56 protein-coding genes, 1 other RNA gene and 1 pseudogene (1 of these 58 only partly in view) are annotated in these 57,288 nt (G+C 52.1%); 17 read left to right on the top strand and 41 right to left on the bottom strand.

Going from position 1 to position 57,288, the window contains the following annotated elements; translation table 11 throughout:
• Positions 1-81: 81 nt before the first annotated feature.
• The 4 genes from ACI7RC_RS04530 to rnpB form a co-directional block, all read right to left on the bottom strand.
• A complete protein-coding gene (locus tag ACI7RC_RS04530) occupies positions 82-1,467 on the bottom strand; it encodes an MFS transporter (protein WP_408107049.1) in 1,386 nt (461 codons plus the stop codon).
• Positions 1,468-1,652: 185 nt separating this feature from the next.
• Entirely contained in the window at positions 1,653-2,387 is a 735-nt protein-coding gene (locus ACI7RC_RS04535; protein WP_408107050.1) for a metallophosphoesterase family protein, read from the bottom strand.
• Positions 2,388-2,507: 120 nt separating this feature from the next.
• Positions 2,508-4,094, bottom strand: a complete 1,587-nt coding sequence (locus ACI7RC_RS04540) for a PAS domain-containing sensor histidine kinase (RefSeq protein WP_408107051.1) — start codon at positions 4,092-4,094, stop codon at positions 2,508-2,510.
• 175 nt (positions 4,095-4,269) lie between these two features.
• An RNA gene (rnpB, locus tag ACI7RC_RS04545) (RNase P RNA component class B) lies at positions 4,270-4,654 on the bottom strand.
• Between the two features lie 163 nt (positions 4,655-4,817).
• Here rnpB and ACI7RC_RS04550 point away from each other — a divergent pair.
• The 3 genes from ACI7RC_RS04550 to ACI7RC_RS04560 are packed head-to-tail and all read left to right on the top strand — an operon-like array spanning position 4,818 to position 6,312.
• Positions 4,818-5,420 (top strand): GNAT family N-acetyltransferase, encoded by a 603-nt coding sequence (locus tag ACI7RC_RS04550; RefSeq protein ID WP_408107052.1) that lies wholly within the window; start codon positions 4,818-4,820, stop codon positions 5,418-5,420.
• Positions 5,421-5,427: 7 nt separating this feature from the next.
• On the top strand, positions 5,428-5,730 hold the full coding sequence (locus ACI7RC_RS04555) for a HesB/IscA family protein (RefSeq protein WP_408107053.1): 303 nt from the start codon (positions 5,428-5,430) through the stop codon (positions 5,728-5,730).
• Positions 5,731-5,751: 21 nt separating this feature from the next.
• The gene (locus ACI7RC_RS04560) at positions 5,752-6,312 is read left to right on the top strand and encodes a gamma carbonic anhydrase (protein WP_408107054.1); all 561 of its coding nucleotides are present in this window, start codon (positions 5,752-5,754) and stop codon (positions 6,310-6,312) included.
• Between the two features lie 38 nt (positions 6,313-6,350).
• Here ACI7RC_RS04560 and ACI7RC_RS04565 read toward each other — a convergent pair whose 3' ends face one another.
• The gene (locus ACI7RC_RS04565; RefSeq protein WP_408107055.1) at positions 6,351-7,007 is read right to left on the bottom strand and encodes a DUF1385 domain-containing protein; all 657 of its coding nucleotides are present in this window, start codon (positions 7,005-7,007) and stop codon (positions 6,351-6,353) included.
• Between the two features lie 135 nt (positions 7,008-7,142).
• Between ACI7RC_RS04565 and ACI7RC_RS04570 the strand changes: the two genes are divergently transcribed.
• A complete protein-coding gene (locus ACI7RC_RS04570; protein WP_408107056.1) occupies positions 7,143-7,424 on the top strand; it encodes an alpha/beta-type small acid-soluble spore protein in 282 nt (93 codons plus the stop codon).
• 41 nt (positions 7,425-7,465) lie between these two features.
• Here ACI7RC_RS04570 and ACI7RC_RS04575 read toward each other — a convergent pair whose 3' ends face one another.
• Positions 7,466-7,684, bottom strand: coding sequence for a hypothetical protein (locus ACI7RC_RS04575; RefSeq protein ID WP_408107057.1), 219 nt, complete (start codon positions 7,682-7,684; stop codon positions 7,466-7,468).
• 69 nt (positions 7,685-7,753) lie between these two features.
• On the opposite strand from ACI7RC_RS04575, the gene ACI7RC_RS04580 reads away from it, so the two are divergent.
• Positions 7,754-7,921: a hypothetical protein gene (locus ACI7RC_RS04580; protein ID WP_408107058.1), complete on the top strand. Its 168-nt coding sequence runs from the start codon at positions 7,754-7,756 to the stop codon at positions 7,919-7,921.
• A 66-nt stretch (positions 7,922-7,987) separates the two neighbouring features.
• Here the strand turns inward: ACI7RC_RS04580 and ACI7RC_RS04585 are convergent, their stop codons facing one another.
• Positions 7,988-8,260: a LysM peptidoglycan-binding domain-containing protein gene (locus ACI7RC_RS04585; RefSeq protein ID WP_408107059.1), complete on the bottom strand. Its 273-nt coding sequence runs from the start codon at positions 8,258-8,260 to the stop codon at positions 7,988-7,990.
• 283 nt (positions 8,261-8,543) lie between these two features.
• Here ACI7RC_RS04585 and ACI7RC_RS04590 point away from each other — a divergent pair, with 283 nt between their 5' ends.
• The gene (locus tag ACI7RC_RS04590; RefSeq protein WP_408107060.1) at positions 8,544-9,002 is read left to right on the top strand and encodes a GreA/GreB family elongation factor; all 459 of its coding nucleotides are present in this window, start codon (positions 8,544-8,546) and stop codon (positions 9,000-9,002) included.
• Between the two features lie 55 nt (positions 9,003-9,057).
• On the opposite strand, the gene ACI7RC_RS04595 is transcribed toward ACI7RC_RS04590, so the two are convergent.
• From ACI7RC_RS04595 to ACI7RC_RS04610, 4 genes are all read right to left on the bottom strand, one after another.
• Entirely contained in the window at positions 9,058-9,438 is a 381-nt protein-coding gene (locus tag ACI7RC_RS04595; protein WP_408107061.1) for an ion channel, read from the bottom strand.
• A 163-nt stretch (positions 9,439-9,601) separates the two neighbouring features.
• Positions 9,602-10,957, bottom strand: coding sequence for a 4-aminobutyrate--2-oxoglutarate transaminase (gene gabT / locus ACI7RC_RS04600; protein WP_408107062.1), 1,356 nt, complete (start codon positions 10,955-10,957; stop codon positions 9,602-9,604).
• A 168-nt stretch (positions 10,958-11,125) separates the two neighbouring features.
• Positions 11,126-12,547 (bottom strand): sigma-54 interaction domain-containing protein, encoded by a 1,422-nt coding sequence (locus tag ACI7RC_RS04605; RefSeq protein WP_408107063.1) that lies wholly within the window; start codon positions 12,545-12,547, stop codon positions 11,126-11,128.
• A 162-nt stretch (positions 12,548-12,709) separates the two neighbouring features.
• Positions 12,710-14,239, bottom strand: coding sequence for a fumarate hydratase (locus tag ACI7RC_RS04610; RefSeq protein ID WP_408107064.1), 1,530 nt, complete (start codon positions 14,237-14,239; stop codon positions 12,710-12,712).
• A 279-nt stretch (positions 14,240-14,518) separates the two neighbouring features.
• Between ACI7RC_RS04610 and ACI7RC_RS04615 the strand changes: the two genes are divergently transcribed.
• Complete coding sequence (locus ACI7RC_RS04615; RefSeq protein ID WP_408107065.1) at positions 14,519-15,211, top strand: tetratricopeptide repeat protein; 693 nt, start codon at positions 14,519-14,521, stop codon at positions 15,209-15,211.
• Between the two features lie 9 nt (positions 15,212-15,220).
• On the opposite strand, the gene ACI7RC_RS04620 is transcribed toward ACI7RC_RS04615, so the two are convergent.
• Both ACI7RC_RS04620 and ACI7RC_RS04625 read right to left on the bottom strand, forming a co-directional pair.
• Positions 15,221-15,910, bottom strand: a complete 690-nt coding sequence (locus tag ACI7RC_RS04620; RefSeq protein WP_408107066.1) for an MBL fold metallo-hydrolase — start codon at positions 15,908-15,910, stop codon at positions 15,221-15,223.
• Positions 15,911-16,156: 246 nt separating this feature from the next.
• Positions 16,157-16,747 (bottom strand): hypothetical protein, encoded by a 591-nt coding sequence (locus tag ACI7RC_RS04625; RefSeq protein WP_408107067.1) that lies wholly within the window; start codon positions 16,745-16,747, stop codon positions 16,157-16,159.
• 464 nt (positions 16,748-17,211) lie between these two features.
• Here ACI7RC_RS04625 and hutH point away from each other — a divergent pair, with 464 nt between their 5' ends.
• Positions 17,212-18,705 (top strand): histidine ammonia-lyase, encoded by a 1,494-nt coding sequence (gene hutH / locus ACI7RC_RS04630; protein WP_408107068.1) that lies wholly within the window; start codon positions 17,212-17,214, stop codon positions 18,703-18,705.
• A gap of 77 nt (positions 18,706-18,782) precedes the next feature.
• Positions 18,783-19,292 carry an acyl-CoA thioesterase gene (locus ACI7RC_RS04635; RefSeq protein WP_408107069.1) on the top strand — a complete coding sequence of 170 codons (510 nt, stop codon included), beginning with the start codon at positions 18,783-18,785 and terminating at the stop codon, positions 19,290-19,292.
• A 250-nt stretch (positions 19,293-19,542) separates the two neighbouring features.
• Here the strand turns inward: ACI7RC_RS04635 and ACI7RC_RS04640 are convergent, their stop codons facing one another.
• The 9 genes from ACI7RC_RS04640 to ACI7RC_RS04680 form a co-directional block, all read right to left on the bottom strand.
• Complete coding sequence (locus ACI7RC_RS04640) at positions 19,543-21,150, bottom strand: amidohydrolase (RefSeq protein WP_408107070.1); 1,608 nt, start codon at positions 21,148-21,150, stop codon at positions 19,543-19,545.
• Between the two features lie 25 nt (positions 21,151-21,175).
• The gene (locus ACI7RC_RS04645; protein ID WP_408107071.1) at positions 21,176-22,528 is read right to left on the bottom strand and encodes an APC family permease; all 1,353 of its coding nucleotides are present in this window, start codon (positions 22,526-22,528) and stop codon (positions 21,176-21,178) included.
• Between the two features lie 241 nt (positions 22,529-22,769).
• Positions 22,770-23,585, bottom strand: a complete 816-nt coding sequence (locus ACI7RC_RS04650; protein ID WP_408107072.1) for an adenylyltransferase/cytidyltransferase family protein — start codon at positions 23,583-23,585, stop codon at positions 22,770-22,772.
• Positions 23,586-23,811: 226 nt separating this feature from the next.
• A complete protein-coding gene (locus ACI7RC_RS04655; RefSeq protein WP_408107073.1) occupies positions 23,812-25,137 on the bottom strand; it encodes an MFS transporter in 1,326 nt (441 codons plus the stop codon).
• 146 nt (positions 25,138-25,283) lie between these two features.
• Positions 25,284-25,628 (bottom strand): cupin domain-containing protein, encoded by a 345-nt coding sequence (locus tag ACI7RC_RS04660; protein ID WP_408107074.1) that lies wholly within the window; start codon positions 25,626-25,628, stop codon positions 25,284-25,286.
• A 2-nt stretch (positions 25,629-25,630) separates the two neighbouring features.
• Positions 25,631-26,305 carry a DUF2848 family protein gene (locus ACI7RC_RS04665; protein WP_408107075.1) on the bottom strand — a complete coding sequence of 225 codons (675 nt, stop codon included), beginning with the start codon at positions 26,303-26,305 and terminating at the stop codon, positions 25,631-25,633.
• A gap of 29 nt (positions 26,306-26,334) precedes the next feature.
• Positions 26,335-27,108 (bottom strand): carbon-nitrogen family hydrolase, encoded by a 774-nt coding sequence (locus tag ACI7RC_RS04670; RefSeq protein ID WP_408107076.1) that lies wholly within the window; start codon positions 27,106-27,108, stop codon positions 26,335-26,337.
• 35 nt (positions 27,109-27,143) lie between these two features.
• On the bottom strand, positions 27,144-28,592 hold the full coding sequence (locus ACI7RC_RS04675; protein ID WP_408107077.1) for a 4-hydroxyphenylacetate 3-hydroxylase family protein: 1,449 nt from the start codon (positions 28,590-28,592) through the stop codon (positions 27,144-27,146).
• A 99-nt stretch (positions 28,593-28,691) separates the two neighbouring features.
• Positions 28,692-29,141, bottom strand: a complete 450-nt coding sequence (locus ACI7RC_RS04680) for a PNPOx family protein (protein ID WP_408107078.1) — start codon at positions 29,139-29,141, stop codon at positions 28,692-28,694.
• 414 nt (positions 29,142-29,555) lie between these two features.
• Between ACI7RC_RS04680 and ACI7RC_RS04685 the strand changes: the two genes are divergently transcribed.
• Entirely contained in the window at positions 29,556-30,800 is a 1,245-nt protein-coding gene (locus tag ACI7RC_RS04685; protein ID WP_408107079.1) for a MerR family transcriptional regulator, read from the top strand.
• Positions 30,801-30,815: 15 nt separating this feature from the next.
• Positions 30,816-30,945 (top strand): annotated as a pseudogene (locus ACI7RC_RS04690) (transposase); the annotation flags it as partial.
• Positions 30,946-31,028: 83 nt separating this feature from the next.
• Here ACI7RC_RS04690 and ACI7RC_RS04695 read toward each other — a convergent pair.
• From ACI7RC_RS04695 to ACI7RC_RS04710, 4 genes are all read right to left on the bottom strand, one after another.
• Positions 31,029-31,349 (bottom strand): hypothetical protein, encoded by a 321-nt coding sequence (locus ACI7RC_RS04695; protein WP_408107080.1) that lies wholly within the window; start codon positions 31,347-31,349, stop codon positions 31,029-31,031.
• 11 nt (positions 31,350-31,360) lie between these two features.
• Positions 31,361-31,969 (bottom strand): class I SAM-dependent methyltransferase, encoded by a 609-nt coding sequence (locus ACI7RC_RS04700; protein ID WP_408107081.1) that lies wholly within the window; start codon positions 31,967-31,969, stop codon positions 31,361-31,363.
• A gap of 117 nt (positions 31,970-32,086) precedes the next feature.
• Positions 32,087-32,392 carry a 4a-hydroxytetrahydrobiopterin dehydratase gene (locus ACI7RC_RS04705; RefSeq protein ID WP_408107082.1) on the bottom strand — a complete coding sequence of 102 codons (306 nt, stop codon included), beginning with the start codon at positions 32,390-32,392 and terminating at the stop codon, positions 32,087-32,089.
• Between the two features lie 93 nt (positions 32,393-32,485).
• Entirely contained in the window at positions 32,486-33,223 is a 738-nt protein-coding gene (locus tag ACI7RC_RS04710) for a class I SAM-dependent methyltransferase (RefSeq protein WP_408107083.1), read from the bottom strand.
• Positions 33,224-33,408: 185 nt separating this feature from the next.
• On the opposite strand from ACI7RC_RS04710, the gene ACI7RC_RS04715 reads away from it, so the two are divergent.
• On the top strand, positions 33,409-34,371 hold the full coding sequence (locus ACI7RC_RS04715) for a phosphatase PAP2 family protein (protein WP_408107084.1): 963 nt from the start codon (positions 33,409-33,411) through the stop codon (positions 34,369-34,371).
• Positions 34,372-34,384: 13 nt separating this feature from the next.
• Here ACI7RC_RS04715 and ACI7RC_RS04720 read toward each other — a convergent pair whose 3' ends face one another.
• Positions 34,385-35,071 carry a deoxynucleoside kinase gene (locus ACI7RC_RS04720; protein ID WP_408107085.1) on the bottom strand — a complete coding sequence of 229 codons (687 nt, stop codon included), beginning with the start codon at positions 35,069-35,071 and terminating at the stop codon, positions 34,385-34,387.
• A gap of 216 nt (positions 35,072-35,287) precedes the next feature.
• Between ACI7RC_RS04720 and cysK the strand changes: the two genes are divergently transcribed.
• Entirely contained in the window at positions 35,288-36,208 is a 921-nt protein-coding gene (gene cysK / locus ACI7RC_RS04725) for a cysteine synthase A (protein WP_408107086.1), read from the top strand.
• A 5-nt stretch (positions 36,209-36,213) separates the two neighbouring features.
• Here the strand turns inward: cysK and splB are convergent, their stop codons facing one another.
• The 4 genes from splB to acsA (ACI7RC_RS04745) form a co-directional block, all read right to left on the bottom strand.
• Positions 36,214-37,293, bottom strand: coding sequence for a spore photoproduct lyase (gene splB, locus ACI7RC_RS04730; protein ID WP_408107087.1), 1,080 nt, complete (start codon positions 37,291-37,293; stop codon positions 36,214-36,216).
• Positions 37,294-37,373: 80 nt separating this feature from the next.
• Entirely contained in the window at positions 37,374-37,583 is a 210-nt protein-coding gene (locus tag ACI7RC_RS04735; protein WP_408107088.1) for a hypothetical protein, read from the bottom strand.
• Positions 37,584-37,825: 242 nt separating this feature from the next.
• Positions 37,826-39,541, bottom strand: coding sequence for an acetate--CoA ligase (acsA, locus tag ACI7RC_RS04740; RefSeq protein ID WP_408107089.1), 1,716 nt, complete (start codon positions 39,539-39,541; stop codon positions 37,826-37,828).
• A gap of 113 nt (positions 39,542-39,654) precedes the next feature.
• Positions 39,655-41,295 (bottom strand): acetate--CoA ligase, encoded by a 1,641-nt coding sequence (gene acsA / locus ACI7RC_RS04745; RefSeq protein WP_408107090.1) that lies wholly within the window; start codon positions 41,293-41,295, stop codon positions 39,655-39,657.
• Between the two features lie 166 nt (positions 41,296-41,461).
• Between acsA (ACI7RC_RS04745) and ACI7RC_RS04750 the strand changes: the two genes are divergently transcribed.
• From ACI7RC_RS04750 to ACI7RC_RS04760, 3 genes are all read left to right on the top strand, one after another.
• The gene (locus ACI7RC_RS04750; protein ID WP_408107091.1) at positions 41,462-42,364 is read left to right on the top strand and encodes a metallophosphoesterase; all 903 of its coding nucleotides are present in this window, start codon (positions 41,462-41,464) and stop codon (positions 42,362-42,364) included.
• 138 nt (positions 42,365-42,502) lie between these two features.
• Entirely contained in the window at positions 42,503-43,534 is a 1,032-nt protein-coding gene (locus tag ACI7RC_RS04755; protein ID WP_408107092.1) for a PucR family transcriptional regulator, read from the top strand.
• Positions 43,535-43,643: 109 nt separating this feature from the next.
• Positions 43,644-44,756: an ABC transporter ATP-binding protein gene (locus ACI7RC_RS04760; protein WP_408107093.1), complete on the top strand. Its 1,113-nt coding sequence runs from the start codon at positions 43,644-43,646 to the stop codon at positions 44,754-44,756.
• A 143-nt stretch (positions 44,757-44,899) separates the two neighbouring features.
• Here the strand turns inward: ACI7RC_RS04760 and ACI7RC_RS04765 are convergent, their stop codons facing one another.
• Positions 44,900-45,772 carry a MurR/RpiR family transcriptional regulator gene (locus tag ACI7RC_RS04765; RefSeq protein WP_408107094.1) on the bottom strand — a complete coding sequence of 291 codons (873 nt, stop codon included), beginning with the start codon at positions 45,770-45,772 and terminating at the stop codon, positions 44,900-44,902.
• Between the two features lie 171 nt (positions 45,773-45,943).
• Here ACI7RC_RS04765 and ACI7RC_RS04770 point away from each other — a divergent pair, with 171 nt between their 5' ends.
• Positions 45,944-47,362 carry a S8 family peptidase gene (locus ACI7RC_RS04770; protein WP_408107095.1) on the top strand — a complete coding sequence of 473 codons (1,419 nt, stop codon included), beginning with the start codon at positions 45,944-45,946 and terminating at the stop codon, positions 47,360-47,362.
• Between the two features lie 186 nt (positions 47,363-47,548).
• Here the strand turns inward: ACI7RC_RS04770 and ACI7RC_RS04775 are convergent, their stop codons facing one another.
• The 9 genes from ACI7RC_RS04775 to ACI7RC_RS04815 all read right to left on the bottom strand — a co-directional run.
• The gene (locus ACI7RC_RS04775; RefSeq protein WP_408107096.1) at positions 47,549-48,052 is read right to left on the bottom strand and encodes a DUF3907 family protein; all 504 of its coding nucleotides are present in this window, start codon (positions 48,050-48,052) and stop codon (positions 47,549-47,551) included.
• Positions 48,053-48,136: 84 nt separating this feature from the next.
• Positions 48,137-49,324, bottom strand: coding sequence for an ABC transporter permease (locus ACI7RC_RS04780; RefSeq protein ID WP_408107097.1), 1,188 nt, complete (start codon positions 49,322-49,324; stop codon positions 48,137-48,139).
• Between the two features lie 4 nt (positions 49,325-49,328).
• Positions 49,329-50,504 carry an HlyD family secretion protein gene (locus ACI7RC_RS04785; protein ID WP_408107098.1) on the bottom strand — a complete coding sequence of 392 codons (1,176 nt, stop codon included), beginning with the start codon at positions 50,502-50,504 and terminating at the stop codon, positions 49,329-49,331.
• Between the two features lie 36 nt (positions 50,505-50,540).
• Positions 50,541-51,116, bottom strand: a complete 576-nt coding sequence (locus tag ACI7RC_RS04790; protein ID WP_408107099.1) for a TetR/AcrR family transcriptional regulator — start codon at positions 51,114-51,116, stop codon at positions 50,541-50,543.
• Between the two features lie 171 nt (positions 51,117-51,287).
• Positions 51,288-52,880, bottom strand: coding sequence for a family 10 glycosylhydrolase (locus ACI7RC_RS04795; protein ID WP_408107100.1), 1,593 nt, complete (start codon positions 52,878-52,880; stop codon positions 51,288-51,290).
• 146 nt (positions 52,881-53,026) lie between these two features.
• Positions 53,027-55,141, bottom strand: a complete 2,115-nt coding sequence (locus ACI7RC_RS04800) for a 5'-nucleotidase C-terminal domain-containing protein (protein ID WP_408107101.1) — start codon at positions 55,139-55,141, stop codon at positions 53,027-53,029.
• On the bottom strand, positions 55,125-55,958 hold the full coding sequence (locus ACI7RC_RS04805; RefSeq protein ID WP_408107102.1) for an energy-coupling factor ABC transporter ATP-binding protein: 834 nt from the start codon (positions 55,956-55,958) through the stop codon (positions 55,125-55,127). The genes ACI7RC_RS04800 and ACI7RC_RS04805 overlap by 17 nt, the downstream gene beginning before the upstream one ends.
• Positions 55,951-56,796: an energy-coupling factor ABC transporter ATP-binding protein gene (locus ACI7RC_RS04810; protein WP_408107103.1), complete on the bottom strand. Its 846-nt coding sequence runs from the start codon at positions 56,794-56,796 to the stop codon at positions 55,951-55,953. The genes ACI7RC_RS04805 and ACI7RC_RS04810 overlap by 8 nt, the downstream gene beginning before the upstream one ends.
• Positions 56,793-57,288 carry the 3' portion of an energy-coupling factor transporter transmembrane component T family protein gene (locus ACI7RC_RS04815; protein WP_408107104.1) on the bottom strand. 272 nt of this gene lie beyond the right edge of the window, so the window shows 496 of its 768 coding nt (coding positions 273-768); its start codon lies beyond the right edge, outside the window; its stop codon occupies positions 56,793-56,795. Before ACI7RC_RS04815 ends, ACI7RC_RS04810 begins: the two co-directional genes overlap by 4 nt.

Consider the following 57,288-nt stretch of genomic DNA (forward strand, 5'->3'; position numbering starts at 1 on the left):
GGGTCACTTTTTTCAAAGTGTCCTTCTTATGGGTCACAGTTCAAAGCAGGAGTTCCGGTTTCCTTATTTTAACATCCCTGATTACTGTTCAGCCGCGCCCTCCGAAGCTCCCGGCCGCCGCCTGTACGCGCAAGCAAACATACCCCCGCCCAAGAGCACGGCCGCGATAAACAGCAGCGCCATGTTGCTGTAGAGAAATGCCACCGTGTCAGTCACGGTCGGAAGGGCGGGAAAGTCCAGCCAGCGCTTCGTCAACAGACCTCCGACGACAGATACGCCGATCCCTTCGGCCAAAAAGCAAAAAAAGTTCAGCAGTCCCATGCCGGAACCGGCCTCTTCCGGTGCCAACGCTTCGGCGACGCAAGTGGAAACGACCGTTTTCACAAACGAAAGACCGCCGAAAGTCAGAACCAGCGCTCCGGCAATCAGCCATGGCGATCGGTCGGGAAACAGTGAAATGAGCAAGAATCCCGCAGCGATCAAGCATAACCCGGCCAGCATGGCGAAAATGGGTCCCCGTTTGTCAACCAATACCCCGCCGACGACTCCGAACAAAATCACGCTCATGGTGCCGGGAAACAGGATGCCGCCTCCGATGAGGCTTGTCGCCAGTTGATGCACATCCCGCATCATGTAGGGAACCATGGAAATAAACCCGGCCACCGTTCCCAGCTGCACGCCCCCGGTCAGGACACCGACGATATACTTTTTTCTTCCAAACAGGCCAGGCTCGATAAAAGGACTCCTGGCATGTCGGATGCGCAAGGCGAAGCCGATAAAAAACAGCGTACTGGCTGCCAGGTACCCCCAGTGGTATCTCGTCGTGAAGACCGTAAACATCACGATCCCGAGGGACAGCAGGGACGCCCCGAGCAGATCGATTTTCCCTTTTGCCCCAGGTTCCCGCGGCAGTGTCCGCAGAAAAAACGGGAGCGACAGAAGCGTGATCATCGGCAGCGCGAACAAATAGGACCAATGAATATAATCGGCCACGATCCCGCCGATCACCGGTCCGACACCCTCGCCCAAGGCTACGACCGATCCGACCGCGCCGAACGCCTTACCCTGGTTTTCCGGGGCGATATAACGCGCGACCATCACCATGATCAGCGCCGGAACCGCCGAAGCTCCTGCCCCTTGGATAAAACGCGCGATCAGCAAAACGGAAAACCACGAATGGAACAACAGGCCGATCAGCGAACCCGTGCCGTACGTTACCAGGCCGAACAGCAGCAGTTTCTTCAGGCCGTACACATCCGCTAATTTTCCATACACAGCCGTGCCGATTGCAAAAGAGAGAATAAACCCCGTATTTACCCAGTTCGCCGCGGCTGGCGCGATGCCGAAATGGACTGAAATATCGGGCAATGCTACGTTAAACACGGTCTCGTTGAGCACACTGAAAAAAGCAAGGATGCTCAGCCAAGCCAACGCTTTCCGGTTGCTGGCCGAATGCGGTTTTTTCACCAAATGAAACCCCTTCCCAAACTAAGGGGAATCACGCAGTTTACAGGGCCATTGATGCGCTATCCCCCATACATTGTGCCCTCATCTGCATTGCGTACCTCATCCTAACGCCTCCAATCGAAATAATAGCAAATTATACCATATGGATGAGCGTCCTCCAAGCGAATCAGTTAATGACCATTACTTTATTTTCCAAACGGACTGGTCGCGGTACGAATAACGCGCATCATCGTTTCCGCGTTAGGGTATTCCAACTGTTTGTATTGGGCCGCAACCTGTTCCACATCGTAAGCGACCCGTTCGATCGAGATCCGGTACCGGTCCCCTTCTGCCTCCACGATTGCGTAAGAGGAGCGGGCGAGACCGTCAAACGGCAGACCTACGCTGCCGGTATTGACCAGGCATTTCCCTCCGATATAGCGGACATATGGCAGATGGATGTGAGAATACATGTAAATCGACGCGTCACGGCCGGACATCAGCTTGTCGCTCAGCTCATCCGTCTTTAGATCGGGCAGAACCACTTCAAACAGACTGTCTGGGGTCGCGTGGAAGGCGTGAATCCACAGCGCCTCGGAAACAGGAACAACCAGTTCAGTCGGCAAGGAATCCAGCCAGGACAGGTCTTCTTCCATCAGCCGGGAGCTCGTCCACTCCTGTTCGCGATTCATCATCTCCAGCATACTGTCGGGCACTTCCCCCTGACGTACACCCCTTACCGTCCATTCGTCGGCATTGCCCTTGATCACCTGTGCCCCAAGTGAGCGAACCATGTCTATTGACCGCTTAGGCTCCGGCCCCCGGTAGGAAATGTCACCCAAGACGAAAATGTCGTCCACCTTTTGCGCTTTTACGTCCCGGAGCACCGCCTCCAGCGCGACCGCATTGCCGTGAATGTCGGACAGAAAAGCCAGCTTCATCTCTGATCAACCACCTTGTACGGAACGTATTTCCCACATCATACCATACCCGGACGTAAAACAAGCCGGTTTTCCCCATGTGAAGAGGTATAACCGGCCGCTTTTTCCATGTTCTACGCTTCAGACTTTATCAATCGGCAAAATGACTTCGACGGTCGTCCCTTTCCGTTCCTCGCTCTCAATGTGGATCCTGCCGCCGTGATCTTCAATAATTTTATAACTCACCATGAGTCCAAGTCCGGTTCCTCTTTCCTTGGTCGTATAAAACGGTTCGCCCAGCCTCTCAAGCGTGGCCAGTGGGATGCCAGACCCTTGATCGATGCATCGTACACTAACATGCCTGTCGTCAAACCAGCCCGCTTTGACGGTTACCGTCCCTCCGTGCGGCATCGCTTCGATAGCGTTCTTCACCAAATTGATAAAGACTTGCTTTAATTGGTACTCGACACACTTCAACAGGGGCATGCCGGTATCAAATTCAGTTACAAGCTGTACGTTATGAATAATGGCCTGTGTCTCCAGAAGGGTGATCACTTTTTCCAGGATGGTCAGCAGGTTGTGTTCCCGCTGCAGGGTAACTTGGGGTTTTGCCAATAGGAGCAATTCGCTGACGATGGAATTGATCCGCTCCAATTCAGACAGCATGATGTCGATGTACAATTTGTTGTTATGCTCGTCCGATTGCAGCAGTTGGGTAAATCCTTTCAGCGCTGTCAAAGGATTGCGGATTTCGTGGGCAACTCCTGCCGCCAACTGGCCAATGACAGATAATTTGTCGGAATTTCGGATAAGATCTTCTGTTTTTTTTCGTACGGTGATATCGCGGGTGATTGCCGAGATACCGACGACCTCTCCCTTTGCATTGTGAATCGGCGACAGGGTGATGCTGACATCAATCAGTTCGCCATCCTTGCGGCGACGATGGGTCTCATGGCCAATTACCTTCCCGCCCAGCCCCACCTTCGCATACATCTCCACAGCTTCACCAAACAATCGCTCTGGAATGTACTGTAAAATATTCGCATTCAGCTCTTCTGCCGTCCAATTGAAAATGTGGCAAAATGCTTTGTTGACTCTTTGCACCTTGCCGTCCAGAGAAATCCATGCAATGGCATCGGCTGTGCTGTTAATAAACGATTCCAGCTGTTCTTTCGTCTCTCTGAGCTCCGCTTCCGTCCGTTTCAGCTCGGTAATGTCCACGCCCGACCCGATCACCTCTGCCACTTCTCCACAGCGAAAGATCGGCCGCAGCCTGGCAAAGTACGTGACCCCGTTTATCTCCGAGCTTTCGTATGTAACCTCCTCTCCCTGCCATGCACGTTCGTAGTACTCTTCTTTGCGCTTAACAAATTCTGCAGGATAAAAATGTGAGAGCTCTTTGCCGACCACCATTTCCGATGTCAGACCCAATCGTGCCAGCAGTTCCCCGTCACACAACGTATGGATAAAGCGGCCGTTTACCTTTTTAAACTTGAAGATCAACCCCAGCTGCAGGGCAATCGTTTCCTGCAGCTCATGTTGAGCCACGGCCAGGTTCAAGCACTTCACGTCATCGCCTGAAGAAAGCGCTTTCATATTCTCTGGCGTTCGTTCAAGCATAGTCTTGCACCTCGGCTCCAAAACCAGCTTTTGCCTTCTCATTCTCATGACTCGTTCATGAAACATATGGGCCACAACCGTTTTGTCACTGCCAAAATGATCGTGCATCCGGCTCGTTTTCCCCTTTTTACTCTCAGCATAGGGGAGAAGCGTATGGGGGACAAGTAAAAGGTTGCGACACGCTTCGACAGTATCCGTGTCAGTATCAAAAAAAAGAGACATGTCCGCCAAAATGGCAGAAATGCCTCTTTTTTGCAAGTGTAAATTGGATACCTTCAAGAAATGCTGTAAGCCAGGTTCTGTCTCTTCTGTGCTGCAAACGGGTCGCCCCTCGCACACGAAGCGGTAGTCATCTATCTATGGCAGTTTAAACTGCCATCTGTCCGTCCGTTCAATTCCTTCGGGACAGTTCCCCTACCAAAATTTGGGTTTCTCGCTCGCAGGGTTTACCTCGTTCCATCCTCCCTGTCGCCAGGGAAGCTGCGTTTCTGTGGCACTTTCAGCGTACTCGGGTCTGCGTGAGAACCCTTTTCGCGCCGTCAACGAGATCGCTGTCTCGCTGCCCTAGTTTGCACTAGGTACGAACACTCCAGGCATCTCAGCCTGGGCGAGCCTGGACTTTCCTCTGCCGCCGGTCGTGATGACCGCGACAGCGACTACCCACATTTCTTGCTGTATCGTAACAGTAGCAAAAGTAAATGTAACACATCTTGAAACGATTGGTCAACTGATTTTCCTTGGCAGCAGACGATAAATTTTCCTTGTCACTGATTGTTCAACCATTTATAATAGAATATCCGAATTTGTCTAAACAGATACGGGGGGCACGTGATGGATCTCTTTCATTTGAGAATAAACGGCAGCAGGGTATCCCTTCGGCTCCTCTCTGCCGAGGATGCACCTGCGTTTCTAGATTACCTCATTCGAAATAAAACGGAACATCAACCCTTCATGCCGCTGCGTGAAGCAGACTATTTCACCCTTGAGACGGCAGAGCGCGTCACAGACCAAAGAATGCTGGTAGAGGCGGACCAGCAGTACATGTTCGGCATTTTTTCCCGGGAAACGGGGCAGTTGATCGGAAAAGCCAATCTATCCAAGATTACACGTGCTGCCTTTCAAAACGCCTTCCTCGGCTACGACATCGACCATACCGTCCAAAACAGGGGATACATGACCGAAGCGATCCGGATGGTCACCGCCTTCGGATTAAACGCATTGGACCTGCATCGCATTCAGGCCTCGATCATGCCGCGAAATCTGGCTTCTCAGCGCGTCGCGGAAAACGCCGGCTACATCCGGGAAGGCTATAGTGAAAACTACATCAAGATCAACGGTGTCTGGGAAGACCACGTCATCTACGCTATCACGTGTGAACGATATCATCGCCTGCCGCCGTCACTCAAATACGCCGGAAGAATCGAAGGGGGGTAACGGCAACATGATTACGATCACTCCACTCGCTGCCGCCCGCCTTGCGCTGACGATCGCAGACGAACCTGATGCCGACCGTTTAGGCATCCGGATCGTGATGACGACGACAGGCTGCAGCAGCGTTTCCTACAGTATCGCCATAACCGAGCGGTCAGCAGGAGAACAGACTGCCACGTTTTCGGGAATTCGGGTATTTTACCGCGAGGAGGACTTGCCCCTCCTAACCGGGCTTGTCATCGATCTCAACCGCACGAATGGCCGCCTGCAGCTTTTTCATCCGAACCCGCCAAACAACTGTCCACTATCTTAATCGAACAAGGAGGCTTCACTCATGCTGATACTGCCTTTCAACGGAAAAATGCCAAAAATCGATGACTCCGTCTTCCTCGCCCGGGGTGTCCTGATCTCCGGGGACGTAACCATCGGAGCCGATACGTCTGTCTGGTACAACACCGTCATCCGCGGCGACATCTCTCAAACGATTATCGGAAGCCGCGTCAGCATCCAGGACAACAGCACCCTTCACCAAAGCCCAAATACTCCGCTGGTGATCGAAGACGAAGTGACGATTGGACATAATGCCGTACTGCACAGCTGCCACGTCCGCAGAGGCGCGCTGATCGGCATGGGCGCGATCGTACTTGACGGTGCGGAGATTGGGGAGGAGGCGATGGTAGGGGCAGGTGCCCTGGTGCCCCCGAGAATGAAAATTCCGCCCCGCACCCTGGTCGTCGGCTCGCCCGCAAAGGTAAAGCGGGAGTTGACCGAAGCAGATTTCCGGGAACTGATCCGCGTTCGGCAGTCCTATGTCGAGAAAGGAAAGATCTACAAGCAGTTGGAAGAAGAGGCTGCCGCACAAATAGAAGGCAATCGGTCAAGCGGCGTAAAGTAAAAAAAGGAGGGGCGGCTGCCAAGTCCGCTCTCCTTTTTTTACGCGCTTTTTCCCCGATAGTGTTCAAACATCTGATACGAACGAATCGCCGTTTCCAAATGGATCCGGTCCGGCTCCATCGTCGTTACATGCCGCTGCAAAAAGCCGGAAAGGCGATAAAACGGCTTCATCCACCCCGGCCGATACGTCTGCCCTAGCGAGCCGGCGATGACGCCTAGTGCGCCGCACAAGACACTCCACCCCAAAGGCAAAAACAGCAGCGCAAGCAGAAAGGAGACAAAAAAATAGGTGACGTAATTTGTGGAACAACCGCTGTTCACGATCGATGCCTGCCTGATTTCCTGGATCGCTTCCAGCCGTTTTATCCCGCTGTAGCTGAAGACTTTATGCTCTGCCCCGTGGAATTTTTTCAAACGGCGGGGGAAGATAAAGTGAAAGCCTGCAGCGTACAGCACCAGCCACAATGGATGTAATTCCCCGTATACAGGAAAAAACAGATAGAGCAAAATAGCGAGGTGAAACAGGTGATACGGCCAGGGAAGTGAAAGCAGCACCCGCCACCATATTTTACCCAGTGTTTTCGGGGTTATCGGTTCTGCCCAAACGTGGATGACCCCGCGCTTCACTTCCGCACAGGCGAGCACCCGGCGATTGTGAAAAAACACGCCGCGTCCGAAAGAAACACCCATAATCAATCGTCCGGCCACCTCCTTAAGCTGAAAACCGATACTATGTGTAATTCCAGTATAACACGCTGCCAGGAGGAATGGACCGCCGAAACAACTTCTCCTCACCTGGGTATCCTAAAGGAAAGACGGAGGTGAAGATCAATGAGTCGAAACCGAAGGCCATTGGTGCCGGGTTCCCGGGAAGCCCTTGACCTGTTGAAAGCCCGATTGCAGAATGTTAACAAGCCGGAACAGGCGAAGTATAAAGTTGCCGATTCACTCAACATTCCTCTCTCACACGGTTACAATGGACAGCTTACCTCGCATGACGCCGGAAAAATTGGCGGCGAGCTTGGCGGAAGTATGGTGAAAGAGCTGATTCGCTCCGCCCAAATTGCTTTGACGGCAAATGATTCAGCTGGCGAAAACAAGCAGACAACATGAAAGGAACCGCTCTGCAAGCCGGTTCCCCTTCAAACGGAACATCAGGTTTTCAGCCGGCGTTTCCGCCTTTGGTCAAAATCCAGTTCTTCTGCCACTCTAAGGGATCGCGGTCGACCCATCATGGATTTGCCGATTTGATTCACATGATGAATGGAATCAAACATAGTGTCTAAAACCTCTACCAGTTCCCGTATTTGTCCCATTTTTCCGCGAACTCCCTCAAAATGATAGCGAATATCTCTTCCATTCAAACGGATCATTCTCCCACCTCCTCGATGTAATCCCCTGGTATCACCCTATGCAGGGGACGACCCGGAGGATAAACGGTAGTGGAGCAGGATCCGCCCATTTTTGCTTGGCTGCTTCAAATCATACTGGGACGTTCGCCGGTCCGTGAACACAGAAATGCGGCTCTGCTTTTCGGCAAGCTTAAAGAAGAGAATGGCTCCGCCAAAATGCTTGGCGAAGCCATTGTTGTAAACCAAACCATACGATAGAGTCGCTTTGGGCGCGGAACGAAGCTGCTTTTCCGATTGAACGTGGCTATCACAGCGACAATTGGCTCACCTCACCCGTCGTTCCAGCCGGTCTACCCTCCTATTCAGCTCATTCACCCGCTGTTCAAGATTATCTACACGTCTGTCCAAATCGGCAATCGTGATTCCGCCTGGCCCTGGCCCGGGTGGACGTGTCGTTGTGGGAATGAACAGCGTTTGGCCTGCGAACAGGAAATACGGAGGCTGCAAGCCGTTCTGGCGAATGATCACATCCGTCGGCACACCAAATCGGCGGGAAATGGAATATAATGTATCACCGGGTCTCACTACATAGTTCACATGTATCCCTCCTCATGTTATACGCTACTAGGGTATGATCCCAGGAGGGCGGGTGAAATAGACCTGTACCCATTTTCGGGCAGTTTGGTCGCTAACCTATCGGCAAGCCTGAAATCGCTTTCTTGGATGGACTTTCCATCCGGTTATGTTATGATAGTAATTATAGGGTCCCTTGATAATCCCAAGGGGCTTATTATTTTATCAGGGGGGAACATTATGCAGTTATGGGCCAAACCTTATTACGTCAAGACGGGCAAGATGTGCTGCAAAGGAGAGGAATACTATGAACCTTAGTCATCGGCAGGCATACAAAGACAGTCTTGTCAAACAACTCACTTACTTCGACGAGCAGAAGTCCGCTTTTTTGGACCATCACTTTCCATACTCCAGCGAGGGACTGAGGGAACGGCAAAAGGTTGACCGATTGTTGGTCCGGTACATGTCTGAGATTGAGCGGATGGTCTCGGCATCTGAGGAAACAACGCTGCAATCAACGGTTTTGATCGGCAGCAAGGTAACGATCAAATATACAAATGACAACGAAACTGAAACGTTGACGATATGCTTTCCAGACCAGACCGACCCCGACGCCGGGTACATTTCCTTCCTCTCCCCGTTCGGCATGCAGCTGCTGCTCGCCTCGAAAAACGAGCGGATCCAGATCGATACGCCCGCAGGTTCTCTGGAGGTATCCATCGAGGAGATACAGTACAGCGAAGGGGAAGGGCTCACATCCGAATAAACGCCGAAATGGCTTCTTGACATCCCCTGGAGGCACCTCTCCCGGGGATGCGCTTTTACCGGTCCTTCAGCAGCGACCCCAGCAGCCTGAGGTTGCGGCTGGGAAACAGGATGTAATTGACCACCAGAGCGATGGGCAAGATCAGCCCGATAATTGATTCGATCACCGCGACCAATCTGGACAAGCCAAAGGGGGTAATATCGCCATATCCGCCTGCGGCCAGTGTCATGCCGCTAAAGTACATGGTACGGGTCAACCCGCTGTACCAATGTCTGGTTTCGGACTGCGGGCTAAAGTGATCCTTCAGGTACCCGAGTCCCCAGATCTCCAGAACGAAGTAGATGCAGGAAAAGAAGAGAATGATATTGAAGTAAAGCAGTACTAAAGCGATCAGATTGTACAGCAGGATGTACAAGTTTTTCCGTTTGGCCGCCATACCCAGCGATTCCTTTCAATGAACGATTACTATAACTTTATTTGGGAATCGGACAAGTATGAATGAAAAAATACTGCTTCGCTTCGTCCTTCAAGTTATTCGGCTGCAAAATGACGAAAAGACGCGGGGAAAACATGAAGTCCCCCGCGTCCATTTTTGCTGACTACACCCTCGCCGGTGCCAGCAATTCCTTCAATACATCGGTGATGATATCCAGACCTTCTTGCAGTTGTTCGTCGCTGATGACAAGCGGCGTCAGGAAGCGGATCACATTGCCGTGGACTCCTGCGCTAAGAACGATCACACCTGCTTCATAGCTGCCTTTGGTCAGGCTGGCAACCAGATCTTTGGCTGGACTGCCTGTCACCGGATCGATAAATTCTACCCCGCACATTGCACCCAAACCGCGCACTTCCGCAATCACCGGGAATTCAGCCTGCAGCGCAGTGAAGTGCCGGCGAATCGCCTCCCCGATTGCTTTGGAGCGATCCAGCAGGTTTTCCCGTTCCATTTTCTCGATGACAGCAAGTGCAGCGGCGCAGCCGAGCGGGCTGCCTCCATAGGTTCCGCCGATTTCACCCGGACTTGGCGCATCCATGATTTCGGCACGGCCGGTTACGGCACTGATCGGCAGACCGGCAGCAATAGACTTGGACATCGTGATCAAGTCCGGCTCGATGCCGTAAATCGTACTGGCAAACATCTCACCCGTACGGCCGAAGCCAGTCTGGATTTCGTCGGCAATAAAGAGAATGCCGTGTTTTTTACAGATTTCATAGACGCCTTTCACGTACGCAACCGGTGGAACAATAAATCCGCCTTCGCCCTGCACCGGCTCCATGATGACAGCAGCGATCTCTTCCCCTGCCACTTCGGTCAAGAGGAAATCTTCAAATTGGCCGACGCAGAATAGCGCATACTCTTCTTTCGTCATCTGTTTTGGGCGATGGAGCGGGTACGGGAATGGCGCTTTATACGTTGCCGGAGCGAATGGGCCCATTTTGAATTTGTACGGCTTTACTTTGCTGGTCAAGGACATTCCCAGCAAGGTACGTCCGTGGAAGCCCCGGGAGAAAGAGACGATACCAGGGCGCCCGGTGTATTTGCGGGCGATTTTCACAGCGTTTTCCACAGCCTCAGCACCGCTGTTCAAGAAAATGCTCTTTTTGGCAAAGTTCCCTGGAGTGATTTGGGCAAGTTTTTCAGCCAAGGCAATATACGGCTCGTACATCGCTACGTTGAAGCATGTATGAATATATTTTTCTGCTTGCTTTTGAATCGCTTCGACCACCTCCGGCGGACAATGGCCGGCGTTAAGCGTGCCAATGGCTCCGGCGAAGTCGAGGAACACGTTGCCGTCGACGTCTTCGAGCAACGCTCCCGAAGCTTTCTCGGCAAAAACGGGCGTAATCATGCTAATCCCTTGAGGAACATACTGCTTTCTTTTCTCGATCAGTTCCTTCGTCTTCGGTCCTGGTACACTGGTAGCTAAAGAGACAAAACGGCGGTTGTTCTTCATCAGACTCATCCTCTTCTTGAAAAGTTTTTCTGCAGATTGGAATACCTACATGACTAGTATATTTGCAATAAGTATGCCAACTATTGCATTACCCGCAGGAAGAGGTTTTCGGTTCCGGTGAAAATACGCATCAATTCATTATTGAATAAAAAGGCGGTTTCGTTCAATTCATAATTGAAATTTCGATTCACTTTTGAATTGAGGTTTAACACCAATCTTCTGCAGCTTCCGCACCGCAGTAGGTTGGCTAATACCCAGCATTTCGGCGATCTCTGCCGTCGTTCGGCAGCGCTCAGCCGCGTAACGTAGCCACTTCTCCTCCACCTGATCGAGCACTTTCTTTAACGAGATGGGCTGAATCTGCTCGACGCCAGGCTGTTGCTCATAGGTCTCGCGAATCTCCCCCGGCAGATGGTTCGTCGTAATCACGTCTTCGTCTACGGTCACCACGAGCCGCTCCAGCAAATTTTCCAGCTCCCGCACATTCCCCGGCCATGCGTAGTGAAGCAAGGCACTCGTCGCCTCCGAATCGAGGCGCTTGCTCAAGCCGTATCGTTCGTTTAGTGAACGAATGACGACCTTTATCAGGGCCGCTATGTCATCCAGTCGCTCTCTCAGCGGCGGGATGTAGATCGGCACCACGTTCAGGCGAAAGTACAGATCTTGGCGAAACGTGCCATCCTTGACCATCTGCTCCAGATTGCGGTTGGTGGCGGCGATCAGCCGAAAGTCAACATCGCGGTAGGTCGTACTGCCGATGCGCTGCAGCCGTTTCTCCTGAATGACTTTCAGCAGCTTGGCCTGCAGCGTCAACGGGAGTTCACCCAGCTCGTCCAAAAACAGCGTACCCTGATCGGCGAGTTCGATGATTCCCTGCTTCCCCGCTTTGCTGGCACCGGTAAAAGCGCCTGCTTCGTAACCAAACAGCTCCGATTCCAGCAGTCCTTCTGGAATGGAGCCGCAGTTGACCTCGACAAACTGCCCGCTCGCCCGTCGGCTGTTGCGGTGTATCTCTTTGGCAATCACATTTTTTCCCACTCCCGACTCTCCGAGCACCAACACGGTAGAGTCGACCACGGAAACTTTTTTAACCAGGCGCTGGACGGCTTTCATCTCTTCACTGACAGCGACAAACCCTTCAGCAGATATGTTTTTCTCCCGCAATTCTTCTATCTCATTTTCAAACTGTTTTAATTGTTGAGTCAGCGTTTCGTATCGGCGCTTCAAGTCCAAAATTTCCGTTAAATCGTGTGAGTAGCTGATGATGGCACTCAGCTCCCCGCTGTCAGACCAGATGGGAAAGGCGGACACCATCAGCTTTTGCCCGCGGTGTGTCTCCTGCATCATCGTCTGCGGTGCCAGCTGGTCTATCACTTTGCGAGTGACAGAGGGAGAGAAGATTCTCTCTTCCTCCAACTGAATTACATTTTTCCCCAATAACTCTGACCGGTCAATCCCGTAGATCTCTTTACACGATTCGCCGACGAGACGAACGTAGCCCTGTTTGTCGGTGACCATCAGATGATCGCGGGAAGTATGAATAATGCCTTGCAATACTTGTTGCATCCATTGCGCTTCGGCGCTTTTCATAAGCCAGATCACCTCCCTTTCTCGCCTGCTCTCGCTCAGGGATATTCTTCTTTCATTATAAAGTTTTTTGGGAGCCGATCCAGTTTTTCTTGGTTTGCCAAATAAACGGGGGAAAACAAAAAAACCTTTGGAGGCTTTTCATCCTCCAAAGGTTTTTGCACATTATTGAAAGACTGGCTCGGCGAATTGGGCTAACTTTTCCTTCGAGCTCTTGTCGACATCGGCGTGCAAGCTGTTGCCGTGGGCGTCCATCGTGACGATGGCGGCAAAGCCTTTCACCCGCAGGTGCCACATCGCTTCCGGGATCCCGAATTCCATCAAATCGACGCCTTCCACTTTTTCAATGCAGTCGGCGTAATACTGGGCGGCGCCGCCGATCGCATTGAGGTAGACGGCTCCGTGCTCTCCCAATGCCTTCAGCGTCTTCGGCCCCATGCCGCCCTTGCCGATGACGGCGCGGATGCCAAATTTCTTGATGATATCGCCTTGATACGGCTCCTCGCGGATACTGGTCGTCGGTCCGGCTGCCTTCACATGCCACTCGCCCGCCTCGTCTTTCAGCATGACAGGACCGCAGTGGTAGATGACGCCGCCGTTCAGATCGACCGGACTGTCGTGATCCATCAAGTACTTGTGCAGCGCATCGCGTCCGGTGTGCATCATTCCGTTGATGATGACGACGTCGCCAACCTTCAAGCTGCGGATCTGCTCCTCGGTAATCGGCGCCTGCAGTACGACTTCGCGCCGCTCCGGCGTGCTCGCTGATTCGGCTGCACTGGTATCCATCGGAACCACTTCGTCTTTGTACAGATACTGCTTGATTTCGCCTGTTTTCGCGTCGAGGCGTACACCCTGACGACGGAACGCCCAGCAGTTGTAAGCGACTGAGACGAAGAAGCTGGCCGGCAGGCGGTTTTCCACGCCGACTTTGCAGCCGAGCAGGGTGGTGTTGCCGCCAAAGCCCATGGTGCCAATACCCAAATCGTTTGCCTTGTCCATGATGTAGGCTTCCAGTTCAGCCAACTGCGGATTCGGGTTCACGTCGTCTACCCGGCGGAACAGCTGATGCTTGGCCAAAGCATAACCGGATGTCCGGTCGCCGCCGATCCCTACTCCGATAAACCCGGCGCTGCAGCCCTGACCTTGCGCCTGGTACACCGCGTGCAAGATGCACTTGCGGATGCCGTCCAGATCGCGTCCTGCTTTGCCAAGCCCCTCCAGCTCGCAGGGAAGCGAGTACTGGATGTTCTTGTTCTCGCAGCCGCCTCCTTTTAGAATCAGGCGGATCTCGATATCCTCTTCTTCCCACTGTTCAAAGTGAATCACCGGAGTACCTGGACCTAGGTTGTCACCGGTGTTTTCACCTGTCAGCGAGTCGACGGAATTCGTCCGCAGTTTGCCCAATTTGGTCGCTTTGGCCACTGCTTCATGGATCGCTTTTTTAATTGTGATCTGGTTGACGCCGACCGGTGTCTTGATTTCAAAAGTAGGCATCCCGGTGTCCTGGCAAATCGGCGAGACGTTTTCCTCCGCCATGGTAATATTGGTTGCTATGGTGGAGAGAGACAGGGCGGAACGCGTTCCTGCATCTTCCTTGCGCTTGGCTTCATTAATTGCACGGCGCACATCAGGCGGCAGATTGGTTGACGTTTCCGTAATCAATTGAAGAAGACTCTCATTCAACTTTTCCATCCATGACGCTCCTTATTAAGTAGAATCAGTACAAAACGAAACACGATCTATTATACCATATCGGGCAGCATCTTGAACTGCTCCCTGAAACGTTTTCCGCGTTTCCACGTCTCGTCAAATAAGGACAATTTCTTCTACTACAGCAAAACTCCCATCTGTGTTAAGATGAATTATGTCCCTCTACATTTACACTTGGCCCAGCCAAGCATCGTGTGACCATCTCCGCCTGGCGGGCACCCAAATAGAATTCCTTCGACTGGAAAGGATGTGCGCACCCTTATGGGATTGCTGGATTTCAATACCGTTTCGGTTTTGAGCGGTATTGCGGTTGTGCTGCTTGTTGCATTTTTGCGTCTACACTGGCCTTTTCGCTTTCAATACATGGGCTTTTTGTGGAAAAAGAACCCTGACCGCCTGATGCGGTGGCTGGAAAAGTCTTACCAAAAGAACCGTTCCCGTACCGTCGCAATGCTGGATAAGTCGACGTGCGAAATAATGGCAGGCAATTATGAAGGGGCGGAAAAATTCATCGTTGAGGGGCTGACTGCTTGCAAGGAAGCTCCCACTTTGTTTAATCAAGCAATGGTTCATTACTTGTTCTACAATTTGGCCACTGTTTACTTCTACTCCGGAAAGTACGAAGAGGCTCTGGATGTCGCCTTTCGCGTATTTGAACGGGACCGCAGATTAATGGGCGCCCTGGGTGTTGTCATCTGCGCCCATGCCCGGCTGGGCGATGTGCAAGGCGCGATCGAAGCACTCCGCATTTTGCCGAAAAAAAAGGGGCAAAAGGAACTGCGATTGTTCTGCCAGGCAGAAATCTCCGCCGCCAAAGGGGATTACCAGCAGGCAGTCTGGCAGATTAAACAAATCTTTGCCCTTCCCTACTCTCGCACGATGCATTTGCACCAGGGCCAGTTGGAAAAGCGGCTGGAAGAATGGACGAAACAGGCCTCATCCCATGCAGGGTGAGGTCTCTTTCTATGTAGTTACCACTTGCAGCACCTGCCGCAAAAATTCCTGGATCTCCCCTTTTAGTACAGTGCCGTGTCCAGTCGCCAGGTACTCGCTCGGCCAGAGGGAAAGCAGCCGGACCCCCTCGGCAAATCCTTTCACTTTATCCGGATGTTTCTGTTTCCATTTTTTAACAACTTTAAGGAAGGCGCTTCGTCTTTCCGCTTCGTAGCCGATGCCCGCTCCGAGCGGTTCCCCGTAAAAGCTGAGGTGATCCCCTGTAAAGCAAACTTTGCTTTCCGGGTCAAAAAACGCAACGGAGCCTGCCGTATGTGAAGGAAGCTGATGGAAAAACAGGTGCGGCACCTTTCCCTTGCTTCCGGTAAAGGTATGGCCAAACAGAGTCTGGGAGAAATCGTCCAGTTCAAAAAAATCGTCCAGGTGTATCCAATTGTTTCGGGAAGGAAAGATCTCGACGTTTCCGATGTGATCGGGGTGCCGATGGGTGCAGTACACGCATTCAATGGCGTCGTTTACCGCGCCGATCTCTTGCAGGGCCTGTTGGACATAGGAACGATGTTTGCGCAAATTAGTGTCGATCAGTACAAAACGGTTGTCTTTTGCGATCACGTAGTTGTTGATGTAGCTGTTCCAGGCATCCTCATAAGTGAGGATGGCCCAGACGTTTGTGGTGATTTGAAACGTGGTGTGAGTCAAGTTCAGCTCCTCTCCTCTCCCTTATATTCATTCCCTCCACTTCCGCAATCATTGTTTATCTCTCCTATTATACATGATCTGGTGAAAAAAGGCTTCACGAATTCCGCTCGATTCGCGTTGGAGACTTTGGTACTTCAATTATCTGTAGAAGTTCAGGATTCATTCAGACGCTGCCCTGCCATTCCTGAAAAGAAAAAAGGACGCCAGCTCGGTAAAAAAGAGTGGCGTCTTGACCTGCTTCTGGGGTTAGCTTGAAGACGAGGAACAGGCGCAGCGGCCCCAGCGGTGTCCGGAGTAGTGTGAACTGCTGTCCATGCCGTAACACTTCGAGTAGTAATGATACATGCGGTCCCGATGGTGCCTGTAGTGTTTGTAGTACATCCGGTATTTTTTCGGATGGTGGCGGTGCTTGTGGCATTTGTACTCGTAGTACTGCATTTGGTCCATATGGTAGTAGTACTTGTGAATATGGATTTCTACCTCCACTTTCGGTTTCGGCCTCATCGGCTTCTCGTGCTTGGGCGGATTCATCGGCGGCGGCGGGGGTGGCGGATTGATCGGCCGCACCGGCACTTTGTGGTGCTTCGGCGGCGGGTTGGGAGGAAGATTGGGCGGTATGTTAGGCGGCGCCTTATGATGTTTGGGTGGCGGGTTGGGCGGCAGGTTGGGAGGAAGATTAGGCGGTATATTTGGCGGTACCTTGTGATGTTTGGGCGGCGGATTTGGAGGCAGATTAGGTGGTATGTTAGGCGGTATATTGGGCGGCACCTTATGATGTTTGGGCGGTGGCGGAGGCGTTACGGACTCCGGCAGCGGTACCGGTTTTTTATGTTCCACGCGACAACACATCCTTTCTGGTTATTAACACAGTACATGGTATGACATTTACCCCTTGCGAGAAACGACACTTGCCTATTTATCACGAATTGCCTATGCCCTTTTTTTCTTTAACAGCAAATTCTACATTTTATCCTATCGACAAAAGGAAAACCAAGGCCACTGCCTTCTCAGGCGTTCGAGAAAAACGGCGCAGACCCGCAAATGGCCATTGACGTTTGGAGAAGGTGTATTACAATGAAAGGTAAGATCTGAAAAGCGGGGAAGAAAAAAATGCATAGGAAGCGGCATGCCATTGGTAAAAACCGCATATTGGCCCATGTAGAGAGGTTAGGAATTCGTTCCTAACCTCTTCTTTTTTTGGTTCTCTGCTCTGCTAAAGCAACCATGCCGCTGATCAGACACGGTACGGCAGACAAGTTTCTCTGCCGTTTAAGACAAGATAATGTTGAGGAGGAATCAAGATGATTACCTTGCAAGGAGACAAATTGACGATTGAAGAGGTCGCCGCCGTCGCAAGGCAGCATGCGCAGATTGCGCTGACTAACACAGCGGTTGACCGTATCCAGCGTTCGCGCCGGATGGTGGAAAACATGGTAGAGGAACAAAAGGTGGTCTACGGCATCACGACCGGATTCGGCAAGTTTTCCGATGTCCTCATCTCCCGGGAGGATGTCAGCCGCCTGCAGGAAAACCTGATCATGAGTCACGCCTGCGGAATGGGCGATCCCTATCCGGAGGAAGTCGTACGGGCCATGATGTTGCTGCGGGTGAACGCCCTGTCGAAAGGCTTCTCCGGCATCCGGCTGGAGACGATTCAACTGCTGATAGAGATGTGCAATCGCGGGGTACACCCTGTCATCCCGCAGCAAGGATCGCTTGGCGCCAGCGGAGATCTGGCTCCGCTCGCCCACCTCGTCCTGGTCATGCTGGGAAAAGGTTCGGCTGACTACAAGGGGAAACGCTTGCCCGGAGCCGATGCCATGCGTGCTGCCGGATTGTCGCCCATCCGGCTCGAAGCCAAGGAAGGACTCGCCTTGATCAATGGAACGCAGGCGATGACCGCGCTGTTGTCTCTGGCCTTGTACGACGCCAGAATCGCTGTGGAAAGCGCGGAAGTAATCGCCGCGATGACTGTGGAAGCGCTGCGGGGCATCCCGAAGGCATTTGATCCGCAGCTGCAGTCCGTCCGTCCCCATCCCGGCCAGCAAACGACCGCCAGCCGGCTGCTTGCGCATCTGGAGGAAAGCACGCGGACCAGCGGCCAGGGAGAGCTGCGCGTACAGGACGCCTACAGTCTGCGCTGCATCCCGCAGGTTCACGGCGCCGTTCGGGATACGCTGGAATACGTCTGGCAAACCGTACAGCGCGAATGCAACAGTGTGACAGACAATCCCATCTTGTTTCCGGAAACGGGTGATGTGATTTCCGGCGGCAATTTCCACGGGCAGCCCATGGCCTTTGCCGCCGATTTTCTGGCTATTGCCGCAGCGGAATTGGCCAATATTTCCGAGCGGCGGACGGAAAGGCTGGTCAACCCGCAGTTAAGCGGATTGCCCGCCTTTCTGACAGAAAACGGCGGTCTTCATTCCGGTTTCATGATTGCACAGTATGCGGCTGCCTCGATCGTCTCCGAGAACAAGGTGTTGTGCCACCCCGCCTCGGTAGACTCCATCCCGTCTTCGGCCAATCAGGAGGATCACGTCAGCATGGGCACCACAGCGGCCCGCAAACTGAGAACCGTCGTGGACAATGTTTTCCGCGTTCTGGCGATTGAGTATCTGGCAGCGGCACAAGCGCTCGATTTCGGCAAAGGCAAAATGGGCCGCGGCACTGAGCGTGGCTACCAAGAGCTTCGCCAGGTGATCAGCCACCTCGACCACGACAGAGAGATGCACCCGGACTTGGCCAGGGCGGAAGAGCTGCTTAAAGCAGGGAAGCTGGCCTGGATGTTGTGAAACACGGCATAGTTGGGTAGAATAGGATCGACCCAAAAAGAGATAACCGATATTATGACAGGAGATTGGAGAGAATCATGCAAGCAAAACCGATAAGTGGTTCCCGGACCTACATGACCGACATCGTCTTCCCGCCGGATACCAACTTTCACGGCACGATCTTTGGCGGGAAAGTCATGGCCTACATCGACAGGATCTCCAGCATCGCCGCTATGCGCCACTGCCGCCAAAGTATCGTCACAGCATCGACGGACAGCCTGGACTTTTTAAACCCGATCCGCGTCGGACAGGCGATTAGTCTGGAAGCGTTTGTCACGTGGACACACAAAACATCGATGGAAATTTTCGTAAAAGTGGAGTCCGAAGACCTGTTAACCGGCACGCGGCTGTTAACGGCCACTTCATACCTGACCTTCGTTGCTGTCGACAAGGATGGGAAGGCCATTCCCGTCCCGCCCGTCTACCCGGAAACAGAAGAAGAGAAGTTCCACTTTAACAGTGCTCCCGAACGCTACCAGCTTCGCCAGCAGCGGCGCGCCCACCGCAAGGAACACCAGCAGTTCTACGCTCCGAGCCAGATGAGATAAAAAGCAAAAAAGAGGGGGCCCCAAAATCCCAGATTTTTAGGCTAAGGGATCCCCTCTTTTTAACCAAAAAAACAAGAAAACTGTTCTCCACCAGAAGGGAACAGTTTTCTTCAAGTCCATCCATGCTTACGAAAAGAAGCAACCCAAGAGTCGAAGCAAACAAACGGTCAACGCCAACTGGGGAGCAAAATTCGATTTGCTGACATCAGCGTTAGCCACAGCAAAACAACATAAAAAGCAGCTGCTTACATTACTCGCTTTGATAGACGATTTTTCCATCCATCACGGTCAAAACGACTTTGGCATCCTTGATCCCGTCGGCCGGGATGCTGAACAGATCGCGATCGAGCACCGCTAGATCGGCGAACTTGCCTTTTTCCAGCGTGCCCAATTCGTGCTCGCGATGGACGCCATACGCCCCGCCGAGCGTGTAATACCGGATAGCATCGGCAAGCGAGATCGCTTCCGCTTCATTCCACTGTGCCTGCTCGGCATAATCCATCCGCGTAACGGCACGATGCAGCCCCAGCATCGGATTGATCGGCGCAACCGAGAAATCGCTGCTGAAGGCAAGCGTCGCGCCCGCATCCTGCAACGTTTTGCAGGTGTAGCAATACGCCGATTTTTCTTCGCCGATCGGCTTCAGGTAACCCTCGGCTGGTATCAGAGCCAGATGCACCGGCTGTATGGAGGCGATAACGCCCAACTCTTGGAATCTGGAAATATCAGCGGGATTGATGACCTCCACATGCTCCACGGCATGCCTGAGATCGTTCGTTTGATTTGCTTTTTTCGCTTCTTCAAAGGAATCGAGCGCAAGCCGGATCGCCCTGTCCCCAATCGCATGCAAGCGGACTTTGAAGCCTTCCTTGTCTGCCTCTGCCACCCACTTCTTGATATCCTCCTCGGGGAACGCCGGTTCTCCGTGTGAGTCCGGCTTATCCCGATACGGCTCTAGCATATAGGCTGTATGGCCGGTCACAACCCCATCGACGAATTGCTTCAGCCCGCTCATTTGCAGCTTTTCCGAGCGAAATTCCTCGCGCAGCGCTTTTGCCCGCTTGATGTCCCCATTCAACGGCGGATAAAAATGAATGCGCGTCGTCAGCTTTCCTGCTTCATCGAATGCTTTGTATAAGCCGTAATCATCCAAGGCCTCATTCGCCCGACTCCCGTACAAATCATCCACAGAGGTGATTCCATATTTGGCGGCGTGTACCAAAAAGCCTGCGAGCAAGGCTTCCTGTTTTTCGCGGGGAAAGGCGAATGCAATTTTTGTGATGAGCGCCATCGCCGATTCGTGCAAAATGCCGGTTACATCCCCCTTTTCATCTTTGTCGATGATGCCAAAGTCTGGCGCAGGTGTGGATTCGTCGATTTGTGCTCGCTCAAGTGCACAACTGTTGACCCATCCGTAGTGCGCCTCCACATTGAGGAGAAAAACAGGTCGATCGGGCAAAAGGCGATCCAATGAGCTTTTATGTGGGTCCTGCTTGCTCTCCCAAGCGTTCCGGTCCCAGCCAAAGCCGATGATCCATTCGTCTTCAGGGTGAAGATCGGCGTATTCCTTCACCTTCGCAGCCGCTTCTTCCTCCGATTTGGTGTCACCGAGCTTCACGCAGAAGTTCTCGATGAGACTGCCCATCATGACATGAAGATGGGCATCATGGAATCCGGGTACAATCAATTGATCGGTATACGTCAGCTCTTTTGTGTTATCGCCCTGGTAAGCACGGCTCTCCTCGATCGGGCAGACATCCACGATTTTGTTGCCGCGAATAATGACAGCCGCTTCCTCGGGCTGGTTTTGCAAGCCGGTGAACACTTTGTTTCCTTTCACAATCAAATCTGCTTTCATGTGTATCCTTCCTTCCATGTATGAATTAGGCTGCATCGATCTCCATTTGTGGCGGCTTTTGCCTGAAGCATTTTGTCAAAACAAGGAGATAGATGAAACCGATACAAAACCAGATGATTCCAAGCATAATTGAATAGGAGTCCAGACTGATTAACAGATAAAGATCCATCACAGTCCCGATGATCGGAAAGAGCAGATTGCGGAACAGACTCCAGCCTGCACGTTCTTTTTTATGGACAAAGAAGTGCAAAATAACTGAAATATTTACACAACTAAAAGCGAGAAAAGCGCCAAAGTTGATGAGTGATGCCGCCGTTCCCAGCGTCATAAACAGTGCCAACAAGCCGATCAGACTCACGAGCAAGAGGTTGAAAATGGGTGTTTTCCAGATTGGGTGCAGGTAGCTAAACATCTTCCGTGGCAGCACGCCGTCCCGCCCCATCGAATAAAGCAGGCGTGCGACGCTGGCATTGGAAACCATCGCAGAGCCAAAAGTACCGGTAGTGATCATCACGAGAGCGAAGGTAGCCAAAAAGTCGCCACCAATGTATTGAATAACGACAAAGGCTGCTGAATCAGGATCGGGAAAGGATGCATAATCAGGATAGTTGATTTGAGAGAGATAAGACACGAGAATGAAAATGAAGCCTCCGACCATCGTCACGATCAACACCGCTCGCGGAAGCATTTTTTCCGGATTCTTTACTTCTTCGGCAAATGTCGTAACCGAATCGAACCCCAAAAAGGAAAAACAGAGAAGCGATGCACCAGCAATAATCGTAGAGAAGTTTGTTCCTTGCTGGTAAAACGGAGACAGCGAAAACAGGTGGAAAACGCTTTGGTTGGTCATCATGTGCCTGATCGACAAAAAGCAAAATATCACGATAAACAGAATTCCGATAAGATTGATCAAAAGATTGACATTAGCTGCCAGCTTGATACCTCTGATGTTGATGACGGTAACGATCACGAGCATCAGCAAGATCCACACATACTCGGGCACCGACGGAAATCCGGCATGCATAAAGCTGGCAAAAACCAAGTAATTGACCATCGGGATAAACAGGTAGTCAACCAGAATACTCCAACCGACCATGAAACCAACGGAAGGAGAGATTGCCTTTTGGGCATAAGTATAGGCCGAGCCGGAAATCGGGTAAGCCTGGGCCATCTTTCCGTAGCTAAGTGCAGTGAAAAGCATTGTAACTAATGCTAGAATGTAAGCGGCGGGCACCATCCCATGCGTCAGTTGGGCAGCAATTCCATACGTGCTGAATACAGTGCCCAGGGCCATGAAAGAGATTCCGAACAAGACAAGCGGTGCAATAGTCAGCGTTCGTTCCATGCGGGTGTTTTCCAACAAGCGGGTGTTTTCCAATACGTATTCCTCCTTTAAGAATGTGGATCGCTTTTCTCAGGGCAGGAAGCCGCGATGTAAACGCTTTCTCGTTTACCTGACTTAAGCGCAGCCGCTTCTGCCCTACTTCGATCTTTATCAACTGTGTAAAGGTTTCCATTAATAAAGATCAGTTCCTCCGTTTGATTCGAGTTATTATTCGCTAGTGTATTCCCCGAAAATACCGAACTAAACAGCAAAACTACTAATCCTTTGATGAAACCTATTCCGAAACAGACCTCATCAAAGCGGATCGTTGTAAGAATTTCACCGTTATTTCCCCGCTTTTTTGCGGAACCATGTCACGGCTGCATAACTTGCAGGCCTCATCACTGCAGTAAAGAAGTCCTTTTGTTGTTTTCCGGCTCGTTAGGATCTCCACATGATAGAGACCGGGTTTCGGCATCACATATTTGCGATCGATTTGGAATGACTGATTAGGAGATTCAGCGAAAGCTCCACGAATTTCATAATGTTTACCTAAATAATGTGGGATCAGATGAACATCGCCGACTCTGATCAGTTTGCGAATAAGTGTGGAACTAATTTTTTGATTACTTTGTGTCTTTTTAGTAATGACGGTTACTTCAAATAAACGATCTTTGCTGAAATGCCGTAAGTATTCAACATCCCCTTGAGCCTTATGTCCAAAAGTGAAGTCAAAGCCAACAACAATATGTTTGGCGTGAAGACCAATAATATATTTCCGGATAAATTTATCGGCAGGAATGGAAGCAAAGGAACGATTGAATGTTACAACAAATATTTTGTCGGTACCAAAAGTAGAGATTCTCTGCAGTTTTGAATCAAGTGGAGTGATATATCTCCAATCGGTCTCTCGTTTAATGATCTCATTGGGATGCGGGTCAAAAGTCATCACTGTGAACTTGAGCCCCTTCTTTTTAGCAATTGCTTTCGCCTGTTGAAGTAATGATTGGTGACCTAGATGAACACCATCAAAGAATCCCAATGCCATGACGTGATGCTCATTCATTGCTATTGCAACATCCGGTGAGTGTGTTATGTATTCAATTTCCAAGTTGCACCACTCTCCCCATTAAGCAAATCATTTTTTGAATACTGTATTGTGTATACACTATGTAACCGATCATTATCGGTGGATAGAATGGGTGAAGGCCAAGGACATTCTCAGGGAAGAAAGATGCAGACGGAAAATCAGGCAGTATCTAATGGCAATGTGATAATTGAATAGTCTGATTTCCGTTTCGAATTCAAACCTTTCGCTGAGTATCCTTGATTTGTTATTACAATTTCGCAGTAACCTCATTCTGACTTAAGGAATTTTCAAAATGCCCCTGCTCTTTGGGGTTGCGTAAAAGCGAAACCGAGATAAAAGAGGCTACGCTTAGAACGCACGCAAAGACAGCAAGTGGAACCCAGGAATTATTGTAAGTACTTAACAAGAAGGTTGCGACAATTGGTGCTGTTCCTCCAAATAAAGCCGAACCTGTTTGATAGCCAAGGGTTATTCCTGTGTAACCCACATTCGTATGAAACATTTCAGAGAACATTGTTCCGATAATGCTTGCAATCGAAGACCAAAAAATCCCCAGGGCCATAATCGAAACGGCATATACCCAAAAAACAGACTTTAACGAAAGCAAGTAATAATAGGGGAAAGAAAAGATAGCAAGAGCGAATGCCCCTAGCAGGAAAACACGCTTACGTCCAATTTTGTCAGATAAGATTCCCATTAATGGAATACAGATCGTTGTAACGAGGGTAGCAATGGTGATGACATTTAACGTTGTCGTTCTTGTAAAGCCGATATTGGTAGCATAGCCGATAAAAAATGTAGTAAATAAATAGAACGGTCCTACCTCTACACATTTGGCCCCTAATGAAATCAGAACGGCTCTCCAGTGATGGCGGAGTACAACAAAGAGAGGAATTTTCACTACATTTCCTTTTTCTTTTTCTTTATTGAAAGCCTCCGTTTCCCCAAGCCCCATCCGTATCCACAGACCAACCACTACTAAAAGTGCACTCAGCAAGAAAGGAATTCTCCAGCCCCACGATAAAAATTGCTGATCGGGTAATAAACTCATTAGTGAAATAGAGAATGTTCCAATTAACATACCGAGCGGGATTCCCATAGCCGGAAAGCTTCCAAAAAAGCCTCGCTTTTCTTTTGGTGCAGATTCAACCGCCAGCAGAACCGCCCCTCCCCATTCTCCACCAAGCGCAACCCCTTGAACGAGACGCAGGGTCACAAGTAGAATCGGTGCCAAAACTCCAATGGTACTATACGTTGGTAATAATCCAATACATACAGTAGAAATTCCCATTAAGACCAGAGAGATGACAAGCGTATTTTTTCTGCCAAATTTGTCACCCATATGGCTAAAAATAAGACCACCTAGAGGCCGTACGAAAAAGGTGACGCCGAAAGATGCATAGGCAAGCAACAAACTCACAAAAGGATTATCGCTTGGAAAAAACAATTTGTTAAACACAAGTGAAGCAACTGTTCCATAAAGAAAGAAATCGTAGAATTCGATCGTGCTGCCAATTAAAGTAGCAAACAGCACTCTTTTGGATTTTACAGCAGGTTGTCCTTCCCTTTTCATAAAATGCCTCCTCAAGCCTTGTACCGATTGTTATGGACCTTGATCAAGGGTGAGCTCTGTTAACGAAATAACCCTCCCATCTGGAAATAGGCATCTTGTTTTTGCGTGTGAATTTCCAAATAGGAGGGATCTTGATTTACGTTACATTACTTGACGTAATAACGAACTTCAAAAATTTTGCAGCCATTCGGAGATTTCCACGGCCCGTGTTTCATCCCTGGAGGGCGGCATGCCACCATTCCTTGCGTAAACTCTTCATTTAATTCCAAATCGATAATGGATCCTTCAATAATATAAAGCTCCTCCCAAAAATCATGAAGTTGAACACCATTCGGGGAAGTATCCGTACCTGGTTCGAATTGCAGGATGCGCGTTGCTACATTCTTTTCCGGATCTAACGCAATTATTCTTTCTGTAAGTCCATTAACACTACTGAATGGTGTTGCTTCAAACTTGCGATAATCGGTAAATTCCAACTCTGGCTTTGCCATCTTTATTCCTCCTCAGCGTCTTTTAATAACTTCATGTTGTATTTTAATTGAATCGTGTTGCCATTTTTCGGGTCACGAAGCTCGGCAACGAAGGTTCCCCCGTAGAGGAATGTTCCGGTATGTAGTGGCAAAGTCCCACAGAATACGGCCATTCCCTTGCTCTCATAATCGCGTTCACGCAAAATTTGGAGCAGCTCGTCCGGGTTCAGAAAACTTCCTAATTTCCCCTTCTGATATTCATGCCGAACCCCATCTTTGATTATCCAACTCTCCATCTCGATTTCATCCCAGTAATCCCTGACCTGGTCTAACGGCCATACTTGGGAAGAAACTGGCTTTAAGCAAACTTGCTTCGATTTTTGAATCGAGGTCGCTTCCAACACCCGATCCGTATGATCGCTGCCGAGCCCCAGATACCATACTCCATTCACATCCAGTAATACAGCCTCGGCTTCGCCACTGCTATGGTTGTGAACGACAGTAATTTCCTCGGTCACCTGCATAAGTTCCGGCGTTAGGTCGTAAATCATCGGAACACGTGGCGGAGCCGGGATTCCCAGTTCTTTTAGTTCGTCAATATGCTGCTGAACAGCCTTTTGGTCTTTTCCTGTATAACCAGCAATAATCAATCTGGTCGGTTTCCATTGCAGCTCGATCCCATTGCTATAAATTTGCATATGTAATGTTTTCTCTCCTTACTGAGGATTTAAGTCAATACCCGGTGTTTCAACTGCGGGAAAGTCTCTCTGATGTGTTGGATTTGCTTCAGATTGATTTCCGCTTTCACAATTGTCTCCTGCTCTCCCCCTGAGGCGATAACAGTACCCCACGGGTCGACTACCTGGCTGTGACCTCCTAAGAAAGTGCCTCTGGTGGTACCGGCACAGTTACTGGAAATCAAATAACACTGATTTTCTAAAGCCCTGACCTGATTAAACAGGTTCCAGTGCATCAGACGTCGATGCGGCCAAGCGGATGTCACCAGCAGCAGCTCGGCTCCCTGATCAACCTGCCTGCGGAATTGTTCGGGAAATCGCAAATCGTAACAGGTAGCCAAACCCACTTTGCCGAATTTTGTATCTACCACCGTAACCTCGTCCCCACGGGTTAATAGTTTCCCTTCGTCCGAGCCGTAACGGAACAAATGTATTTTACGGTATGTTGCGATCCGGTGTCCTTGCGGGTCATACATCACGCTTGTGTTATAAAGATTCTCGCCGTCTTTTTCAACAAAACTTCCGGCAAAAAGGTAAGTTCCCAATGCCCTCGCTTTTGCGGAAAACGTCTCATCAAAATGCCCGTCTATCGGTTCAGATTCCTCCAGATACCGCTCGAAGGAAAAGTAGCCGGTTGCCCAGATTTCCGGCAATACAAGCAGATCGTATCCCTCCAGCTCGTCAAGCATCGATCCGACTCTATGGATGCGCTGTGCTTTCGTCTCATCGTCCTTGATTTCAACTTGAACGGATGCAACTTTCATATTGGTTCACTTCCTTTTTCAATTTTCAGTTGGCCCTATGGGTTTGGAAGTTCGTACGAATCCAGAAAACGATTTACGAGATCAACTGCTTCGTGATAACCGTAGTTTCGAAATGAGTATCCTTTCACTACGAACGGCGCCCCGTTATAAAACATTTCGTACTGTTGATGGCGTCCACCGAATTCAGAACCAATAATATCCCAGGCTAATTTAAATAATTGAATTTTTTGTGTTGAATCAGCGTTCCCACTGCGGATGTATTTCTTGATGTCTGCTGCCGTGTTAGGATTGATAAGTTCTTTGTAAGTAGACGGTCCTTGCAGGACTCCGCCTCCCGCTAATTCGCGCAAAATTTTAATGACACTGGAATAGATCGTATCCTGCATACCGACAATACCGTACAGGAAACGAGGATTGGGACGAACTACTCCATTTTCGTCATGTAGACAATGGTATTCGGAAGCGAGCATCATCCCTTCCACACATGATGCAACAGAGGCAAGTTCCCCTAACTTTTCCTGCACTTGCGGGAATTTATCAGTCCCGTTCATTTCTGCGATTTTCCGTGCAACACCGATTACAAATTTCAGTTTTGTGGCAAAGCGGATTTGTGCCTGGTTATTACCAAGCGCGTGTGCCGGTGTCTCGTGGAATTGCGCCCGAACGATATCTATATTTTTGTAGATGAATACATGCTTCCATGGAATGAATACATCGTCAAATACGACAAAAGAATCACTTTCATCAAACTGCGTCGACAGTGGATAATCGAAAGTGCTAGGTTTGTTTTGCGCATAGCTCGGGCGTGCATACAATTTCAGCCCAGGTGCGTCCATAGGTACGGCAAAAGAAATGGCGTAGTCTTCGTCTCCCGGGCGAAGCGGGGAAATAACACTGCAGAACAAGTAATCGCTTACGGCAGAGCCAGTTCCCAACATTTGCGAACCGCGAATAACAATGCCATCTTCGAGTTCTTCATATACGGCCATGGCCACATATTTTTCATCCAATTCATGTGCTGCCTTACTGCGATCGACCTGCGGCGGAATGATGACATAAGACACATAAAGGTCATTGTCTCTTACTTGCTTATAAAAGTTGACAATATTGTCCTTAAAACATTGGCCTCCCCGTTCAAATACGTGGGATGCGCCAGCAAAACTTGCCAGAAAAGCTGCAACGTGATCGGGACTACGGCCTACAAAACCACATGTGGCTTCTGCCCATTTACTGATAGCCTCTCTTCGTTCTTTCAGATCCTCACGACTTCTCGGAATCATATAAATTTTGTTGGCGATCGTGCCGTCTTCCGTCACATACGTCATATTGCTTTTCTCATCTGCAGAGATGTCGTAAAGTTTTGCCACAGTATTGATAATCCCGGTAAATGCGGGATGATTTGTTACATCCTGTACACGTTCTCCGTCAATATAAATACAACGGTTATTCTTCAGCGAATCAATATACTGCTGTCCTGTTCTCATGTCGCCACATCCTTCAGGATAATTATTTCATAATTAGTGTTATGTATTGTGTATACACAACAAGCGGTAAAAAACTCTTTCCGGAAGTTTGAATGATGATCAGCTGTAGATGATGTCCCTAACTTCTTTATCGAGCTTTTTAGCAAGCTCAGCATTATATGTTTTGATAAATGACGGTTCCGTGACGACCTTTCCGCCATAAAAGATAATGTCCCGAACCTCTTGAACATCCACTTCAAGAATAGCTAGTTTGAGAGTGGTCCCCTCTGTCTGTCTATTTTTTATCGCTGCTTTACCAACGATGGAGTATACGCTTTCAAGACCGATAAAAGTAAGAACTAACCTGGGATCATTCTCCAAAATGCTCACAAATTCAGATTTGGCATCGATTGCAAAGCGAATCTTCCTCTCATTAATGGCATACACCCAAGATAATGCAGTAGTGTAGACCCTTTCGCTTTCCTTATGTATAACGTTTAGTAGCACGATTGTACTTCCCTGAATCAGAGAAACCATATCCTGGCTTAATTCTTCAACAGGTTTACCCATGTATTCAATCCCCCTGCTTCATTGTGATAGATTCGTTCGTTTTTAATCGGATACGCTGATGCCATCCTTCCATAGCTATGTGCTATGAACAGCATAGCCACTAATGCTAGAATATAAGCTGAAGGCACCACTATTTGCGTTATCTGTGCTATAATCCCATAAGTGCTAAAGACAACCAAAGTTAGCGCGCGTTCCAAGCGAAATCTTCCAATAGGCGTTCCTCCTTCTGTATGATGTGGTTATTCTTTTTTGTGGTGAGGAGCAGCCTTTTAACCGCTTTCCTTCCTGACTGTTCAAAAAGTCTGTGAATTTTCTAGCTCCATATTAGTAGGTGGACTTATCTATAGGGCAACCACCTATTTCGAGCCGTTTTCGCGAAAAGCACGGAGTATACTCTAGGGAGGGACTAACCATATGAGAATAGGTTTGTTCGCAAAGAAATTTAACGTCTCCATCGATACGATCCGCTATTATACCAACTTAGGCTTTTTAATCCCGATCAAAAAGGAATCCTACTATGAGTACGATCAGACATGTGAAGACGATATGACCTTCATTACTCAATTGAAATCGCTTCACTTCACGTTAAATGAAATCGACAATATCCTGAAGGTGAAGCGTGTTACGTTATTACGCGATCCCGACGATTGGGAAAGGTTCGTGCAGCTGTTAGAAACCAAGAAGGATGAGCTGACGGTGGAAATCGCGAAGCTGTATGAGGCCATGGCAAATATCGATTCGATTATCGATTCGGCCCCCCACAAAAAAGCAGAAAAGACCGTGACAGGCATTTCCATCTCACTCATCCCCTTGCTGCGCTGCCCTGTCTGCTCCGGTTCCTTCCAATTGCAAAATACGCTCATTCTGCAAGAATGCATCGTGGATGCCTCCGTCCATTGTGAATGCGGCTATCAAGCCCAGATTGACAACGGAATCTTGTACGCACCCAATCTGGATGATTCGATCCAGAACGGGGCCTACCTGTACGAACCGAAAACCGTAAGTGAAGTAACCACCGATCTCACCCGGTTGATGGAAAAAAGCGGCAAGTTTATTTACCAGCTACTGAAAAGTTATCCCTTGACTAACAGGGTTATTTTGGAGCCAAGCATCGACACGTTTGTCCTTCTGCCCAAATACCTTCATTTACTTCAGGATGACGCCTTGTATATTTTTTGCGGCAGCAACCAGGAAATGGTAGAGAAGCTGAAGGGAAAAATCACGTTCATCAATCCCAAGTTAAAGGTGCTCTACATCGTCAACACATCGCTGCATTTGCCGATTTCGTGCAATAGCGTGGACTATATTATCGATAGCCTGTCGTTCAACGACTACGCGCTATTTAATCCAGTCTTTCCACTTGCCAAGCTCAACCGGTATTGCAAAGACGAAACCACTATTATCGGAATTTTTTCGCATTACAAAAACGGTGCGAAATCAATTCAAAAAATGTACGAGATGTATCCGAATGCTTTACCGTTAAACTTTGAAAAAGGATTTATCCAAACCCATATGGAAGGGTACGACTTTGAACTGATTGAAACGATTTCGATTGGTGAAACCAAGCAACCGGGGATTTATATCGAGCATCATGTCGGGGAGGAAAGCTTTCACGTTGTAGGGTATATCGCCAAAAAAAAGGGTGTCCCAAAAGCCTAGATTTTTAGGCTAAGGGATACCCTCTTTATGAAAGTGAAGCAAGACGGTGCCATTGTCAATAAGGCTGCGTATATGATCATTGGGACTGATCTTGATGGCAACAAGGATGTAATTCGGCGAGAGCGCGTCTGCAAAGTTCTGGATGTATTTTTCCCTGACCGGGTTGGTCAGCACCTAAAGTAACGATGGTAGTTACATAAATGTATTGACAGACCCTCGGCCTCTTTCTTATCGCTCAATCACAAGCTCCGCCTCGGTGCCGAAGATGCGCAGCTGGCCGCCGTCCAGCATCCCCAGATCTTCTTCCTCTGCAGGGATTTCCATCAGCAGTTCGAGCACTTCCTCTCCCTCTGCCTCAAAGAGCAGGAACAGATCTTTTCCTGCAAAATCCCCCTCAGACAAGGACACCTGTTTCAGCACCGCCTGAAACGCTGTTACGGTCTCGTCTTCCTCTTCACCCTCCCACTGGGTAAAGGTGACTTGTGCGGGCCTGTCTGCAAATTGCTCCTGCAGCGTATGCAGCAGCTGCTGATGCGTCTGGATTTCCATTGCGTCCTCCTCTATTTCACTGCCAAAATGCACACGTACTTGTTTGTGCTGGTCTCTAGCGACTGGTCGAACGTCTTGAATCCGGCTTCCCGGTAGTACTGTTCCAATTCTTCGGGGCGGTAGCAGTGGTGGTAGAGTGAATTGCGGTAGAATTCGCCTTCCCCCTGCAGGTAGGAAGCGAAGAACACACCGCCTGTTTTCAAAATGCGCCGCACCTCCTGCAGCGTTTGTTGCAGGTCGGCTGTCGTCACATAGAAAAGCGAGCCGTTCGCCCATACTCCGTCAAAGCTGTCCGGCGCAAACGGCAGTGCGCGAAAATCCCCTTGCCAAAAGGGAACGCCCTCGACGAGCCGCTTGGCCTCCGCCAGCATCACTTCGCTGATATCCAACCCCTGCACATCCAACATGTGCCGCTTCAACCGCAGGGAATCTATCCCGACTCCGCAGCCTACGTCGAGCACGCGTCCGCCGGCCAATAACATTTGAAATCCTGGCAGTGCCAGCTTCGCCATATGATCCAACTCTTCCACTTCGGTGGCAGACGTTCCCAGCCGATCAAATGTCTCTTTATTTTGGTTGACGTAGTCGCCCATATCCTCCAAGGGATGGTACTTGCCCACCCCTCTTCCCCCTTCCCAACGGTACTTCTCTTATCTTACCATCTTTTTGCACATTTGTTACCGGCATGCTGCGCTTTTTGCCCGAAGGCTCGAAAAAAAGCACCAGGATCGGTGCTTTTAGATTGCTTCTGTGACCGCTTGTGTCAGTCGGTTTATCTTTTGTGCCAGGGCAAAGTCCTTCCCCGTCAATCCGTTCGCGTGGCTGGTAGACAGTGTGAAGGTAATGTCCGAACCCTTGATGTTGACCTCCGGGAGATGATCCTCTCCTTCCATGTAATCGGCAAGCCTTTTGACCATTCGGAGGGCAGACGGAAAGTCAGGATATGAGAGCGTACGAATCAGTGCCTGCTTGTTCTCCGTTAAGTGCCAGCCCGGAACTTTGTTCAAGTAACACGAAATCTGTTCGATCGACAGTTTCGCCATGCCATCCATCTCCCCTGCGGTCGACGTTAAGATAATTCTATCCTATTCAGCGACCGCAGCGGATAGTCACAACAATTGAACGATCGGGGAGGCCTAATCTTTGACGGCGAAAAAAATCATCCGCGGCGATTGTTCTTGATTGTAAGGGGAGTATGTATAGTCACCGTACAGCTGCATGAGGCGAAAGCCCGCCTGCTCCAGCATGCCGATGATCTCTGCCGCTTCAAACAAGCGGACCTGCTCCATATAGCAGCGCGGCTCGGCTGACTCCGGATCGCGTATGACGATCTCCTTCTTGACGTAGCCGCCTTCGATCCAGCGTTTTTCATCGATCAGCAAGCCGTTGATTTCCCGCTCTGAAGCCGGGACCAGATGAGCCCGCACATAAGCGGGGTTCAGGTAGTCGATCAAAACTTCTCCGCCGGCCTTCAGCGCCCTGACCATATTTCTCACCACGATGGCGCTTTCTTCATCGGTGTCAAAGTAGCCAAAGCTGGTAAACAAATTGACGACGATATCAAATTCGTTCTCGAACGGGATCTCCCGCATGTCGTATTGTACGAAACGAAGATTGGGGTATGGATTGTGTTGTTCCGCCAGGGCCAAGAGCACCGGTGACAGATCAACGCCAACCACTTCGTAGCCGCGGCGCGCCAGAGCCCGCGAGTGACGCCCGCTGCCGCAGCACAGGTCGAGCACCCTTCCTGTATGTTTGATCGGCAAATTTTCCAGTAAATTGCCAATCTCCCGATCCGCTGAGGCTTCGTCGCGATGCTGGTACACCAGCAAGTAATCCTCACGAAAACTCTGTTCAAACCAAGCATCTCCCATTACCTATCTCGCTCCTTGGATTCAGGTTCATTTTTCCATTATACCATACCTCTCCAGTCCATCCTCTGCCCGCTGCAGCTGGCGCGTATGATGACGGCTACTCTCGTGCAAACTGTTGAGAGCAGTCGTTTCTCGCTTTGCTGTATTCGGCTGCTCTACCAATACTCCCCGACGAGAGGATTGCGATGAGAGCTATCTGGCACGGCCTGAAAAAGGTGGAACTGTATGAGTGCGTAGGACTTCTCTTCTCCTTGTCCGCTCTCGCTGTCTTTTTTTTGTACGCCGATCTGGCAGATTTGAAGCAGCAAACACAAAATTGGCATTGGCGCCCGGTTCGCTGGGTTTGGGATGTCTACCGGGCCTTTTTGCCGAAAGCTTTTGGCGCCTGTTTGGCGCTGCTCCTGGCCGTGGGCTGGTGGAAGTACCGGGACCTGCGGTGGGGAGTGCGCCACACGTTTATTCTGACGCGGCTCGTACTGCCATTCTGTCTGCTCTTGTTCGTCTACCGCGTGCTCAATTTTTACGTCCCGCTTTTCTCGCCACAAGACCGGGATGACTGGCTGCTTCATGCCGACCGCTGGCTCTTCGGGGTACAGCCAACCGTCTGGCTGCAGCAGTACGTTCACCCGCTGCTGACGGATTACTTCAGTTTTGTGTACATGGCCTGGTTTCCGCTGATCTTCGCGACGATGGTGCTGCTGCATTTTTGGTCGAAAAAAGCCGTAACCGAATATACAGCCAGTGTGCTGTTTACCTTTTATCTCGGGTATTTCTGCTATTTGCTCATTCCGGCTGTCGGCCCCTACTATACCCTGCAGCAATCCTACAGCATCTCGCTGGCCGGGGGGTTGGTCACGGCAGCCCAGCACAGCCTCGTACTGCCGGGGGACCTCAAAATCCCCCGCGATGCCTTTCCCTCCCTGCATACAGCCGTCTCGTTCGTGATGCTATACTTTATCGCCGTCTATCGGCCCCGCTGGCTTTGGCTGTACATGCCGCTTGTCATCAGCATTTTGCTGTCAACGGTCTATTTGCGCTACCATTACGTCGTTGACGTCATTGCCGGGATCGCATTGGGGCTGTTCACCAGCGTCTTTAGCGGCACCTGGTGCCGAAAATGGCGAGAGCTGCTGAGTCCGCAAGAATAGCACCGGCGATGGGCTAGCGGCGCAGTTCCCGAAACGTCCTGAACTTGTCCGCCACCCATGACAGAACCAGTTCCATGGAGCTGCCGGAGCCGAGGGCATCGTATTCGTTGATGCTGATCCGCAAAATCGGACAGGCGGAAAAACTGTCGATCCACCGCTCGTAATGGTGATACAAATCCTCCCAGTAGGAAATCGGGGTCTGCTGTTCCGCCGGCCGTCCCCGCTCTCTGACACGCTGTACGACTTCCTCAAAGCTGCCCTCCAGATAGATCAGCAGATCCGGATGGGGAAAGTAAGGCGTCATGACCATGGCTTCGAACAGCCTGGTATATGTATCATAGTCTTCATCAGACATATGCCCCTGTTCGTGCAGCATTTTGGCAAAAATCCCTGTGTCTTCGTAAATAGAGCGGTCCTGCACAAAGCCGCCTCCGTAGTCAAACATCCGCTTTTGTTCTTTAAAGCGTTCAGCCAGGAAGAATGTCTGCAAATGGAAGCTCCAACGGTCCAAATCTTTGTAAAACCGGTTTAAATACGGGTTGTTGTCCACTTTTTCCAGCGAAACGCGAAAGCCCAGCTGATGGGCCAGCGCCCGCGTAAAAGTGGACTTGCCCACACCGACGGTTCCGCTGACCGTAATCACGGCATTGGCCGGAATTCCGTACTTCTCACATAGTTGGCTGCCTGAGTACTTCGACATCGTTGCATAACTCCTTATGGATCTCGCACTTGTGATCCCGATCATTTTTCCAAATCTCTCACTATTCCGGCAGCCAGAATAATGGCTCACATGCTGCCTGCCAAACGACTTTCATTTTACCATGCTGACAGGGGATTTGTCGAAGCAGCTAGAATCCGCCAATTCCGATATGTTATAATGGAATAACATATATCTTCTGACAAAGGTGCGATAACTATGAAAATAGCAGCCCACATGGGGGAACTGATCGGCCGGACACCCGTTGTTCGATTGCGTCGTCTGGTGAGCGCCGAAATGGCTGATGTCTATGTAAAATTGGAGAAGTTCAATCCCAGCGGCAGTGTCAAAGACCGCGCGGCATACAACATGATCGTCACCGCAGAAGCCAGCGGCCAATTGAAGCCCGGGGCGACGATTATCGAGCCGACCAGCGGAAATACGGGAATCGGGTTGGCGATGGCTGCGGCCGTCAAAGGCTACAAGGCGATCATCGTCATGCCGGACACGATGACCCGTGAACGCATCCAGCTGCTGCAGGCCTACGGAGCAGAGGTCGTGCTCACGCCGGGCGACGAAAAAATGCCCGGAGCGATTCGCAAGGCAGAGCAATTGCTGCAAGATGTCCCGAACAGCTTCATGCCGATGCAATTTGAAAATGAAGCGAATCCCGAGATCCACCGTCTGACCACTGCGCGGGAGATCCTTGAGCAAATGGACGGCTCCCTCGACGGGTTTGTGGCTACAGCCGGGACGGGCGGCACCATCACCGGGACAGGCGAAGTCCTGCGTGGGCATCTGCCCCACCTGCATATCGCGGTCGTAGAACCGGCCGGTTCACCCGTGTTATCCGGGGGCAAGCCAGGTCCGCACAAAGTGGTCGGGACCAGCCCGGGATTTATACCTCAAACCCTGAATACGCAAATTTACGACGAGATCGTCCAGATTACAGATGAGCAGGCGCTGGAAATGACGAGGGCTTTGGCCAAACAAGAAGCCATCCTCGTAGGTCCGTCGTCCGGGGCAGCCGTCTTTGCCGCGCTAAAAGTAGCCGAGAAGCTGGGACCGCATAAAAAAGTGCTCGCCATCTGTGCAGACAGCGGCGAGCGGTATTTGTCGATGAGCGAGTTGTTCGGCTAAGTGATCTAGGTGAAGTACTCGATCCGGGCTTCGGGAAAAAACCGCTGAATCTCGGCTTCCAGGTGAGACTTCAGCGCGAAGGCCTGGACGTCGGGGTATACGTATTTTGCCTTGCCGTACTTTCCCCACTTGATCTTCCGCTCTGACTCTTCCATCCGCAGCTTGGTCTTGGGGTAACGCTCCAGGATCAAGCTTTTTGCGATTTTGGTAAAGCGGTGCTGGATCAATTCAAAGGTCAAGTCCTGCCTCGCTTCCGGCCCGAGCTGTCGATCCAGCGTTTCCAACAGGTGCGTATAGCCTTCCTCCCAACCGTCGAACCAATAGAGCGGGGCGATGATAAATCCGAGCGGATAGCCGGCGGCCGCTACCTTGCCGGCTGCTTCCAGCCGTTCCCGAAACGACGATGTACCCGGTTCAAAGTGTTTGATCACGTAATCGGCATTGACGCTGAAGCGAAAACGGGTGTGCTTGTTGTGCCTGGCATCGAGCAGCGGATCGACATGGTGAAACTTGGTCACAAAGCGGAGACGCCCGTTTGGCTGATCGGCCATAAATTCGATTGCCCGCTTCAGATTGCCGGTAATGTGTTCGATCCCGACAGGGTCTGACGTACAAGCGGCCTCGAAGCGGGTGATCTCCGGCTCCCGTTCACGGATATACTGGGCCACCCTCTCCAGGATTTCTTCGATATTTACGTATACCCGGATGTAGGGCTTCGTGCCGACGTTCGTATTGAGGTAACAGTAGTGGCAGTGGCCTGCGCAGCCTGTTGCGAGGGGGATCGCGTATTCCGCGGAGGGTTTTGACTGTTCAAAGGTGAGCGTTTTGCGCACCCCGACTACCAGCGTGCGTTTGGCGTTGCGGTATTTCTCCAAGTCCGTTTCCCCGGGTATTCCTCTTACCTGATTATGGCTCGTCGTCATCTTGATCGGTATGCCTTCCCGCTTGTAACGGCGAAACAGTTCCTCACCCAGCGGATAGTCCAATGCCTGCGGTTCAAAGAACACCAGATCCGGCACGAACAGCTTGGTCTGGCGTAGATGCTGTTCCCGAACATCTGCTTGATCAATCAGCGTCGTGACCATCTTGCAATCCCTCCCCTGGAGATAGTATCTCCAACCCACCGGCGAGAGTGAAGGTGAAATATGGTCTCATTCGCATGTCTTTATTTGATCGTTCTTTTGTACTGACCAAGCAGCAGCAGCGCATTTTCCTTCTGATGGATCGGCACCTGCAAGGAGTATGAACGCAGCGTTCCTTGTTTCTGGTTGGAAAGCCGGACACGGATTCCATTCAATTCTAAATATTGGCGCAAATCGTTTGCCGCCCGCGGCAGACCGTATGATTCATGAATCGTTGTCCAAGTCGTCCACATGATTCACCTCACCAAACCCTTCAATTTCATTCCTTATCATAATGTAAGCGGTTGGCGCGCTTTTGGTACTTCGTCACTATGATTTGCCTATGAAAGTATGCGGATCAATGGGCAAAATACCGGAAAGACAGACACGGAGACGGCGGAGGCGGCAGTATGCTCGGCGGAGAATTTTAAAACGAAAAAGAAGCGCATGCCCGGACAGCTCCGGACGTACGCTTCTTGCATCCTGCAATTCGAGATTAATCTTCCATCGTGGACAGGTCGCCGGTGGGCAGCCCCAGTTCCCAGGCCTTCAAGACGCGGCGCATGATCTTTCCGGATCGGGTCTTCGGCAGCTTGTCGCGGAATTCGATTTCGCGCGGTGCTGCATGTGCGGCCAAGCCTTCCTTGACGAATCGCCTGATGTCATTCATCAGTTCCTCGGTCGGTTCATATCCTGTGCGCAGGGCGATGAACGCCTTGATGATTTCGCCGCGCACAGGGTCCGGCTTCCCGATGACACCCGCTTCGGCCACTGCAGGATGTTCCACCAGTTTGCTTTCTACTTCAAACGGCCCGACGCGCTCGCCTGAGGTCATGATCACATCGTCGACGCGTCCCTGGAACCAGAAGTACCCGTCTTCATCCTTGTAGGCCGAGTCCCCCGAAATGTACCAGCCGGGGAAGCGGAAATACTCCTCGTATTTGGCGTCGTTTTTCCAGATTTTGCGCATCATCGACGGCCAGCCGGCGCGCAGAGCGAGGTTCCCCATGCGGTTTGGCGGCAGCTCATTTCCTTCGTCGTCGAGGATCGTAGCGTACGTGCCGGGGAAAGGTTTGCCCATTGAACCCGGCTTGATCGGCATGCACTTGAAGTTGGAGATCATCTGCCCGCCTGTTTCCGTCATCCACCAGTTGTCGTGAATCCGGTGCTTGTAGACCTTCAAGCCCCAGGTAACCACTTCCGGATTGAGCGGTTCACCGACACTCAGAACGTGGCGCAGCGATGACAGGTCGAACTGCTTCACCAGCTCGTCACCCGCACCCATCAGCATTCGGAATGAGGTCGGAGCGCTGTACCAGACCGTCACTTTGAATTTTTCGATGGTCTTGTACCAATCTTCCGGCTTAAAGCGGCCGCCGCGAATGACGTTGGTCGCGCCATTTAGCCATGGAGCGAAAATCCCGTACGAGGTTCCCGTTACCCAGCCCGGGTCGGCAGTGCACCAGTAGATGTCGTCTTCCTGCAGGTCGAGCACCCATTTTCCTGTCTGGTAGTGCTGAATCATCGCATTGTGGACGTGCAGCACGCCTTTGGGCTTGCCGGTGGATCCGGAGGTGTAGTGCAAAATCATGCCGTCTTCGCGGTCTACCCACTCGATTTCCAGTTCGTCGGAGGCTTTGGCCATCTCTTCATGGTAGCTGATCTGTCCCTCTCCCACCTGATCCTGGTCTCCGACGACGATCACGTGCTTGAGATGCGGCAGCTCTTGTACCGGTATGCGCGGGAGCAATGCCGGGGTCGTGACGATCGCCACCGCCTCGCTGTTCTCCAGGCGGTCGCGGACAGCCCCTTCCATGAACGCTTCAAACAGCGGGCCGACGATCGCACCGATTTTCAGCGTACCGAGAACGCTTACATAAAGCTCAGGGGAGCGCGGCATAAACACGAAGACGCGGTCGCCTTTGACGATGCCCAGCTTGCGGAGAATGTTGCCGAATTTGTTGGAGAGCTGACTCAACTGGGCAAACGTGTAGCTTTCATCGCGCGTCGCGTCAAAATACAGCAGCGCCGTTTTATCTTTGCGGTCGGTGGCCAGATGGCGGTCGATCGCTTCGTATGCCATATTGACCCGGCCCGTTTCATACCAGGTAAATTGTTTTTCGACATCTTTCCAGTCAAAATTCGCATATGCCTGATCGTAGTCCTGCAAATTAAAATTGCCCTCTTCAGCTGGTATCATGTTCTCTTTCATATGCTCACGCTCCTTATCAAAATCAAACATCTCTCTTTTAGGATAAGTCTGAGTATTCGACAAACCGCAAGCGTTTTCCTGCCGAAATCGGAGGAACTTTTTGGCACCAGATGTCACTCCTCCAGAGTGGACAAGTCACCCGTCGGCAGTTCCAGTTCCCAGGCTTTCAATACGCGCCGCATGATCTTGCCGCTGCGGGTCTTGGGCAGCGAATCCCGGAAAGCGATCTCACGCGGAGCGGCATGCGCGGCCAGGTTCTTGCGGACGAACTCCTTGATCTCCTCGCCCAGCCGCTCACTGGCCTCGTATCCCTTGCGCAGCACCACAAAAGCTTTGATCACTTCGCCTCGCACCGGATCGGGAATGCCGATCACTCCGGCTTCCGCTACGGCAGGGTGCTCTACCAGCTTGCTCTCCACTTCAAAAGGACCTACCCTCTCGCCGGAGGTATTGATGACGTCATCGATCCGCCCCTGAAACCAAAAGTATCCGTCTTCGTCCTTGTAGGCCGAATCCCCGGAAATGTACCAGCCATGTTGAAAATACGATTGGTATTTGGCCTCGTTGCCCCAGATCGTTCGCATCATCGCCGGCCATGGCGGCCTGATCGCCAAATTGCCCATGACCCCGGCCGGCAGTTCTTTGCCTTGTGCATCTACTATGGCGAGATGAATCCCCGGAAGCGGCATGCCCATCGAACCGGGCCGGACTGGCAAGCCAGGACGGTTGGCGCAGATGGTAGAGCCTGTCTCCGTCATCCACCAATTATCGTAGATCTGCTTGCCCAGCACCTGCTCGCCCCAGCGGATCACCTCCGGATTGAGCGGCTCGCCCGCCGAGAGGATATGGCGCAGACGGCTGAGGTCAAACTGCCGCGGCAGATCGTCCCCCGCCGCCATCAACATCCGGAATGCCGTCGGAGCGCTGAACCAGACGTTTACCCCATATTTCTCAAGAGTGGCATACCAATCCTCCGGACGAAACCGTCCGCCGCGAACAACGATTGTCACTCCGTGCAGCCAGGGGGCGAACAGCCCGGCAGAGGTTCCCGTGATCCAGCCCGGGTCCGCCGTACACCAGTACACATCCCCCGGACGAAAGTCGTAGACGACCGCTCCTGAGACGTACTGGTGAACCAGTCCCGCATGCACGTGCAGCACGCCCTTTGGCTTGCCTGTCGAACCCGATGTGTAGTGGAGATACAAGCCGGACTCGCCGTCCACTTGTTCAATCAGCGGTTCGTCAGAGGCGGTCATGAGCTGATCGTACGAGACGACACGGTGACCGGCTGTCTGCGGGATCTCGCCGACCACGATGACGTGCCGAAGCTGCGGCAGCTCATCGATGGGAATGCGCGGCAGCAGCGATGGAGTCGTCACGATCGCCGCGGCGCCGCTGTCTTGCAAACGGTCGTGCACGGCTGCTTCCATAAACGCCTCGAACAGGGGTCCTGCGATCCCGCCGACCCGTACGATCCCGATCAGTGCAATATACAGTTCCGGACACCTTGGCATGAACAGGAATACGCGCTCTCCTTTTTTGATGCCAAGCGATTTGAGGCCGCGCCCAAAACAAGACGAGAGCCGCTGGATCTGCTCGAAGGTATACGATTCCTCCCGCTGGCCGTCGGTGAAGAAGAGAGCCGTCTGCTCCCCTTTTCCCTCGTCGACATGCCGATCCACCGCTTCGTAGACTATATTCCCCACACCATTATGCGTCCAAGGAAACCGACGCCGCGCATCTTCAAAGTTCATCGGATCACCCCTCCTGTATTCCAGGTACAGTATATTCGGTTTATCTCGTAAGAATATTTCTACTTTTCCACCGCATCTCCTTCCAGTATATACTTCCGCCGTCTTTTACGTATGTGTAGTATAATCATAAAGTATGGATTCTATCGATAGAAGAGGTGATAGTCCGATGTTATGGCCAATTGCCTTGCTCGCTTTTGCCGGCCTTGGCTTCAAGGCGTACCGCAATACCTTCCATCCGACAATCAACCGCGTCTCGATCGGCATCGCCCGAGAGAAGCGTGATATAAACGAAGCTTTTTCGCCTGTTCGCATTCTTCACTTGTCCGATTTGCACATGGAAAATATTTCGATCAAACCGGAGGCGCTCGTAGCCGATCTGGCTGGCGAAGCGCTTGATTTGATCGCGATCACCGGTGACTTTCTGGACCGCGAGTACAATATCCCCAAAGCGGTTTCGTTTGTGGAACAGCTGCAGCAGCTCTCCCCCCGGCTCGGCACGTTTGTCGTTTTCGGCAACCACGACTACCTGCTGTCTCCGGTCAAATTGGACTTGCTGCAAAGAGAACTTGAGCGGATCGGCTGCCGCGTGCTGCGCAATGAAACGGTTACGCTCGATGCGGCTGATGTGAAGCTGCACGTCATCGGCATCGATGACTACGCCACGCGACACAGCGACCTGGCCCAATCGTTCCGGCATGTTCCCGGTGACGGGCTGCGCCTCGTGCTTACCCACGATCCCAATGTCGTGCTGGAAATGCAGGAATACGACTACGATTACCTATTGTCCGGCCACTTCCACGGCGGACAGATCCACTGGCCGAAGCCATTTCATCTGGCCAAGATGGGGCAGCTCCCGCGGATGAACATCGTCAAGGGACTGCACTATTTGGACGGGCGGCCCTTCTACATCAATGAAGGCCTGGGGCAAACCGGATTGAACGTGAGACTCCGTTCCCGTCCGGAGATTACCGTACACACCTTGCAGGGCCAGCCAGCCCCGCAGGCACAAAAATCCGAGATCCTGCCCGCCCGGGAGAAAGCTGCCGTGCTGGCCGCAAGTGAAATGTAAGCTCAGAAACGCTTCCATCGCAAATGGTGGAGGCGTTTTTTTGCTTTGGCTGCTCGCAAACGATTGAGGTATAATCATAAGCAGCATCTTGCAATTGCGAATATTCTTTTTCCTTTATGCATGGAACGGAGGTAGCTAGTGATCGATAGATGGCGCCAAGAAATCGAGCGAATACGTCATACGACCAGCCTGCCGATCGAATTGATTCGTTGTTCCCTGAGTGAATGGGAGGCAAAGAAGCGGCAGTACGAACTCACGGGCGGAAAGGTTGTCATCAGCGAAGTCACGGAGACGGAAGTCTGGTTCGTCAGCGTCAGCCCGGACGTATGGCCAGAATCTGCCCTGGCCTTGTTACCCTTGTTGCTGCAGAGAGAGCCGGATCAGGCAAAGTCCGATCAGGAAGGTATGCGGGCCTGGCTGAAGGCTTGCTACTTGGGGCAGATCGCTCCTGTTCCCATACCGCTGCAAACGTCGTGGAACTGGGTAGACGAACGAATCTGTTTTATCCTGGAGCGGACAAAGCTGGAGAGAAGCGACTACATGGCAGCGTGGCTGGAGCTGCTGACCGATTTTTTTGACATGGGACAAAGACTGGAGCTGTATCCCCTGACCGACACCTCTGCCCTCCTCTTGCTGCCGCTCTCCCTGCTGTCTGAAGTCAAGACGGATACGGACACTGGCGAACTTCTCCGGCAGTCCCTGTTGGAGTGGGCTGCCGGCATACACGACCTGATATCGACGGAGGCGATGGAGAACGCGAGAGTGTTTGTCGCACCGCCGATCAGACGGCCTGAACAGCTTGCCGAAGCGCTGCGCGAGCTGGCTTCCCTGTCGCGTGCCGCAAAGCGCTTCTTGCCCAAAGCGATGGTCGCTGCGACCTGGCAGTACCGCCTGGAGATGTGGGTAGCCGAGCTGCCGGAACAGGCCGTGACGCTGCTTCGCCAAACGCTGCCTTGGGCGATCCGGCTGTCGGCAGAACAGCGGGAAACTCTTGCGGCACTCTGCTCCCACAATCTAAATATAAGTGAGACAGCCCGGGCATTATACATTCACCGCAACACACTGCTCTACCGCCTGGACAGACTGAAAGAGACGACCGGATTGGATCCGCGCCAATTCTCCGATGCGCTGCTGCTGCGCCTGGCCTTGCTGTTTGGTCAAAACCGCTAAGCAAATTTGTGCAGGATCGCCATAGAGACAACCGCCCGTGTTTCGTTATAGTAAGAGTAGGAAAATTCGGACGGGTTTGTAACACCTGTCCGTTAGGGAGGGAGTAATCGTGGCAGAAGTACGCCTGCATCACGTGTTTAAGCGCTATGGTAACGTCACGGCTGTAAGCGACTTTCATCTGGACATAAAAGATCGGGAATTTCTCGTATTAGTCGGCCCGTCCGGCTGCGGCAAATCGACCACACTGCGGATGGTTGCCGGATTGGAAGATATTTCCGAAGGCGATCTGTACATCGGCGACCGCCGCGTCAACGACGTGGCGCCGAAGGATCGCGATATTGCGATGGTGTTCCAAAGCTATGCGCTCTACCCGCACATGAACGTCTATGAAAACATGGCATTTGGATTAAAACTGCGCAAGTTCTCCAAAGCGGAGATTGACAACCGCATAAAAGAGACAGCGAGGATTCTCGACATTTCGCATCTGCTGGACCGCAAGCCAAAAGCGCTTTCCGGCGGCCAGAGGCAGCGGGTGGCGCTCGGGCGGGCGATTGTTCGCGAGCCGCAAGTCTTTTTGATGGACGAACCGCTGTCCAATCTCGACGCCAAGCTGCGCGTACAGATGCGTACGGAGATTTCCAAGCTGCATCAGCGTCTGGAGACGACCGTCATCTACGTGACCCACGATCAGACGGAAGCGATGACCATGGGCGACCGGATCGTCGTCATGAAGGACGGTTTGATTCAACAAGTGGCAACGACAAACGATATATACAACCACCCTGTCAATCAGTTTGTCGCCAGCTTCATCGGTTCGCCCAGCATGAACTTTATTACGGGTCGGACACGCGAGGAAGCAGGCAAGGTCTGGTTTGAAGCAAGGGGGATCGACATTCAATTTCCAGACGATAAGGCTCATCTGCTCAGGGAAAACGGGTATGTCGGAAAAGAGATAACCTTCGGCATCAGACCGGAGGACATATATAGCGACAACCAGTTTATTGCAGCCAACCCGTTTCAAAGCGTCTTCCAGGCGGAAGTCGATGTCGTGGAGAACATGGGCTCGGAGCTGTACATCTACTTCAACAACATCGGCAATGCGCAGATGGTGGCCCGCGTCGACGCCCGCGAAGGACTGCGCCCGAAGATGGCAGTCACACTCGGGATGGACCTGTCCAAATGCCACGTGTTTGACGCCGAGTCAGAGATCGCTCTTTTTTGAAACCCTTTGTTTGCGGTCCGGCCAAGGCCCCTTCGCAAACGTGGGGGCTTTTTGTCTTCCTCTCCAGTATTCCCCGCCAAGTGATTGCTATCCGCCGCGGAACTGGCCCCTCTCCCGGGTTAGAAGTTGAAAAAGCGCCTGGTTCACAGGCGCTTCAGTGAGATGGCTTCGCGGATTTTTTTGATGTTGGCTACCGTTTCGTCCTGTCTGCGCAGAGACACAGCCACGTATAAAACATCGATCAAACTGAGCTGCGCCAACCGGGAGGAGAGCGCTTCCGTCCGGAATACCGTCTCACGCGAGGTAGTGAACAGGCAGACATGAGCCATTTTGACCAGCGGCGATTTGCCGTAGCCGGTGATGCCGATGATCGTCGCTCCCGCCTCCTTGGCAATTTTCAGCGCCTCCAGAATGTCCTTGTTCGACCCGGAATGGGATATGCCGACGACGACATCGCCCGCTTGCAAGAGGGCGGCGGACATGACCTGGTAGTGTGAATCCGTGTGGAAGACGCATGGAATGCCTGTCCGAATAAACTTGTGATACGCGTCTTGGGCGATAACGGCCGAACCGCCCGTTCCGTAAAACTCAATCCGTCTGGCGGCGGACAGCTTTTCGATCGCGCTGCCAAGCGCTTCCCGGTTCGCATTGGTAATTTGCAGCGTATCGCGCAGCGTCTCGATGTCCGCGGTAAAGATTTTATCGGCCAATGCCGATACGTCGTCATCGGGATGAATCTCCTGATGGATGTTCTGCAGTGGATTTACCACTTCGCTCGCCAAGGCGATTTTCAAGGCCTGATACCCCTGAAAGTCCAGCCGCCGGCACAGGCGGAAGATGGTCGCCTCCGCGCATTCACATAAATCAGACAACGCTGTAATCGACAAGTGAATGATTTCCCCGGGATGCTCCAGAATGTAATCGGCAACCTGTTGTTCCTTTGTACTCAATTGGGGGTACATCGCGCGAATTCGCACAAAGACGCTCTGCGGCGCACTTGCAGTGAAATTGGTCATAGAAACACCCGCTTTGCTCATACAAAAAAATTTTCTTGTTTTTTATTATATCCGAAAATATTTATCAAAACCAGTTGAAAACCATCCGTCTCTCCCCCCTGTTTTTTCCTTCATAAACTCTTGGCCGACGTAGCAGGATATACCTACCTAAGAGTGTAGGGAGTGAGTCTGGTGAGAGCAATCGCCGCCGTTTTAGTAGCTGCTGTGCTGGTCCTTTTGGTTTCGATACCTGTCCAGCGCTACCGCGTACAAGAGTACAACGAACCCCATCCCTCCGTCACCTCGGTTCGTTCCGATATTCCCCGGATCAACTACATCGAACAAGCGCGGGACATCAGGCGGGAGGTTGAGAGCAGGCCTCATATTAAAAAAATCCACCACAACGAGCGGGACCGCAGTCACTACGTGGAACACGAGATCGTCGTTCGCTTCTCCCCGCGGCCGGATCAGGCCACCATACAAAAAATCCTCGCGAAGGTAGACGGCAAAATCAAGCGCGATTACGGGGAATCGATGATCATCAAGTCAAATTCAAAGACCACAAAAGAGATGATGAAGGTGTTTGCTGAGCATCCCGATTCCGTATACGCCGAGCCAAACTACCTGCTTTTGCCCAACGTGGTTCCGAACGACACCTACTACCACCGTTATCAGTGGAATTTGCCGATGATCGGTATGGAGGAAGGCTGGAACATAACGGAAGGAAGCAAAGACGTCATCGTCGCCGTAGTCGACACCGGCATCGACTTAAAACACCCGGAATTCAAAGGAAAGCTTGTCCCGGGTTACAACTTTATCGACGATAACGACGTGCCGATGGACGACAACGGACACGGGACCCACGTCTCCGGCATCATTGCTGCCCGCACCAACAACAGCGCCGGGATTGCCGGCATGTCGTGGAATAGCAAAATCATGCCGGTCAAAGCAATTGGTGCGGACGGTTCCGGTTCGGCGTTTGACATCGCCCAAGGCATCCGCTTTGCAACAGACAACGGAGCCGACGTCATCAACCTGAGTGTCGGCAACTACACCTCATCCGCAGCATTGCGGGAAGCCTGCCGGTACGCTTTTGACAACAATGTCATACTCGTTGCCGCCTCCGGTAACGACGACACCGACCAGCCGGGATATCCCGCCGCTTATCCGGAAGTGATGGGCGTGGCAGCAGTCGATCATCTCAAAGCCCGGGCCGATTTCTCCAACTATGGCGATTACGTCGATGTAGCCGCCCCCGGCGTCGACATACCCAGCACCTATATCGAGAGCGATTACGCTGCCTTGTCCGGCACGTCGATGGCATGTCCGCACGTGACTGCTTTTGCTTCCCTGATCCGATCCGTCAACCCCGGGATGAAAAACAGCGAAGTCATGCGCTTGATCCGAGAGACAGCCACCGATCTGGGAAAACCGGGCAAAGATCCGGAATACGGATACGGTCTGATCAACGTGAATGCCGCACTTACTCAGCTGCAAACGGCAGAAGTGCCGCCCATTCAGCAGTCGACTGATCAGAGGCGCTACAAAGGCGGTATTGGCGGGTTTATCAGCCGCTTTTTACACCGGCTTGGCTTTGGACAGGGGCTGTAGAGAAAAACGAGCAGGTTCATGTTATCATGAGCCTGCTTTTTTAATGGACAGGAAAATGTTGCAAAAAATTTTCTGAATATTTTATAAAAAGATGTTGTGCAATCACCCGGCAAAATTGTATACTATTACTACTGGCATGATCCAAAAAAAAAAGCAGCTCTATTAGGAGCTGCGGTTCACTTCTGATCAAACGGATGACATCACTTCATTGGTAGGAATGGTATCATTTTCAAAGTAGTGCAGATCATTGCGCATTTGCTCAAATGTCTTGGAGAGGGCAAGCGTCAATTGGCGAAGCTCCGGTATGACCTCTTTGCTGAAAACAATCGGTTCTTCTCCCGCATAGCCCATCCGGCTGTTCTCGTCGTACACTTCCCCTTTGGGATAGTAGAAGCAGTTGATGCAGGTGTGGTAAACGTTGTGCAGCACCTCTTGAGCGAATTCCTCGCTAAAGCGGGCCCTCCGGAGACATACCCCCACTTTTTCGTAGGCATTCTCCGAATTGACGAGCAGATGGCGCAAGTCGGAAAGGTAGCTCCGGTAATAAGCTTCGAACTCCTCCGGATCGCCGCTTCTCTTGACCAATTCTGACAGCGTCACCTGGTTGAGAAAGCGTTCCAACTCCATGCTTACCCTTTTTAACCGCCGAAAAGTCTCTTCACACAGCAATTTCAAGTGAGTTCCAGACATGGGTACCTCCTTGGGAAGAGAAATGTTAAATTAGTTCCTTTTCTATTTTATGAAACCCCTTTCAAAGATACAAGGCTTTTCTTTTTACAAGTTTTGCATGGTCGACAGATTTTCCACCGGCTCGATTGCCCGCTTCCGATTCCATAAATACGCGAGAAATGCGGCAAATATGCCGATAATCGCCATGAGACAGAGCACGAGCAGATCTTGTCGAATATAGTCGAATCCATGACCTTTCGTCAAAATTTCCCGAACGGCGTGCAAAAAATACGTAAGCGGGAGCGATTGGCTGATTCCGGCGATCACCGGAGTCATGGACATGGTCGGCCAGGTGTAGCCGGAAAGCATGAACGACGGGACGGCGATCAGCATGGCTACCTGTGTGGCCTGCAGCTGGTTGGGCGAAAAGAAGGAAATCGCCAGGCCCAGTGCCAATACCGCCACGTTAAAGATGATTCCCGCCAGCATCAGCCAGAGCGGATTGCCGTAGGAGGGGATCTGAAATCCCTTTAACAGCAAGGTGTAGGTAATCAACAGGCTGAAGGTGGACAGGATCAGGTAGGGAAGCATTTTTCCCGCCAGCAATTGACCAAAGCTGTGTTCCCGAATCGTTTGCTGCCAGGTTCCCGCTTCCTTCTCCCGCGTCACGGCGATGGCGATGCCGAGGAAGACGACCTGCTGCAGCACGGTCCCGCCGAGCCCGAATACCATGAACGACAAATAGCTGAACGTCGGGTTGTACAGGACTCGGTAGCGATAATCGATTCCGGTCAGAAAACTCTTCCCCTGCTCGCCCCACTCCCCTTTGGCTTCAAGCTGCTTCAGCGTAACGCCTGCGGATACCGTCTTGACGATCGTGCTCGCCGCGCGTACAGCGGTATTGGAGATCATCAGGTTGCTGCCGTCGATGATCGTCAATACCTCCGTTTGCTGCCCGCGCTTCAACTTATCGGACAGGCCGGCCGGGATGATGATCCCGACGTAATCCTCCCCTGCATCAATCCGCCGGCTCAGTTCCGCTTCACTGTCTACCATGGCTGAGACGGCAAAGGTCTGATCCTGGTCAAAAGCGCGAATCAACTCCCTGCTCAGCTCCGACTGGTCGGCATCAAGGACGACCGTCGGCAGTTCCATTACCTTCCGTTCGCTGTAGAGGAATCCGAACAGCGTCGTATAGAGCAGGGGGACGATCAGCATCACCAGTACGATCGTCCGGTTGGCAAAAATAGATCGCCACTCGTTTAGAAACAGTTGGGAAAGTTTATTATTCACCACTTCACTCCCCTTCTATCCGCCATTCAACCGTAAGTCCGGGCCGAAGTCCTGTCCCGGCAAGGTCAAACTTCACCTGGAAGGCGCGGATATCGCGATCTCCCAACTCCTGTGTCGCTCTTTTTACGGCAAAATCGGCTGCCGGCGATACCGCCAAAACCTTGGCCTGCACCTCTTTTTGCAGCGCCGGCACATACAGTGTCTGCAGATCTCCGGCTTGCAAATGGCCCAGTTGATTTTCATCGACGTACAATTTGACAAACAGGTCGGCGTCAGATTGTATCGTCACGATCGCTGCACCTTGGGCGACAAGCTCGCCGCGTTCCGCTGTCACCGATTTGACTGTTCCCGCAACAGGTGAAGTCAATATCGTATTGCGCAGGTAAGCCTCCATTTCGTCCAGCGCTCCCTTGGCCTGTTTCACGCCTGCATCCGCCGACTTGACGTCAGATTCCCGGACACCCACCTGGCCGCGTCCCGCTACGGCCTGTTCGTAGGCCGCTTGCGCCTGCTCCCATTGGGCCTTGGCCGCATTCACCTGCTCCTGGCGGGCGCCGCTCTTAGCCATCGCCAACTGCTCCTGGGTTGCGGAAAGTTCAGCCGCCGCTTTTTCGTATCCGGCCTGGGCTTCTTCCACCTGAACCTGGGGAACCGCACCCTCGGCCAACAGGTTCTGCATCCGCTTCAGGTTGTTCTCGGCTGTCTCCTTCGCCGTTTGCGCCGCCTTCAGTTTGGCCTGAAGCTGTGAGATTTCCTCAGGGCGTGCGCCGTTTTTATTCGCTTCATACTGCGCTTGGGCTGCAGCGACAGCAGCTTTTGCTTGAGCGATTTGCGCATCAGACGTCTGGGCTGTGACGCCTACCCCTTGTTTGGCTTGCTCCAATTTGGCCAGGGCCAGCTCGTATGCCGCCTTCGCCTGATCCCGTTTTGCCAGCAGTTCGTCGCTCGTCAGCTTCGCCACAGTCTGCCCCTCGGTTACGCGGTCGCCTTCCTTCACTGTGATCTCCTCGATCTGGCCGCTCATCTTAAAGGCCAGATTTACCTCTGTTCCTTCCACCACTCCGGTCACCTGTTGGTTCAACTGCCCTACTGCGCTGCCCGGGGACAGCAAATAGAACGTCAGCACGGCAATACATGCCAAAAAAGCAGCCACACCGATCCACGCTCTTCGTTTATTCATGTTCTTCTCCCTCTCCCTCTTCATCCGGTCTTTCTTTTACAGCCCCAAAGCCCCTTTGCACAGGGCAATCAATGTGGAGCGCGTCTCTTCTGTGTACAGCGGCTCGCCCAAAAACAGCCGGCGAAGCGCCGTAAATCCAATCATGCCAAACAGCGCCGATGTCAATGTCTGTGTATCCAGCTCGTTATTTAGCATCCCTTCGTCTTGCAGCCCGCGAAAATACGCTTCCATCGTGCCGAAGTAGTCGGCGAGAATCGAACGGACTAGCTCATCCCGCTCGCGGTCTCCAGAGCTGACATTAAGCAGCAGCAGGCATAGTTCCCGCTCGCTGTCGAAAAAGCGAAGATGCTCATCCATCAAGTACAGCAGCCGCTCATTCAGGGGGCGGGAGGTGTCTTTCATCGCCTCCGTAGCGGCGGCGATCAGCTTTTCCACCCCTTTGCGATTGACGTAGACGAACAGCTCTTCCTTTGTTTTGAAGTGGTAATACAAGGTTCCTTTGGCCACCTGGGCGATATCGGCGATCGCATCCATGGAAGTTTCGCTGTACCCGTGTTCAGCAAAAGCCTGCAGGGCCCCTTGAGAGATCTGGTCTTTTTTCGATCTGGCCATCTATTCACCAACTTTCGTTTTTGAACTGACTGGTCAGTTCAAAAACTAGTATATCCAGATTCATCCTGTTCGTCAACAAGGTGATTCTCCATCCTTCATTTTCCGCCCAAAAAGAAAAGCAAGATTAGAATTTCTTCTAACCTTGCTTTTTTGCTGCTGCGGGAGACGTCTTTAGCGGCGATAGTATTCGGTAAGAGCTTGCACCAACCCCAGCGGATTTTTCCGCAGATCCTTGGCGCTGAAGAACACGTCCCCGGCTATTTCCGGGTACTGGGTGTTGAACTGCAGCTGGTTGATGATTTCCTGTGCGGACTGCCAGCCGGCTTCCGTCGTCCCCAGCTTGTACGGGGCGTGGCCGATGTACAGCTTGACATTGGTGCCTTTCACTTCGTTTGCCCACCATGCCACCAGCTTGTCGTACTGGGCAGGAGCAAAGGAGAAACTCCAGTAGATTTGCGGCATGACGTAATCGATCCACTCCTGCTGGATCCAGGTCCTCACGTCGGCATGCATGTTGTCATAGGCGCTCACGCCGGCCTTGGTATCGGAGCCGGTAGGGTCTGATGACTTGTTGCGCCAGACGCCGAAGGGGCTGATCCCGAATGGGAGGCCGGGCTTGGCGTTGTGAATGGACTGCCCCAGGTCCTTGACGAACTGGTTGATGTTGTCGCGGCGCCATTCATCCTTGGCGGCAAATTTTTTGGTGTTGTACGTTTTGAATGCGGCATCGTCCGGAAAATTTCCGCCGGAGGGATAAAAATAGTCGTCCAGATGGACCCCGTCAATCTCGTAGCGATTCACAACCTCCATAATTTCCGCAATAATTTGCTGACGTGCCTGGGGAATGCCCGGATTGATGTACAGTTTGTCCTGCGACTTCACGATCCAGTCCGGATGCTGCTTGGCGATGTGAGCAGGCGCCAATTGGTCCGTTTTTGCGTCGGTGTTGGCCCGAAACGGATTGAACCAGGCGTGGAATTCCATCCCGCGTTTGTGCGTCTCCTCAATCATAAAGGCAAGCGGGTCGTAACCCGGATCCTTGCCTTGTGTACCGGTCAGGAAGCGCGACCAGGGCACCATTGTCGACGGGTACAGGGCATCCGCAGCTGGGCGGACTTGGACGAACACAGTATTTAACCCCATCCCCTGGAGCTCGTCCAACAGCTTCACGTATTCCTGCTGCTGCTTAGCCTTGTTGCCATACGAACCGCTGGACGGCCAATCCAGATTGAATACGGTTGAAATCCAAGCGCCGCGCATCTCATCTCCAGTCTTGGCCTGCTCCCCGCCGGGCGTTTGCTCGGGCAGAGCCGGGATCTCTAGATTTCCCGTATTGAGGGTAATCGTCTGGGTCGCCTGATTCCAGTTCACCTGCAGGCCGAGCTGTTCACTGACGAACCGGAGCGGCACCATCACCCGTCCCTGCCTGTTCTCGACGGAAGCATCCAGCACGACACTCGCGCCGTTCACCCGGGCGGACTTTTGATTGACGATCATCGCTATCTCCGTCCCCGCCTTGTTGATCGTCGCTGTCTGCGCGCTTTGCGACCAGGAGACCTGCGCCCCGAGGCTCTCGCTGATGACCCGCAGCGGAACCATCGTGACGCCCACGCTTGGAAGTATGTACGGAGCCACGTCACTTTCTACTTTTTGCCCGTCCAGATAGATGCTGATCCCCTGCGCCTGGGCATGGACCGGCAGGCTCATCGCCGGGACGCACAGCGCCAGCATGAGCAGCAGGATAAACCACTTGCGTAGTACCATTCTCCAAATCCTCCAAACAATTGTAATCGTATTTTTTCTATCAATCTCCCAAAGGGTTAGACGTCTGTTTCCACCGTTTGTTTCGGTAAGAGGAAGGAAAAGAGAAAGAACGGCCGAAAAACCGACCGTTCTTTGTCACATTTTGTTTACAAGTTCGCCACAGGTTCCTTTGACTCCAGCAGGCGAATAAAGGAATCCAAAGCGGCCGCCGCTTGTGCGCGGGTCATCTTGTCTGTCGCGGCGACGTTCTTCAGCGGTTCCATCAGGGCATCCGCTGCGGCATCGACCTTTTGCTTCTTCAGAGCGTTTGTCAGCATGATCTGTACCTGTTCTTTCGTGATCGGGCTCATCGGGGCGAAGCGATCCCCTTCAACACCTTGAATCAGCCCTTGTTGGTACGCCTCCCGCACCGCTGTGTAGTACCAGTCCCCGGTCGCTACGTCTTTGAACGGCAGCTTGGCGGACTGTTCCGGCTCCGCGCTCACTCCCAACACCCTCGTCAAGAGTGCGGCGAACTCCGCCCGGGTGATCTGCTCGTCGGGCCCAAACCGGGCAGCGGATTCTCCTTTCATAATGCCCTTGGCATACAGTTTCACGATGCTTGCGGCAAACTCGTGTCCATCGATATCGGCAAAATCCGGGTACCCGGACGGTTTGCGATCCGTAACCGTGATCCGCTGCTCCGCTTTCGGGGCGATCGTGCCTTGCTGCTGGACATTGTCCATGACAAGCAGCGAGATCAGCGGGCCGGCATGGCCGTCTACCAGCACTTTGGCCTTCGGCAGCATCTCGTAGCCGTCGCCGCCCCCTGCCAGGTAATCCGTCGTCCCCAGCGTGTACGTCGCCCGTTTATCCAGCGGCTTGCCGCCTACTTTTACTTCGACGAGGCGGAAGCCCTTCGCCAGCTTCGGATTGTAGCTAAACTGGATTCCGCTTACCTGCGGGAAGCGTCCCGCTCCGGATTCCAGCTCGCTCACGCCGTTTTCCAGCGCGTTCCACAAATCTTCGCCGGAGACTTCCAGCTTCACCAAGTAGTTTTGAAAAGGCAGGGTCTCCATGATGTTCCGCTTCGTGATCTGGCCGGGGGGAAGCACGTAGTCGGCTCGGATATCTCCACCGCCGACGATCGCCACATCCGATTGGATGTACTTTCGCACGGCATCGGCCACGTAGTTGCCGATCGGGGTCTCCCCTTTGCGCTGGGTGGCCTTCATGATGTCCAGCTCGGTTTCGGTCTTGCCGATGACGACATCCAGCTCTTTGTCCAGGCGGCCGTTGTAGTCGTCCATGATCTGTTTCACTTTCGGATCGGGCTTGAATTCGGCCTTCTTCACTTCGTCTTCCAGGGTATACCGATGGTAATTGAAATCGTTTATTTTTCCATCTTTTACCTGAAGGTTGATCTGGCCCAGATACGTAAATTCATCGCCGATAAACCACAGCAAAGTATCATTGATCTTTTCCGGCATCTCATAGGCGAAGGCGGCGTGATCGCCGACGATCAAGTCGATGCCGTCCACTTCCTTCGCCACGATTCTCGCTTCCGGGCTGGCCAGATGGGAAGAGACGATGATGATCTCGGCTCCGGCTTGTTTCATCTGCGGCACGATTTTTTTCATCGCCGCTACCGGATCGCCGACGATGTTGTCCCCGACATCGGAAATGGCCGGCGTCTCCTCCGTGGTCAAACCGGTAAGTCCGATCTTGACGCCGTTCACCTCTTTGATGATAAACGATTTGGCCCCTTCCGCTTCCGCGAACGTCTTCCCGTTCTTGTCCGTGACATTGGCGCTGACCCAAGGGAAGGTGCTTGCTGCGACCAGTTTTTTCAGCTGCTCCGGCCCCATGTCGAAGTCGTGGTTGCCGAAGGTATCGACGTCTACCTTCATCGCATTGAACACGTCGATCATATGCTGTCCCATAAATACCGTGGACAAGAGCGATGTCGCCGTGTCGTCGCCATTGGCGATCACCAGCGAATTCGGCTGCTTCGCGCGGATTTGCTGGATGAGTCCAAAGTAGTTGGCGATATTCTTGGGGTCTTTCTCCGTATAAAAATTGCCATGGAAGTGGGTATCGTGGATGATCGTGACGGTCGTTTCGGACAGGGGGTGCTTGCTCATCTCGTAATTCTCGCCGACAAAATTCAACTCTCCCGCCGAACCGGCTGTTGGATGGGCCGCTGCCTGACCTGCAAGCGCTGCGACCATCAGCAGGCATGCCGTCAGCGTGGCAAGCCATTTTTTACATGTGATGCGCATTTGTCTCCCTCCGTTCGTTCTTTTTTCGCTGCCATTCGATGAACTCCCCGGCTGTCAGAATCGTCTGCGGGATTCCCAGACTCTCTGCAAGCTGGGTGATGTACGGCGTATCCAGGCAAGCTTGCCGCAGCAGTTCCTTGTGTGAAAACACGTCCCGGGTCGAGCCGTCGAGCAGTACGCGCCCCTGGCTCAAGACGACTGTCCGCTCGAAGTTTTCCGCGACAAAATCCATGTCGTGGATGATCGTCAGGACAAGCTTTCCTTCCGCTTTCAACGATTGGATGATCTGTTTGATCCGCTCTTTTCCGGCGAAATCCTGGGCAATGGTGGGTTCATCCAAAATGAGAATGTCGGTATTCATCGCGAGAATCGAAGCGATGCTGACCAGTTTTTTCTCTGACAAGCCCAGATCGTGCGGGTTGGCCTCCAGCTGGTCAGCGAGGCCGACCCGCTCCAGGGCAGAGACAGCGCCCGCTTGCGCCGCTTGCCTGTCTTGTTTCAGATTGAGCGGCCCGAACATCACCTCATCCAGGACGGTTCGCTTGAAAATCTGATCATTCGGATTTTGAAAGACAAGTCCGATATGCCGGGACAGCTGTGCGACCGTGGCCTCCTTCGTATTGATGCCGCGAATGAAAATGTCGCCTTCGCTTGGTCTGAGCAATCCTTTCAGCAATTTTACCAGCGTTGTTTTGCCCGCGCCGTTTTGGCCGATCAATGCAGTGGCGCGATGGTCAAATTCCAGGCTGACTTGCTTGACGATATCATGGCAAGCCTCATAGGCAAATGAAACGTTCTCCAGCCGAATGTTACTCACGCTGCATCACCAATGCCCGAAAAGCCTCATCCAGCGTTGCCGGATAGTATGGCTCGCCCGCTTGTTTCGCATCCAGCGCTTTGCACACCTGTGTATAGACGGGGGCGGCAACACCGTACTGGTCCAGATCGTCTCTGGAAAACACCTTCTCCGGGCGGTCAAAATCGATGAGCCTGCCTTCGTGCAGCAACAGGACGCGGTCAGCGTATTGGGCGACTTTCTCCATTTTGTGTTCCGCCATAATCACCGTCATCCCTTCCCGGCTTAAGCTCTGGATGGCCCGGAAGACCTCCTCCGAGCCCTGCGGATCCAGCTGGGACGTCGGTTCGTCGAGTACAATGATCTTCGGCCGCATCGCGATGATGCTGGCGATGGCCATGCGCTGCATCTGTCCGCCCGACAGGTCGAACGGGGCGCGGTCTTTAAACGGGAGCATTTGCAAGAGGTCGAGCGCATGGTCGATCCGCTCGATCATCTCTGCCCGCGGAACCCCGAGATTTTCCAAACCGAAGGCAATCTCCTCGTAAACGGTCAGCTTGGAACCCGTCACCTGGGTAAACGGGTTTTGAAAGACGATGCCTACTTTCTTGCTGATGTCGTCCACCTGGCTCTTGCCTACTTCCAGGCCGTCGACGATGACTCTTCCGCCGTATCCGCCATGGTAAAAATGGGGAACCAGTCCGATCAACGCCTGGCAGAGCGTGGATTTCCCCGCCAGATTTTTGCCGACGATCCCGATAAATTCCCCTTCCTCCACTTCAAAGGACAGCTCGTCTAACGCCAGGTTTTTTGTCAGCGGATAGCGGTACTTCAGCTGCTCTACGACAATGGTTTTCATGACAAAATCCTCCAAATGATGACGATCATCACAACTCCGATCAGACCCCACTGCAGCACGGCGCTGTATGGATACGTTTGTTGTTCGTGTAAAAAGGTTTTTTCGCCGGTCGCGTTAAATCCTCTCACTTGCAGCGCCAAGGCGCGCTCTTTGGTATTCAGCAAGGAACTGAGCACGACAGGGCCGAGCAGTGGAAAGAAGGCCCTGATGCGCACCAGCAGACTCCCGTCCGTCTCCATTCCCCGCGAACGCTGCGCATCGGTGATCGTGCCCATTGTCGCGACCATTTGCGGAATAATTTGAAACACGGAGCTGAGCACGTATCCAATGCGCGGAGATAGTCCCTTGCGCACGAGCGCTTCCACCAGGTCGGACGGCTTGGTCGTCAGCACGAGAATGGAAAAAGCGCAGACGATGTTCAAGGCGCGGAAACAAATGCCCAGCGCATACCAAAACCCTTCCTGGTATACCCCAATCGAGCCGATATAGAAC

Source organism: Brevibacillus sp. B_LB10_24, from assembly GCF_046036945.1.
Lineage (GTDB): Bacteria > Bacillota > Bacilli > Brevibacillales > Brevibacillaceae > Brevibacillus_C.

Bases quoted from the DNA above. Each gene is read 5' to 3' on its own strand.
- ACI7RC_RS04705 (WP_408107082.1), bottom strand. From the start codon at position 32,392: ATGGCGAAACTGTCGATCGAACAGATTTCGTGTTACTTGAACAAAGTT.
- splB (WP_408107087.1), bottom strand. From the start codon at position 37,293: ATGGTCACGACGCTGATTGATCAAGCAGATGTTCGGGAACAGCATCTA.
- ACI7RC_RS04750 (WP_408107091.1), top strand. From the start codon at position 41,462: ATGTTATGGCCAATTGCCTTGCTCGCTTTTGCCGGCCTTGGCTTCAAG.
- ACI7RC_RS04695 (WP_408107080.1), bottom strand. From the start codon at position 31,349: ATGGAAATCCAGACGCATCAGCAGCTGCTGCATACGCTGCAGGAGCAA.
- ACI7RC_RS04785 (WP_408107098.1), bottom strand. From the start codon at position 50,504: ATGAATAAACGAAGAGCGTGGATCGGTGTGGCTGCTTTTTTGGCATGT.
- ACI7RC_RS04540 (WP_408107051.1), bottom strand. From the start codon at position 4,094: ATGCACGATCATTTTGGCAGTGACAAAACGGTTGTGGCCCATATGTTT.
- ACI7RC_RS04570 (WP_408107056.1), top strand. From the start codon at position 7,143: ATGAGTCGAAACCGAAGGCCATTGGTGCCGGGTTCCCGGGAAGCCCTT.
- ACI7RC_RS04590 (WP_408107060.1), top strand. From the start codon at position 8,544: ATGAACCTTAGTCATCGGCAGGCATACAAAGACAGTCTTGTCAAACAA.
- hutH (WP_408107068.1), top strand. From the start codon at position 17,212: ATGATTACCTTGCAAGGAGACAAATTGACGATTGAAGAGGTCGCCGCC.
- ACI7RC_RS04560 (WP_408107054.1), top strand. From the start codon at position 5,752: ATGCTGATACTGCCTTTCAACGGAAAAATGCCAAAAATCGATGACTCC.
- ACI7RC_RS04670 (WP_408107076.1), bottom strand. From the start codon at position 27,108: ATGAAAGTTGCATCCGTTCAAGTTGAAATCAAGGACGATGAGACGAAA.
- ACI7RC_RS04710 (WP_408107083.1), bottom strand. From the start codon at position 33,223: ATGGGAGATGCTTGGTTTGAACAGAGTTTTCGTGAGGATTACTTGCTG.
- ACI7RC_RS04660 (WP_408107074.1), bottom strand. From the start codon at position 25,628: ATGGCAAAGCCAGAGTTGGAATTTACCGATTATCGCAAGTTTGAAGCA.
- cysK (WP_408107086.1), top strand. From the start codon at position 35,288: ATGAAAATAGCAGCCCACATGGGGGAACTGATCGGCCGGACACCCGTT.
- ACI7RC_RS04605 (WP_408107063.1), bottom strand. From the start codon at position 12,547: ATGAAAAGCGCCGAAGCGCAATGGATGCAACAAGTATTGCAAGGCATT.
- ACI7RC_RS04615 (WP_408107065.1), top strand. From the start codon at position 14,519: ATGGGATTGCTGGATTTCAATACCGTTTCGGTTTTGAGCGGTATTGCG.
- ACI7RC_RS04795 (WP_408107100.1), bottom strand. From the start codon at position 52,880: ATGGTACTACGCAAGTGGTTTATCCTGCTGCTCATGCTGGCGCTGTGC.
- ACI7RC_RS04635 (WP_408107069.1), top strand. From the start codon at position 18,783: ATGCAAGCAAAACCGATAAGTGGTTCCCGGACCTACATGACCGACATC.
- ACI7RC_RS04715 (WP_408107084.1), top strand. From the start codon at position 33,409: ATGAGAGCTATCTGGCACGGCCTGAAAAAGGTGGAACTGTATGAGTGC.
- ACI7RC_RS04610 (WP_408107064.1), bottom strand. From the start codon at position 14,239: ATGGAAAAGTTGAATGAGAGTCTTCTTCAATTGATTACGGAAACGTCA.
- ACI7RC_RS04685 (WP_408107079.1), top strand. From the start codon at position 29,556: ATGAGAATAGGTTTGTTCGCAAAGAAATTTAACGTCTCCATCGATACG.
- ACI7RC_RS04550 (WP_408107052.1), top strand. From the start codon at position 4,818: ATGGATCTCTTTCATTTGAGAATAAACGGCAGCAGGGTATCCCTTCGG.
- ACI7RC_RS04655 (WP_408107073.1), bottom strand. From the start codon at position 25,137: ATGAAAAGGGAAGGACAACCTGCTGTAAAATCCAAAAGAGTGCTGTTT.
- ACI7RC_RS04535 (WP_408107050.1), bottom strand. From the start codon at position 2,387: ATGAAGCTGGCTTTTCTGTCCGACATTCACGGCAATGCGGTCGCGCTG.
- ACI7RC_RS04640 (WP_408107070.1), bottom strand. From the start codon at position 21,150: ATGAAAGCAGATTTGATTGTGAAAGGAAACAAAGTGTTCACCGGCTTG.
- acsA (WP_408107090.1), bottom strand. From the start codon at position 41,295: ATGAACTTTGAAGATGCGCGGCGTCGGTTTCCTTGGACGCATAATGGT.
- ACI7RC_RS04790 (WP_408107099.1), bottom strand. From the start codon at position 51,116: ATGGCCAGATCGAAAAAAGACCAGATCTCTCAAGGGGCCCTGCAGGCT.
- ACI7RC_RS04680 (WP_408107078.1), bottom strand. From the start codon at position 29,141: ATGGGTAAACCTGTTGAAGAATTAAGCCAGGATATGGTTTCTCTGATT.
- acsA (WP_408107089.1), bottom strand. From the start codon at position 39,541: ATGAAAGAGAACATGATACCAGCTGAAGAGGGCAATTTTAATTTGCAG.
- ACI7RC_RS04810 (WP_408107103.1), bottom strand. From the start codon at position 56,796: ATGAAAACCATTGTCGTAGAGCAGCTGAAGTACCGCTATCCGCTGACA.
- ACI7RC_RS04735 (WP_408107088.1), bottom strand. From the start codon at position 37,583: ATGTGGACGACTTGGACAACGATTCATGAATCATACGGTCTGCCGCGG.
- ACI7RC_RS04595 (WP_408107061.1), bottom strand. From the start codon at position 9,438: ATGGCGGCCAAACGGAAAAACTTGTACATCCTGCTGTACAATCTGATC.
- ACI7RC_RS04765 (WP_408107094.1), bottom strand. From the start codon at position 45,772: ATGACCAATTTCACTGCAAGTGCGCCGCAGAGCGTCTTTGTGCGAATT.
- ACI7RC_RS04800 (WP_408107101.1), bottom strand. From the start codon at position 55,141: ATGCGCATCACATGTAAAAAATGGCTTGCCACGCTGACGGCATGCCTG.
- ACI7RC_RS04775 (WP_408107096.1), bottom strand. From the start codon at position 48,052: ATGTCTGGAACTCACTTGAAATTGCTGTGTGAAGAGACTTTTCGGCGG.
- ACI7RC_RS04675 (WP_408107077.1), bottom strand. From the start codon at position 28,592: ATGAGAACAGGACAGCAGTATATTGATTCGCTGAAGAATAACCGTTGT.
- gabT (WP_408107062.1), bottom strand. From the start codon at position 10,957: ATGAAGAACAACCGCCGTTTTGTCTCTTTAGCTACCAGTGTACCAGGA.
- ACI7RC_RS04720 (WP_408107085.1), bottom strand. From the start codon at position 35,071: ATGTCGAAGTACTCAGGCAGCCAACTATGTGAGAAGTACGGAATTCCG.
- ACI7RC_RS04555 (WP_408107053.1), top strand. From the start codon at position 5,428: ATGATTACGATCACTCCACTCGCTGCCGCCCGCCTTGCGCTGACGATC.
- ACI7RC_RS04575 (WP_408107057.1), bottom strand. From the start codon at position 7,684: ATGATCCGTTTGAATGGAAGAGATATTCGCTATCATTTTGAGGGAGTT.
- ACI7RC_RS04665 (WP_408107075.1), bottom strand. From the start codon at position 26,305: ATGCAAATTTATAGCAATGGGATCGAGCTGCAATGGAAACCGACCAGA.